This is a genomic window from Serratia sp. CY47444 (assembly GCF_052168635.1).
Lineage (GTDB): Bacteria > Pseudomonadota > Gammaproteobacteria > Enterobacterales > Enterobacteriaceae > Serratia > Serratia bockelmannii.
Map to the genome: position 1 here is coordinate 56,198 of NZ_JBJNMH010000018.1, position 55,718 is coordinate 111,915.

Sequence of the window (55,718 nt, forward strand, 5' to 3'; positions counted from 1 at the left end):
GCCACTGATCCCAGGCGCTGCGGTGATGCGCTTCGGACCAGTCGGTGGCCTGCGGCTGCACCACCTCCACGTTCAGCCACAGCTCGCCGGGCTGATGCAGCATCGGCAGGCGATCGAGCAGGGTGAAGCGAGTGCTGCCCTGCGGCGGCAGCGCCAGATCGAAGCTGCCGCTGGCGCGCTCCACGCCGTCCAGCTCCAGCCGCCAGTTGAGCTGTTCGTTGTCGGTGTGGCGGAACAGGTAATCGCTGGTGACGGTCAGCGTCAGCGAGGCGGCGTCGAAGGCGAAGCGGAACAGCTGCTGCGCCCGCTGCGCTTCGAACAGCGCCGGGTGAGGGGTGCGATCCGCGAACACCAGCCCGTTCAGGCAGAATTGGCGATCGTTGGGGGTGTCGCCGAAGTCGCCGCCGTAGGCCCAGAACTCTTCGCCGCGCTCGTCGCGTTTGATCAACGCCTGATCGACCCAGTCCCAGACAAAGCCGCCCTGCAGGCGCGGATAGTGGTGGAATGCGCGCCAGTAGCGCTCGAAACCGCCGAAGCTGTTGCCCATTGCATGGGCGTATTCACACAGGATCAGCGGGCGCTGTTCCTCCGGCAGGCCGATCCACTTGCCGATCGCCCATTTGGGCACCGCCGGGAACGGCTGATCCTGATCCACTCGCGCATACATCGGGCAGATGATGTCGGTAGCGGCGGTGTCGGCGCCGCCGCCTTCATATTGCACCGGGCGGGTCGGATCCTGGCTTTTCACCCAGCGGTACAGCGCGTCGTGGTTTACGCCGTGGCCGGACTCGTTGCCCAGCGACCAGATAATGATGCAAGGGTGGTTGCGATCGCGTTGCACCATGCGGGTGACGCGCTCGCTCATCGCCGGCAGCCACAGCGGATCGTCAGCCAACCGGTTCATCGGCTGCATGCCGTGGGTCTCGATATTGGCTTCGTCCACCACGTACAGCCCGTAACGGTCGCACAGCCGGTACCACAGCGGGTGATTGGGGTAATGCGAGCAGCGCACCGCGTTGAAGTTGTGCTGCTTCATCAGCAGGATGTCGTGGCGCATCGTCGCCTCGTCCATCACCTGGCCGTGGCGCGGATGATGCTCGTGGCGGTTAACGCCGCGGATCAGCAGCGGCTGTCCGTTGAGCTTCAGCAACCCGCCGCTGATTTCTACCTGACGGAAGCCGACGTCATAGGCCTCCACCTCGATAATCTCCCCCTCGGGCGAGAGCAGGGCGACGGTGGCGCGATACAGCGCGGGCGTTTCGGCGCTCCACAGCGCCGGGCGTTCCACCGGCAGGCGCAGCGTGGCGCGATCGTCATAGGCGCCGCGCTCGTCCACGATCTCGCTGCCGAGCGGCTGGGTGCGTTCGGCCACCCGCGCGCCATCGCGCCACAGCTGAACCTGCACCTGCAGCGGGCCGGGCCGGTTGGCGCGCGCCGTCACCACCAGTTCGCCGCGGGTAAAGCTGTCATGCAGCGGCGTGGTGATGCGCACATCGCTCAGGTGCGCGGCGGGTTTGTGCAGCAGGCTGACGTCGCGGAAGATGCCGCTCATGCGCCACATGTCCTGATCTTCCAGATAGCTGCCGTCGCACCAGCGCAGCACCATCACCGCCAGCCGGTTTTCACCCGGCCGCAGCCACGGGCTGAGATCGAACTCCGCCGGCAGGCGGCTGTCCTGCGAATAGCCGACCCAGTGGCCGTTGCACCATAAATAGAACGCCGAGTTGACGCCGTCGAAGATAACGCGCGTCTGGCCGGCGGCCAGCCAGGCCGGATCGACGCTGAAGGTGCGCGAGTAGCAGCCGGTCGGGTTGTCTTCCGGCACGCGCGGCGGATCGACCGGGAACGGGTAGCGCACGTTGGTGTAGATCGGCGCATCGTAGCCGGCGAGCTGCCAGTTGCCTGGCACCGTCAGCGGGGCGGCGTCCGGCAGATCCTGCTGCAGCCAGCCTTCCAGTGCCGCCTCTGGGCGCGGGAAATAGCTGAAGCGCCACTCGCCGTTCAGCGACCGGCGGCTGGCGCTGGGGGCATCGTCGCGCGCGTCTTCCACCGTGCGCCAGCTGGCGAACGGCGGGTGAGCGTCCAGCCGGCGGTAGTGGGTGCAGGCCGGGTTTTGCCAGTCACGGCGGGCGAGGATCTCGGTCAGGGAAGCAAGGGGCGCAGCGGGCATCGGCGATCGTCCTGTCGGCTAGGTGATGCTCACCAAGATGCTGACCGGCGCATAAAAAGTAAAGCGGTTACACGCAACCTTGCAAGGGCGATCAAATAACCGTTAATGCGGTTCGCCGGCGCGGTAGATCCGCTGCGGACGGCCGACCTTGCCGTAAATGATCTCGGCGCGCAGCTGCTGCGCGGCGGTGCAAAACTCCAGATAACGGCGCGCGGTGGTGCGGCTGAGCCCCATTTTTTGCGCAACGCTTTCAGCGGTGTGGCGCGCGGCGGGTTCGGCAAACAGCGCGCGGACCTTGCCCAGCGTCAGCTCGTCGATGCCGGCGGGCAGCGCCGCCTGCTGCTCGCCGCGGGCATAGGTGTTGAACATCTCGTCGATGCGGCGCTGGTTGAGGCGCGCTTTGTCCTTCAGCGCTTCGCGGCGTTGGCTGAAGCGCTGCAGGGTCTGGCTCAGCCGGTCATAGGCCAGCGGTTTGATCAGGTAGTCGAACACGCCGTAACGCAACGCCTCGGCCACGGTGGCCATGTCGCTGGCGGCGGTGATGAACACGATGCCGCCGCGATACCCGCTCAGCGTCAGTTCGCGCAGCAGGGTGATGCCCTGGCCGTCCGGCAGAAAGTTGTCCAGCAGAATCAGGTCCGGCTTGAAGCGCTCGGTCATGGCGCGCGCCTGCGCCAGGGTGCCGGCCAGCCAAATCTGGCGGCAGCCGCCGTTCTGGCGGATAAACTCCGCGTGCATTTCCGCCAGCGGCGTTTCGTCTTCAACGATCAGGATGTTCAGCCATTCCATAATGAAACCTACTATTGCAATCAAGATGCTAAATGAATGTAAGTAAACTGCGGCGCCAAATAAAGATTATCTCAATAATAAACACCATAAGATTAATTAAGCAAATAAAGAACATTAAATAACTTATTAACCGGGAACGGTTTGTGAAATAGGTCAATAATCGGCGTTTTTTTTCTGTTTACCATTGCTTTATCGAACGCGAAGCGGCGTTTATCTCCATGGTTTTTAAGGTTTTAATTATCCTTGTTGATGTTAATTAAAATGCCTTTTTGTATTTAACTTGTTGTTTGCTAGTTAACCCAGAGAGCGTGTTATGTTAGGCGATGCCGTATTTAATCGGGTAAAGCGATCGGATCATAAAGCGATTTCGGAAATAAGCGCATTCTTGCGCAGTAACGATCTGAATATCGACACCACGGTTGAAATATTTATTACCGTTACCCAGCACGACAAATTGGTCGCCTGCGGCGGCATCGCCGACAATATTATCAAATGCGTCGCCATCAGCCCGCTGATGCGCGGCGAAGGGTTGGCGCTGGCGCTGGCGACCGAGCTGGTGAACCTGGCCTACGAGCGCCATCACACTCAGCTGTTTATCTACACCAAGGTGCAGAACGAGCCGCTGTTCCGCCAGTGCGGTTTCTACCCGATCGCCACCGTGCCGGGCATCGTGGTGCTGATGGAAAACAGCCCGTGCCGCCTGAAGCGCTACGCCGCCCAACTGGCGAGCCAACGTCGGCCGGGCGATACCATCGGCAGCATCGTGATGAACGCCAACCCCTTCACCCGCGGGCATCAGTATCTGGTGCGTCAGGCGGCCAAACGCTGCGACTGGCTGCACCTGTTTCTGGTAAAGGAAAACACCTCGCGCTTCAGCTATGAAGACCGGCGCCGGCTGGTGCTGGCCGGCACCGCCGATATTCCCAACCTCACGGTACACGAAGGCTCGCAGTACGTGATCTCGCGCGCCACCTTCCCCTGTTACTTCATCAAGGATCAGGGCGTGGCCGACGACTGTTACACCGAAATCGATCTGAAGATCTTCCGCCAGTATCTGGCGCCCGCGCTGGGCATTACCCACCGCTTTGTCGGCAACGAGCCGTTCTGCGCGGTGACCGCGAAATACAACCGCGACATGCGCTACTGGCTGGAAACGCCGGCGCTGCCCAGCCCGCCGATCGCGCTGGTGGAAATCGAGCGTTTGCAATATCAGGGCACGGCGATCTCCGCCTCCTGGGTGCGCAAGCTGCTGGCGGCGGGGGACTTCCACGCCGCCGCGCCGCTGGTGCCGCCGGACACCCTGTACTACCTGCAGGATCTGCAAACGCAGCGCCGGGCCAAGGCGGCCCCGCATCCTTTTGAGTCCGCACAATCAGGTGAATGATGAAAATTATCCGAGAAGCAATGGCCGGCACGCTGGAATCCAGCGATGTCATGGTGCGCATCGCGCCCGCCGAGGGGCCGCAGCACGATCTGTTGATCGCCAGCAGCGTGGAAAAACAGTTCGGCACGGCGATCCGCCGCACCCTGCTGGAGGTGCTGCAGCGCTATGAGGTGGAGCCGGTGCAGGTGATCGTCGACGACAAGGGGGCGCTGGACTGCGTGCTGCGCGCCCGGCTGGAAACCGCGCTGATGCGCGCCTGCGAGGGCGGCCAACTGCCGTGGGAGGCGAAAGATGAAAACGCTGAATAAAACCCGGCTGCGCCGCAGCATGCTGTTCGTTCCCGGCGCCAACGCGGCGATGGTCAGCAACGCCTTTATCTACCAGGCCGACGCCCTGATGTTCGATCTGGAAGACTCGGTGATCCTGCGTGAAAAAGACGCGGCGCGCCGGCTGGTGTACCACGCGCTGCAGCATCCGCTGTATCAGGAGGTGGAAACCATCGTGCGCGTCAATGCGCTCGACTCCGCCTACGGCCTGGCGGACCTGCAGGCCGTGGTACGCGGCGGCGCGGACATCGTGCGCCTGCCGAAGACCGACAGCGCGCAGGACGTGGTCGACATGGAGCGCGAGATTGCCGCCATCGAAGCGGCCTGCGGCCGGCCGGTCGGCAGCACCGGGCTGCTGGCGGCGATCGAATCGGCGCAGGGCATCACCCACGCGGTGGCGATCGCGCACGCTTCGCCGCGCCTTATCGGCATCGCGCTGGGGGCGGAAGACTATGTGCGCAACCTGCGCACCGAACGCTCGCCGGAGGGCATCGAGCTGCTGTTCGCCCGCTGCTCGCTGCTGCAGGCGGCGCGCGCCGCCGGCATTCAGGCGTTCGACACCGTGTATTCCGACGCCAACAACGAGGCCGGCTTCCTGCAGGAAGCGGCGCTGATCAAACAGCTCGGCTTCGACGGCAAATCGCTGATCAACCCGCGCCAGATTGAGCTGCTGCACAACCTATACGCGCCGACCGCCAAAGAGGTGGCGCACGCGCAGCGGGTGGTGGACGCCGCCGAAGCGGCGGAGCGGGAAGGGCGCGGCGTGGTGTCGCTCAACGGAAAAATGGTCGACAGCCCGGTGATTGAACGCGCCCGGCTGGTGCTGGAGCGCGCCGCGCTGTCCGGCTTGCGGGAAGAACCGGCGCAGCACGGGGAGGAAGCATGATGAACCGCCAACAACGATTGATGACCTTCGCCAACCCGGCGGATCTGCCGGGCTATCAGGACGTGTCCAAAGCCAACCTGCAGGCGCGCAAACCGCGCGATCTCAAGCTGTGCGATTCCTTGCAGGAAGCGGTGCGCCGCAGCGGGCTGCAAGACGGCATGACCATCTCCTTCCACCATGCGTTTCGCGGCGGCGATCTGGCGCTCAATCAGGTGATGGAGACGCTGGCGGCGATGGGGTTCCGCAACCTGACGCTGGCCTCCAGCTCGCTGACCGACTGCCATGCGCCGCTGGTTGAGCATATCCGCCACGGCGTGGTGAGCCGCATTTACACCTCCGGGCTGCGCGGCCCGCTGGCGGACGCCGTATCGCGCGGGCTGCTGGCGGAGCCGGTGCAAATTCACTCGCACGGCGGCCGGGTCAACCTGATCGAATCCGGCGAGCTGAAGATAGACGTGGCCTTCCTCGGCGTGCCGGCCTGCGATGAGTTCGGCAACGCCAACGGCTACAGCGGTGAAGCCTGCTGCGGCTCGCTCGGCTATGCGCGGGTGGACGCCGAGGCGGCGGGCACCGTGGTGCTGCTGACCGAGCAGCTGGTGCCGTATCCGCATCATCCCGCCAGCCTGGCGCAGGATCGGGTGGATCTGATCGTGCAGCTGGAGCGGGTGGGCGATGCCGACAAAATCGGCGCCGACGCCACGCGCATGACTTCGAACCCGCGCGAGCTGCTGATCGCCCGCCGCGCCGCCGAGGTGATCGCCGGTTCCGGCTACTTCACCGAAGGGTTCTCGCTGCAAACCGGCACCGGCGGCGCCTCGCTGGCGGTGACCCGGTTCCTGGAGGATAAGATGCGCGCCCGCGGCATTCGCGCCGCGTTCGCCCTCGGCGGCATCACCTCGACCATGGTGGATCTGCACGAGAAAGGGTTGATCGGCAAGCTGCTGGACGTGCAGAGCTTCGATCGGGCGGCGGCGACCTCGCTGGCGCGCAACCCGCGCCATATCGAAATCAGCGCCAACCAGTACGCCAACTTCAGCTCCAAGGGCGCGTCGGTCGATCGGCTCGACGTGGTGGTGCTGAGCGCGCTGGAAATCGACACCGGCTTCAACGTTAACGTGCTGACCGGCTCCGACGGCGTGCTGCGCGGTGCGTCCGGCGGCCACTGCGACACCGCCGCCGCCGCGCGGCTGGCGATCATCGTCGCGCCGCTGGTGCGCGGGCGCATCCCTACGCTGGTGGAGCAGGTGACCACCTGCGTCACGCCGGGTTCCAGCATCGACATTCTGGTGACCGACCATGGCATCGCCGTCAACCCGGCGCGGCCGGAGCTGGCGCAGCGCCTGCGGGAGGCCGGGCTCGAGGTGGTGAGCATCGACTGGCTGCGCGCCCGCGCGCTGCAGCTGACCGGCGAACCGCAGCCGATCGCCTTTACCGACAAGGTGGTGGCGGTGGTGCGCTACCGCGACGGTTCGGTGATCGACGTGGTGCATCAGGTGGCGGAGTAAGCGATGGCCGCCGTCGATCCCCAACTGGCCGCCGAACGCGCGGTCAGCCTGCCGGCGCTGCTCACCAGCCGCGAATGCCGCCAAGCGCGCCAGCAGGCGTGGCTGGCGCAGCACGAGTGCACGCTGCTGGTGCTGACGCTGGTGGTGCCCGGCCCGGTGAAGGACAGCGCGTTGACGCGCGGCATCTTCAACCTGGGGTGGGCGGCGCTGCTGCGGCTGTGCGCCGAACAGGGTTGGCCCAGCCCGCAGGCCGAGGCGCTGGCGCTCGCCACCGGTTGCGAAGGGTTTGTGGCGCTGCGCGCCGATGCCCAGCGGGTGAAAGACTGCGCCATGCAGCTGGAGGTGAGCCGCCCGATCGGCCGACTGTGGGATATCGACGTGCTGGATACGCAGGGGCGCATTTTGTCGCGCCGCGACATCGGCCTGCCGGAACGGCGCTGCCTGTTGTGCGGCCAACCGGCCAAGATCTGCGCCCGCCAACGGAGGCATAGCAGCGAGCAGCTGCTGCATGAAATGGAAAGGATGTTCAACGATGCGATCTCTGCCGATTAATCTGCCTGCCCGCCGCATCGAGCCGGCCTGCGGCTTCGCCCGCGCCGCTTTCCGCGCGCTGCTGGTGGAGGTCAACCTCACGCCCAAACCGGGGCTGGTGGATCGCCATAATACCGGCGCCCACCGCGACATGGATCTCGGGCACTTCTACCGCAGCGCCCGCGCCATCGGCGTGTGGCTGCCGCGCTTTATCCAACGCGGACGGGAAGACGCGGCTTTGCCGGCAGAGCAGCAGCTGGCGCGGCTGCGGCCGCTTGGCCTGGCCTGCGAAAACCAGATGTTTCGCGCCACCGGCGGCATTAACACCCACAAGGGCAGCGTGTTCTCACTCGGGTTGCTGTGCACCGCCTTCGGCCGCCTGCAGCAGCAGGGCCGCGCCATCGGCGCAGAAGCGCTGTGCGCCGAGGTGGCGGCGATGTGTCGGGGGCTGGTGGAGCGTGAGCTGCGGCGCAACAACGCCGGGCAGACCGCCGGCCAGCGGCTGTTCGCCGCGCACGGGCTGAGCGGCGCACGCGGCGAGGCGGAGTCCGGTTTTCGGTTGGTGCTTGACGGCGCGCTGCCGCTGTATCGGCAACGGCTGGCCGCCGGTGGCGACGAACAGCGGGCGCTGCTGGACAGCCTGCTGTGGCTGATGGCCCACAACGACGACACCAACGTCGCCTCGCGCGGCGGCCTGCACGGGCTGCGCTGGCTGCGGCGCCGGGCGGCCTTGCTGCTGGCGCAGGGCGGCTCGGCGGGGGAAGCGGGCCTGGCGCGCCTGCGGCGCTTCGATGCTGACTGCATTGCCCGCAACCTCAGCCCCGGCGGCAGCGCCGACCTGTTGATAGTGACCTGGCTGCTGGCGCAGCTGGGTGCCCAAGAATAATAACCAAGCCTTCAGGAGAGTCCCTATGTCCCAAACCCAGGAAAAGATCTGGAAAGCGATAGCGCCGCTGGCGGTGCTCGCGATCCTGTTATTGATACCGGTGCCCGACGGCATGCCGCCGCAGGCGTGGCACTACTTCGCCATCTTTGTGGCGATGATCGTCGGCATGATTCTGGAGCCGATCCCGGCCACCGCCATCAGCTTTATCGCGGTAACCGTCAGCGTGCTCAGCGCCAACTGGGTGCTGTTCGGCGCGCAGGAGCTGGCGGAGCCGGGCTTCAAGGCCGGTAAAGAGGCGCTGAAATGGGGGCTGGCGGGCTTCTCCAGCACCACCGTCTGGCTGGTGTTCGGCGCCTTTATCTTCGCGCTGGGCTACGAGGCCACCGGGCTGGGGCGGCGCATCGCGCTGTTCCTGGTGAAGTTCATGGGCAAGCGCACGCTGACGCTGGGCTATGCGGTGGTGATCATCGATATCCTGCTGGCGCCGTTCACGCCGTCCAACACCGCGCGCACCGGCGGCACGGTGTTCCCGGTGGTGAAAAACCTGCCGCCGCTGTTCGATTCTTTCCCTAACGATCCCTCCTCGCGCCGCATCGGCGGTTACCTGATGTGGATGATGGTGGTCGGCACCAGCATCAGCTCCTCGATGTTCGTCACCGGCGCCGCGCCGAACGTTTTGGGCATCGAGTTCGTCGGCAAGATTGCCGGGGTGCACATCAGCTGGATGCAATGGTTCCTGGCGTTCCTGCCGGTCGGCCTGCTGCTGCTGATCATCGCGCCGCTGATCTCCTACTACCTGTACAAACCGGGCGTGACCCACAGCAGCGAAGTGGCCGCCTGGGCGGATACCGCGCTGGGGGAAATGGGCAAGCTGACGCGCAAGGAGTACACCCTGATCGGCCTGGTGCTGCTCAGCCTGTGTCTGTGGGTGTTCGGCGGCAAAATACTGGACGCCACCGCGGTATGCCTGCTGGCGGTGTCGCTGATGCTGGCGCTGCACGTGGTGTCGTGGAAAGAGATCACCAAATACTCCAGCGCCTGGAACACGCTGGTTAACCTGGCGACGCTGGTGGTGATGGCCAACGGCCTAACGCGCTCCGGCTTTATCGACTGGTTCGCCCAGACCATGAGCACCCACCTGGACGGCTTCTCGCCGAACATGACGGTGGTGGCGCTGGTGCTGGTGTTCTACTTCGCCCACTATCTGTTCGCCAGCCTGTCGGCGCATACCGCCACCATGCTGCCGGTGATCCTGGCGGTCGGCAAAGGGCTGCCGGGCGTGCCGATGGAACAGCTGTCGATGCTGCTGGTGCTGTCGATCGGTATCATGGGCGTGCTGACGCCGTACGCCACCGGGCCGGGGGTGATCATCTACGGCTGTGGTTACGTGAAATCGAAAGACTACTGGCGCCTGGGCGGCATTCTCGGCGTGGTGTACATCGCCGCGCTGCTGCTGATCGGCTGGCCGATCATGAGCCTGTGGTACTGAGTTGAAGCCACGCGGCCACCGCCCGGTGGCCGCGGTTACGATCCTTTCCCGTGAACCCTGTCACACACTTGTCACACTAACCCCGCCATCATACGCAGGCAAACGCTAACACCTTAAAAATAATCATTTTCCGGGAGCCTCTGCGGATGAGAAAAAAAACGTTATTGCTGTGCCTGCCTTTGTTATTCACCGGGAACGCGCTGGCGGACGCCGGCGGTTATCAACTGGAGCAGGTGCTGGTGATGAGCCGCCATAACCTGCGCGCGCCGCTGGCCAACAACGGCAGCGTGTTGGCGCAGTCCACGCCGAAGGCTTGGCCGGCCTGGGAAACGCCGGGCGGCCAGCTGACCACCAAGGGCGGGGTGCTGGAAGTGTATATGGGGCACTACTTCAACGCCTGGCTGAAGCAGACCGGCCTGTTGCCGCAAGAGGGCTGCCCGACCGCCGGCAGCGTGTACGTCTACGCCAACAGCCTGCAGCGCACGGTGGCCACCGCGCAGTTCTTCAGCAACGGTGCGTTCCCTGGCTGCGACGTCAGCGTGCACCATCAGGACAAGATGGGCGAGATGGATCCGACCTTCAACCCGATCATCACTGACACCAGCGAAGCCTTCAACCAGCAGGCGCTGGCGGCGATGAACGCCGCGCTGGGATCGCTGAAGCTGGACGCCTCTTACCAACAGCTGGCGAAGATCATCGACTACAAGGATTCCGCCGCCTGCAAGACCGACAAACACTGTGACCTGACCAAAGAAGCCAGCGTGATGAGCGCGGTGCCGGGCAAAGAGCCGGGCGTCTCCGGCCCGCTGCGGGTGGGCAACTCGCTGGTGGACGCCTTTATGCTGCAGTATTACGAAGGTTTCCCGATGAAAGAGGTGGCCTGGGGCAAAATCGCCACCCCGCATCAGTGGAAGCAGCTGGCGCAGTTGAAAGACGGCTATCAGGATTCGCTGTTCACCTCGCCGGTGGTGGCGCAAAACGTCGCCAAACCGCTGCTGACCTACATCAACAACGCGCTGCTGGGCGAGCGCAAACCGGACGCGCCGAAGTTGACGGTGCTGGTCGGCCACGACTCCAATATCGCCTCGCTGCTGTCGGCCATGCAGTTCCAGCCGTATCAGCTGCCGCAGCAGTACGAGAAAACGCCGATCGGCGGCAAACTGGTGTTCCAGCGCTGGCGCGACGCGCAGAACGACCGTGAATTGCTGAAGATTGAGTACGTCTATCAGTCCACCGAACAGCTACGCAAGGCGACGCCGCTGACGCTGCAAACCCCGCCGCAGCGCGTGACGCTGGCGCTGAAAGGCTGCCCGATCGACAAAGACGGCTTCTGTGCCTGGAGCGATTTCGAAAAGACCATGAAAGGCATCTTGTAATGCCCGGCCTCTCTTCCGATCGCGGGGGAGAGGCATAGGCGCGGCTGCCGGGGGATTGTGCTTGAATCCCCTCAACCGATCACCTAGCATTTCGTTAGGTGTAACGGGGAGAGAAAACCATGCGACCATCCATTGTTCTTGCAGAACATCGCCAGGCGATCCGAAAAACGGTTGGGCTGTTCCCTGCGGCCAATCCGCGGATTTTCGGCTCGGTGCTGCATGGCACCGATCGGGAGGGCAGTGATTTGGATCTGTTGGTCGATGCATTGCCGGGTGCCACGTTGTTTGATCTGGGAGGGCTGCAGTCGGAACTGGAAGCGCTGCTGGGCATTCAGGTGGATCTGCTGACGCCGCTCGATTTGCCGCCGACCTTTCGTCAGCAGGTTTTGGCGGAGGCCCAACCGGTATGAAAGATGCGCGGTTGGTCGATTATCTGAGCCACATGCAACAGGCGGCGCAGGATGCCTGTGATTTCGTTGATGGCTTGGCGGCGGCAGATTTTATCGAAGATAAACGCACTCAGCAGGCGGTCATTATGAGCCTGATTATTATCGGTGAAGCCGTGACGAAAATCATGGATGGCAGCCCCGCGTTTACGCAACGCCATCCTGAAATCCCCTGGCGAAACATGCGCGGCATGCGTAATCGCATTGCGCACGGTTATTTTGATATCAACCTTGAAGTGGTCTGGGCGACGGTGCAAACGGCGTTGCCGGAACTGCTTACACAGCTGTTGGCGGTACGCCAGGATGCTGAGAAGTTAAACGACGGTGATTAAGCTTTCTTTGGACAGTGACTCTGGTTCCTGCCGGAGCCCCACTTTTATCCGCAATATCGAATTTTTCACGCCGGACGGCTATCCGGGCCAGGTGGCGCGCTGCCATTTTGCGCTGGCGGAGTATCGCGACGAGCGTTTTTCCGAGGCGGGCTTTGCGCTGCCGGATCATCTGACGCGTGCGGTGCCGAAGCGCCGTGCGGAGTATCTGGCCGGGCGTGTTCTGGCGCGGCAACTGTTGGCGCCGCTCGGTTTTGCCGATTTCACCCTGGCGCGCGGCGAAGATCGCGCGCCGCAGTGGCCGCCGGGTATCGCCGGGGCGCTGAGCCATAATTCGGATACCGCGTTGTGCGCCGTACACCGCGAGAGCGGGCTGGGTGGCGTTGGGTTGGATGTGGAGACGCTGCTCTCCGACGTGCGGGCGGAGGAGCTGTGGGGGGCGATCGTTTCGGCGGGGGAGCGCGAGGCGTTACTGCGCGAGGCGCTGGCGTTCAACGAACTGCTGACGCTGACGTTTTCCGCCAAAGAGAGCCTGTTCAAGGCGCTTTATCCGCAGGTGCGCTGTTACTTCGATTTTCTCGATGCGCGCATGGTCGCCGTGGATACGCAGCGGCAGACGTTTGTATTAGCGTTGCTTAAGACCTTGACGCCAAATTGCCCCGCCGGCCGCCGGTTTAACGGGCGTTTTTGGCGTGAAGGTGACGATGTCACGACTTTTATTTTTTGCTAAAACATAATAATAACAGTGTGTTATTTCTTGCGGCACCGTAACGCGGATGTGCCGCGGCGGGCGGAAAGATTCATTCATCGGAGATTGACCCACGGTGGGGTTCCGGTGTAGTTTATTCTCCTTTTTATAGCTAATGATAATTATTCGCATAAACATTATCATTGGTAAGGCGCAACAAAGGAGTGGTCTTGTGGCGACACTGACGACAGAAAACCAAACCTTCCCCGGGTTTGTGTACGCCGAACAATCGACCTTTTTGTACCGGTCCGAATTCCGGTCCCTCTCCGCCGACGGTGTGTTTGAGCGTATCGAAACGCCGGCGTTCGGCGGCGAGCAGGAAGGCAGCGCGCTGACGCAGCATATTCGCCAGGCGCTGGCGCGCGCTAAAGCCGCCGGCCAAGAGACGCCGGTGGTGGTGGGCGCCATTCCGTTCGATACGCGCCGGCCTTCCTGCCTGTACGTGCCTGAAAACTGCCAGTTTGTCGCCAACGACAGCTTTACCCGCGCCGCGCGCCCGATGCTGCAACAGCCGCATCGCCTGGCCGCCTGCACCAGCATTCCGGACGAGCCGCGCTTCAAGCATGCGGTGGCGGAAGCGGTCAGCCGCTTTAAACAGGGCAAGCTGGACAAGGCGGTGCTGTCGCGCATCCTCGACATCGAGCTGGAGCAGCCGGTGGCGGGCCACCAGATCCTCAATAACCTGATGGTGCAGAACCCGACCGGTTATCACTTTTCCCTGCCGCTGGCCGATGGCGGCGTGCTGATCGGCGCCAGCCCGGAGCTGCTGATCCGCAAGCAGGGCGGCGAGATCCACACCAACCCGCTGGCGGGCTCGGCGCGCCGTCAGGACGATCCGCAACAGGATCGCCTCGGCAGCGAGCGCCTGATGCGCTCGACCAAAGACAAATACGAACACAAGCTGGTGATCGACGACATCCGTCGGCACCTGGCACCGCTGTGCGCCAGCCTGAGCGTGCCCAGCGGCCCGTCGCTGCTCAGTACCGGCACCATGTGGCATTTGTCCACCCGCATTCGCGGCGAGCTGCTGAACCCGAATCTCAACGTGATGCAGCTGGCCTGTCTGCTGCATCCGACGCCGGCGCTGTGCGGCTTCCCGACCGAGAGCGCCCGCCAACTGATCGCCGATCTGGAACCGCACGATCGCGGCCTGTTCAGCGGCATCGTCGGCTGGTGCGACGCCAACGGCGACGGCGAGTGGGCGATCGTCATCCGCAGCGGCCTGCTGCGCGGCAACCGGGTGCGGCTGTTCGCCGGCGCGGGTATCGTCGCCGCCTCGACGCCGCAGTCCGAGTGGCTGGAAACCGCCGCCAAACTGGGCACCATGCTCAACGCTTTCGGCCTGAACAGCGGCGCGCTGTAGGGCCACTTTGCGGCGCAGCGCGCGCCGCATCCTATCCTTTTCGCAGGAGACAACGATGAACAACAATATGACCCGGCTGTGCGCCCGGATGGCGGTGCGCGCATGAGCATTCAGATGGATTTCACCGGCAAACGCGTGTGGGTGACCGGCGCGGCGCGCGGCATCGGCGAGCAGATCGCCCGGCATTTTTTGACGCAGGGCGCCGAGGTGGTGGGGTTTGACCGCGAGTTCGCCAACCCGGATTTGCCTTACCCTTGCGTGACGCTGGACATCAGCCGGCCGGAGCAGGTGGAGGCGGTGTGCCGCCAACAGCTGGCGGAGAACCCGCAACTGGACGTGTTGGTCAACGCCGCCGGCATTCTGCGCATGGGCAATACCGAAGATCTGAGCGTGGATGACTGGCATCAGTGCATCAACGTCAATGCCTCGGGGGCGTTTTACCTGTTCCGTGCCGTGCTGCCGCACTTCAAGGCGCAGCGCAGCGGGGCGATCGTCAGCATCGGCTCCAACGCCGCGCACGTACCGCGCGCGCAGATGGCGGCCTACTGCGCTTCCAAGGCGGCGCTGACCAGCCTGAACCACTGCGTGGGGCTGGAAATGGCGCCGTTCGGCGTGCGGTGCAATCTGGTGTCGCCGGGCTCGACCGACACGCCGATGCAGCGCGGCATGTGGCAAACCGACGATGCACAGCAACGCACCATCGCCGGCTTCCCCGAGATGTTCAAGCTGGGGATCCCGCTGGGTAAAATCGCTCGCCCGGACGAGATCGCCAACGCGGTGTTGTTCCTGGCCTCCGACCTGGCCAGCCACATCACCATGCAGGACATCGTGATCGACGGCGGCGCCACGCTGGCCGCCTGAGTCAGACCCGCTGGCGGCGCAGCAGGTGCTGCGCGCCTTCCGCCGCCAGCAGCAGCACCGCCAGCCAGATCGCCAGATAGGTTGGACATTCGCTTTGGCTGATGCTCTCGCCGAGCAGCAGCGCGACGATCACCAGCAGCACCGGTTCCACATAGCTCAGCAGGCCGAACAGGCTGAACGGCAGCAGGCGGCTGGCGAGGATATAACACACCAATGCCACGGCGCTGATGACGCCGAGTAGCGGAATGCGCCAATACAGCTCGGCATTGATCGGCAACGCCGCCGCGCCGCCGTCGCCGAAGGCGAACCAGGCCGCCGCCGGCAGCATCAGCGCCAGCTCGCACCACAGCCCGCCGAGATTATCGGTGCCGAAACGCCGCCGCAAAATAAAGTAGAGCGGATAGCCCAGCGCCACCACCAGCGTCGGCCATGATACGCCGCCCGCCTGATACAGCTCATTGCCCACCCCCACCATGGCGCACGCCACCGCCAGCTTTTGCAGCAGCGACAGCCGATCGCGGTAGATCAAACGGCCCGCCAGCACCATGGTCAGCGGCAGCAGAAAATAGCCGAGCGACACGTCGAGCGCCTTGCCGTGCAGCGGCGCCCACAGGAACAGCCACAGCTGCACCCCCAGCAATGCCGAGGTGAGCAACAGGCCCAGCAGGCGCCGCGGCCGTTGGCCGATCCCGACCAGCGTGTCGCCCACTTTGCGCCAATCGCCGGACAGCGCCATGAACAGCGTCAGGAACGGCAGCGTCAGCAGCGTACGCCAGCCGTAGACCTGCTCGCCGTTCAGCGGGGTGAGGGTAGAGGTGAAGTAATACATCGCGCCGAACAAGATGGAGGCGACGACCGAAAGAGTGATGCCCTTAATCACACGCATTCCTGGTGAGTGATTGATTTTATGGCGGCTACTGTAGAGAAATTTGCCGCCAACGACAATGGCGTTGCCGGGCGCTGGACAATCGGCGGCGGCGGGTTACAATGAACACTGTGTATTCATACAGGTTGCGGCGATGACAATCGATCTTTTTGAAGACGCGCTGCCGCCGCCGTGGCGCGAAGAGATCGCCCCCGGCGCGGTGGTGATGCACGGTTTTGTGCGCGATCACGGGCCGGAGCTGCTGGCGGCGGTGCAGGGCGTGGTGGCCCAGGTGCCGTGGCGGCATTTGACCACGCCCGGCGGGCACGTGATGTCGGTGGCGATGAGCTGGTGCGGCAACGGCTGGACCAGCGACAGCCGCGGCTACCGCTATTCGGAACGCGACGCGCGCAGCGGCAAACGCTGGCCGGCCATTCCGCCCATCCTGATGGCGCTGGCGGACGAAGCCGCGCGGCAGGCGGGCTTTGGCCCCTTCGTGCCGGACTCTTGCCTGATGAACCGTTACGATCCGGGCAGCAAGCTGTCGCTGCATCAGGATAAAGACGAACACGACTTCGGTGCGCCGATCGTCTCGGTGTCGCTCGGGCTGCCGGCGGTATTTCAGTTTGGCGGGCTGCAACGCAGCGACCGGGCGCGGCGCATCCCATTGGCGCACGGCGACGTGGTGGTGTGGGGCGGCCCATCGCGGCTCTGTTTTCACGGCATCCTGCCGGTCAAGGAAGGCTACCACTCGCTGGTGGGGCCGCACCGCATCAACATCACGCTACGCAAGGCGCTTTAACGGCGGCTCCTGCGCCAGGCAGGCGACGAGATAGTCGATAAACACCCGCAGTTTGGGCGGCAGATACTGGTTGGGCGCGTAAAGCAACCACAGGCCGCCGTGATAGCTGCTGAGGAAATCCCATTCCGGCAACACCTGCACGATCTCGCCGTCGTCGAGCGCCTGGCGAGCGGTAAAATACGGCAGGCTGCCGATGCCGATATGCCGTTTCACCGCGTCCAGCCGCACGCCGGTGTGGTTGGCGGCGTAGCGACCGCGCACGTTGACCGTCACCGTTTTGCCGCTGCGGCGGAACTTCCATTGCGCATCGCTCGGCGTCTCTCCCAGATAGATGCAGCTGTGCGCCGCCAGATCGTGCGGGTGCTGCGGCGTGCCGTGCTGCGCCAGGTAGTGCGGCGTGGCGCACAGCAGATGGTCTATTCTCATCAACTGGCGGCCGATCAACCCGGGCGACGGGCGATCGGTAATGCGCAGCGCCAGATCGACCCGATCGTCGATCAAATCCATATAGCGATCTTCCAGCCGCAGCCTCACGTCCACCTTTGGGTAGCGGCGCAGGAACTCCGGCATGTGCGGATGCAGCACAAAGCGGCCCACCGCTTTGGGTACGCTGACGCTGACCAGCCCTTCGGGCTCCACGGCGCCGCGCCCGCCGATCGCCATGACCGCGTCGGCCGCCGCCAGCAGGGTGCGGCAGTGCGCAAACGCCTCTTCGCCGCTTTCGCTCAGCCGCAGTTTGCGGGTGGTGCGGTGCAGCAGCTGCAGCGCCAGCGCCTGCTCGAGCTTCGCCACGCTGCGGCTGACGGCGGAAGGCGAAGTGCCCAGCTTGCGGGCGGCGGCGGAAAAACTGCCGCTCTCTACCACCTGAACGAAAATGGCCATTTCGGGCAACAGCGCGTAAGAAAGATTTGTGCTCATGACGCAAAGGTCCATTGTGATGGCGGCGGATTATGCTCCGATTATGACATGAATATAATGGCTCTTCGAACCGAGGAGAAAAATGATGACCGAACGACGTTATTACTACAGCGACGATTTACAGGGCCAGGCACAGGTGTTGAGCTGCGCGCCGGCCGAGGCGGGCGCTTACGCCGTGGAGCTGGACGCCACGCTGTTCCACCCGCAGGGCGGCGGCCAGCCGTCCGATGTGGGAGCGTTAGACGGCGTCGCCGTGCTGCGAGTGCAACAGCAGGGGGATTCCGTGGTGCACTTTACCGCCGCGCCGCTGCCGATCGGGCCGGTCACGATGCAAATCGATGAAGCGCAGCGTCGGCTGCACGCCCGTTGGCACTCCGGCGGGCATCTGATCGGCTGGCTGGGGGAAACCCGGGGGTGGCGGCCGGTCAAGGCGCATCATTGGCCGGGGGAAGGGCGCATCACTTTCGCGCCGGGACCGGATGCACAGACGATAGAAGCGGACTTTTTGCAGGCGGAGCTGGCGCGCTTGATTGCTGCCGATTTACCGCGCCGCCAACAGGCGGTGGACGGTATGCGCCAGGTCGGTTTCGGCGAGCTGCCCGCCTACGGCTGTGGCGGCACCCATGTCGCCGCGCTGGGCGAGGTGGGCGCGATCGCGATCACCGGCATAAAGATGAAGAAAGGGCAGTTGAATGTGCAGTATGAGCTGGGTTGAATAAGGGAGAGCGGCTCAACGCCCGGCCTGCCGCAGCTGGGTGCAGAATGCGCATTGACATCCCGCTACCGGCACTGCCGCGCAGCTGCCGATGTTCACCGGCTGGGCGTCCATGGCGTGAAAGCCGTAAAACAGATTTTCGATGTTTTGTTCCGCCGCGCGCGCCTGTTCCGGGCGCGGTTCGGGCACTTTTGACTGAAACGCCGCGGCCTTGCCGGCCAACAGGCTGAGAAACAGCAGCGACAGCTGGATTTTCATCGTCGTCTTCCTTTGGCTGAGATTTTGATACTTTATAACAAAATGCATTCGTCGCCAAGCGACGCGTCTTGTGCGATTTACACCATTGGTTAGCGAAATTAGTTCGTTCAATTCCCCGCCGATTTGGTTTGTTATCTAACCCATAACTTTCAGAAATAATATGGGTGCGGCGCGAATGTTTAAGTTTTCTTTCAAGGTATTAACCGGTGGAATAGCGGTGGCGTTAGGAGGGGCGGCGGCGATGAGCCCGGCGTTGGCGGCGGTGCAGGGCGGCACGCTGATCTACCTCGAACAGCAGGCGCACACCAATCTTTATCCGCCTTCCGGTGGGTTTTACCCCAACGGCGGTATTCTCAATCAGATCACCGATAAGCTGACTTACCAGAACCCCAAGACGCTGGAAATTGAACCCTGGATCGCCGAGTCCTGGAGCAGCAACGCCGACAAAACCGAATATACCTTCAAGCTGCGCCCCGGCGTGACTTTCTCCGACGGCACGCCACTGGACGCCAACGCGGTGGCGAAGAACTTCGACACTTACGGGCTGGGCAACAAGGAGAAACGCCTGCCGGTTTCCGAGGTAATCAATAACTACCAGCGCAGCGAAGTGGTGGATCCGCTGACGGTTAAATTCTACTTCACGCGGTCGTCGCCGGGTTTCCTGCAGGGCACCGCCACTATTGGCTCCGGGCTGGTATCGCTCGGCACGTTGAACCGCAGCTACGACGAACTGGGCGATGCGCGCCATATCATCGGTTCCGGTCCGTTTGTGGTCAGCGGCGAAACGCTGGGGCGTGAGGTCGAGCTCAGCGCCCGCAAGGATTATGACTGGGGGCCGGCCAAATCGCCCCAACAAGGGCGAGCTAATCTGGACGGCATCAAGGTGATCGTCACCGGTGAGGACAGCGTGCGCATCGGTGCGCTGCAGGCCGGGCAGGCAGATTTTATCCGCCAGATCCAGGCCTATGACGAGAAGCAAACGCAGGATCAGGGCTTTATCATTTATGCCGCACCGACGCGCGGCGTCAACGACAGCATCGCTTTCCGGCCGGATAACCCGCTGGTGGCCGATCTGCGCGTGCGTCAGGCGCTGCTGCATGCCACCGACAGCAAACAGATCGTCGATACGCTGTTTTCCGTCAACTACCCGCAGGCCAAATCGGTGATCGCCTCCTCGGCCGCCGGCTTTGTCGATCTGTCCGACAAGCTGAAATTTGACCCGCAGCAGGCCAACCGGCTGTTGGACGAAGCGGGTTGGAAAAAGGGCGGCGACGGGCTACGGGTAAAGGACGGCAAGAAGCTGGTGCTGACGGTGTATGAATCGTTGCCGCAGCCGCAGAACAAGGCGGTGTTGCAGCTGGTTTCTCAGCAGTGGGGGAAGGTCGGCGCGCGGCTGAACATTCTGGCGGGCGACGCCGGCAGCCGGGTGGCGGATAATCTCGACCCACAGAAAACCCCGGCGACGGTGGTGGAGGTGGGGCGCGCCGATCCGGACGTGATCAAAAGTCAGTTTTATCCAACCAATCGCGATGGGCTGCTGCAGAAGGGCGGTACCAGCAGCAACAGCAATTTTAGCGATGACAAGCTGAACGCCCTGCTGCTGGGTATCGCCTCCGAGGTTGACGCGCAAAAGCGCCTGCAAACAGCCGGCGAGGCGCAAAACTACCTGATTGACCAGGCCTATGTGATCCCGTTCTTTGAGGAGCCGCAGGTGTTCGCCGGCGCGCCTTATTTGAAGGGGGTGAGCTTCGAAGCGGTCGGCCGCCCGAGCTTCTACGGCGCCTGGTTAGAGAAACATTAAGGGGGCGCAATGAAGCGATATCTGGCGGGGCGCATCGGGCAGGCGGCATTGGTGCTGTGGGCGGCCTTTACCCTGTCGTTCCTCCTGCTGCAGGTGCTGCCGGGCGATGCGATCCTGATCAAATTCCAGAACCCGGACATGGGGCTGAGCCCGGCGCAGATCGCTGACATGCGCGCGGCCTATGGCGCGGATGTCCCCTTGTGGCGGCAGTATCTGCATACCCTGGGCAGCGTGCTGCATGGCGATTTGGGCTTCTCAATGCAGGCCGGGGTGCCGGTTACCGCGCTGCTGGCGGCTAATCTGCCCGCCACGCTGCAGTTGGCGGTACTGGGCTTTGCGGTGGCGTTGCTGCTGGCGCTGATTATCGCTTTTGCTTCCAACCTGACCGGCTTCGGCTGGCTGCGTTCGGCGCTGCAGATGCTGCCGTCGCTGTTCGTTTCAGTGCCCACCTTTTGGCTGGGCATTGTGCTGATTCAGCTCTTTTCGTTCCGCCTGAAGCTGATCCCGATCATTAACCCCGGCGAGTGGCAGGGGTTGATTTTGCCGATCGCGACGCTGGCGCTGCCGATCTCTGCGCCGTTGGCGCAAATTCTGATCCGCTGCATCGATGCGGTGCAAACCCAGCCGTTCGTCGTGGTAGCGCGGGCCAAGGGCGCCAGCCGCAGCGGGGTGCTATGGCGGCATGTGGCGCGCAACGCCATGCTGCCGGCGCTGACCATCGCCGGCATGCTGTTCGGCGAACTGATCGCCGGGGCGCTGATCACCGAAACCGTGTTTGGCCGCAGCGGCCTGGGGCAATTGACCCAGCAAGCGGTGGTCAACCAGGACGTGGCGGTGCTGCAGGCGATAGTGCTGATCTCGGCCACCGCTTTCGTCATCATCAATTTGCTGGTGGATCTGCTGTTCCCACTGCTGGATCCGCGGCTGAAAACCCAGGCAGGAGCATCCCTATGAGCAGTATCTCCTTTGAAAAAGCCACGGTTCCTGAGCGCGATCTGTCCGGCGCTGAAAGTGAAGGCGCGCTGCCCGCCAGTCGCCCCAGCCGCCGCCGTGTCTCCCTGACGCTTTTGCTGGCCTGGGCGGTCATTGCGCTGGTGGTGCTGTGGGCGTTGGCGCCGCAGCTGTTTACCGCCTACAGCGGCACCGAAGGCATTGCCGGCGCGCAGCGGCTGGCGCCCGGCGGTGACCATTGGCTTGGCACCGATCAGCTGGGACGCGACCTGTATGCGCGCATGGTGTACGGCGCGTCGCAAACCCTGGCCGGCGCGGTAGTGGCGGTGGCGCTGGGGTTGGTGTTCGGCACCGCGCTCGGCCTGATCGCCGGTGCGTTGGGCGGCGTGGCGGACGACGCGGTGATGCGCGTCGTCGATGTGCTGTTGTCGATCCCCGGCCTGCTGCTGTCGCTGAGCATTATCATCCTGCTTGGTTTCGGTACGGTCAACGCCGCCATCGCGGTGGGTGTCACTTCAGTTGCCAACTTTGCCCGTCTGGCACGGGCGGAAGTGGTGCGAGTGCGGCACAGCGATTACGTTGAAGCGGCCTACGGCAGCGGCGGTAGCTTTTGGGCGGTGCTGTGGCGGCATATCCTGCCGAACTCGCTGACTTCGGTGATCGCCTTCTCGGCGCTGCAGTTCGGCAGCGCGATCCTGGCGATAGCCACCCTGAGTTTCCTCGGTTACGGCACTCCGCCGCCAACCCCGGAATGGGGGCTGCTGATCGCCGAAGGGCGCAACTACATTTCCACCGCCTGGTGGCTGACCACCTTCCCGGGCATTGTGGTAGTGGCGGTGGTGTTGGCGGCTAACCACATCAGCCGTTCGCTGGGAGGAAAAGTGCGATGAGCATGCAAGCGGCATGGCAACGGGCGGCGCGGCCGCCGGTACTGGCGCTGGACAAGGTTTCCATCGCCTATGAGGGCAACGAAGGCAGGCGAAGGGTGGTGCATGAGGTGTCGTTCACGATTGAGCCGGGCGAGGTGGTGGCGCTGGTTGGCGAATCCGGTTCCGGCAAAACCACCACGGCGCAGGCGATCATCGGCTTGCTGGCCGACAACGGCCACCTTGAACAGGGCACCATCCGGCTGCACGGTACCGATATCGCCGGCTGGTCATCGCGGCGGCTGGATGCGGTGAGAGGGGCGCAAATCAGCCTGATCCCGCAAGATCCCGCCAGCTCGCTCAACCCGGTAAAAACCATCGGCGAGCAGGTGGCGGAGATCGTCAATATTCACCGCCGGTTGCCGCGCGCGCAGGTACAACAGCGGGTGACGGAACTGTTGACTCGCGTCGGGCTGACGCACCCGGAACTGCGGGCGCGCCAGTTTCCGCATCAACTTTCCGGCGGCATGAAGCAGCGGGTATTGATCGCCATCGCTATTGCGCTGCAGCCGGCGTTGATCATTGCCGACGAACCGAGCAGCGCGCTGGACGTGACGGTGCAAAAACGCATTCTCGATCTGATCGACGAGCTGCGGCGCGAATCTGGCACTGCAGTGTTGCTGGTGACGCACGATTTGGGCGTGGCGGCGGAACGCGCCGATCGACTGCTGGTGTTCCGCCACGGCCGGGTGCAGGAACAGGGGGCTACCGCCGAGGTGCTGCGCGCGCCTGCCAGCGCATACACCCGCAAACTGTTTGCCGATGTGCCTTCATTGAGCGGCGCCGTTGCGCCGCCGCCGAAACGCAGCGGGCAGCCGCCGGCGATCGTGGTTCAGGCGCTGGTGAAGGATTTTCGGCTGTCCGGCGGCCAGGGGTTCCGCGCGCTGGATAGTGTGTCGTTTAGCGTGCCGCGCGGCACCACCCATGCGTTGGTAGGAGAGTCCGGGTCGGGCAAAAGCACGCTGGCGCGTTGCCTGCTGGGCTTCGAGCGGCCGGATGCCGGGCAGATCCTGATCGACGGCGTCAACGTTATCGGTCTCAGGGGCGAAGCGCTGCGTCAGTTTCGGCAGCGCATTCAGCTGGTTTATCAGAATCCGTTCAGCTCGCTCGATCCCAAACAGACTCTCTATCGGGTGATTGAAGAACCGCTGCTGAATTTCGCGCCGATCGGCAAACCGGAGCGCGATCGGCGGGTGCGTGAGTTGTTCGAACGGGTTGCGCTGCCGCCCGATTTGCTGAACCGCAGGCCGCACGAGTTGTCCGGCGGCCAGCGTCAGCGGGTGGCGATTGCCCGCGCGCTGGTGCTGCAACCGCGAATATTGGTATTGGATGAGGCCACGTCGGCGCTCGACGTCACGGTGCAGGCGCAGATCCTGCATTTGTTGCAAGAGTTGCAGCAGGAGCGGGACCTGACCTACCTGTTTATTTCTCACGATCTGGCGACGGTGCGGCGGATTTCGCACAGCGTTTCGGTATTGCACCGCGGTGAACGGGTGGACGGCGGCGCCACCGCCGAGCTGTTCGCCATGCCGGGGAGCGATTACACCCGTCAATTGATCGCCGCCATTCCCGGCCGCGCATCGCATGCCGGACAGCCAAAATTCGAGGAGGCGATATGAGCGGAAAAAGACTCGGTTTCTTCACCCGATTGCTGGATCAGGGCAGCGCGCAGGAGCGCTACCGGCTGGCGATCGAACAGATCGTGCACGCCGAACGAGCCGGGTTCGACACCGCTTGGGTGGCGCAGCACCACTTTCATGCTGATGAGGGCGGTCTGCCATCACCGCTGGTGTTTTTGGCGCAGGCGGCGGCACGCACCCGCCGTATCCGGCTGGGCACCGGGGTGATCACGTTGCCGATGGAGTCGGCGCTGCGGGTGGCGGAAGACACTGCGGTGCTGGATCTGTTGTCCGACGGCAGACTGGAGGTGGGCGTGGCCGGCGGCGGCACGCCGTCTTCTTTCGCCGCTTTCGGTCTCGACGCCGGTCAGCGCAACACGGCATTCGCCGAGAATTTGCGCACGTTGCTGAGCGCCTGGCGCGCAGAGGCGTTGGGCGGCGAAGACAACCGGCTGTACCCGGCGGCGCTGCAGCTGGCGCAACGTGTCTGGCAGGCCACGTTCTCGGTGGAAGGGGGGGAACGGGCCGGCCGCGCCGGTGACGGCCTGATGCTGTCGCGCACGCAGCCGCGCCCCGCGGACGCGCCTGACCTGCCGCTGGACGAACTGCAGAATCCGATCATTGACGCTTATCTGGCGGCGCTGCCGCCAGGGGTGGCACCGCGCATCATGGGGTCGCGCACCGCGTTTGTCAGCGAGAACGGCCAGCAGGCGCGCGACTTCGCCACGGCCGGGTTGAGCCGTGGGCTGGAGCGTATGCGCGCCAGCGGCCACCGGTTGGCCGATACGTCGCTCGACGGCCTGATCCGCGCTTTCGACGTGCACTTGGGCACGCCAGATCAGGTGATAGCCTCGCTGCAACGGGACAGCGCGCTGGCGCGCGTCACCGATCTGGCGTTTCAGGTGCACTCTATCGATCCACCGCACGCCCATATTCTGCGTTCTATCGATCTTATCGCCCGCCACGTGGCCCCTGAACTGGGCTGGCGGCGCGGCACGCCTGCCGCTGCTTATGAATATCACGTTGAGGAAAAGCTATGACGACATTATCGCACCAGGTCGATCTGCTGGCCGAACTGGCCGAGATTGCGCCGGATTCCACGCTGGCGCAGGCCAGAGCCACCCGTCAGGCGGCGACCGATGCCGTTCAGTCCAGCTATCTGGCGCTGTTTGCGCCTGCGGACGCCGGCGATTTTCCGCTGGCGCAGCGGCTGCGCTTGGCTCAGCGCATCAGTGAATGGCACGGCGAGCCGCGCTTGGCCGCGCACTACGCTGCTCTGCTGGAACGTCAGGGCGACGCGCCGGAAGACGAGCGGCTGCCGCTGGCGTTGGCGCATGCAGAACGGTTGGCGTTTCAACCGGCCAACGCCAACGCCCAGCACTTGCAGGCGCTGCGGCAGGCCGGCTGGTCGCTGGACGCCATCGTCACATTGTCGCAGTTAATCGCCTTTGTCAGTTTCCAAAGCCGCTTGCTGCGGGGCTACCGGCTGTTGGGCGGCAAGACGGACGACGCTGCGGCGCATCAGCCGGTAACGGCCGGCCGCTGGCGTACGGAGCGCACGACGCGAGGCGGCCGTCACGCGCCGCCGGCGTTTACCCGGCAAGAACTGGGGTGGGAGCCGTGGATCGCCGCCAAACCGTTGGCGGAATTCGATGACGCCGGCCGGGCGTTGCTAGAGCGGTTTGGCCACGCCGATTCCGATTACTTCCGCCTGTTGGCGCGCAACCATCCGGTGCTGGAACAACGCACGCTGGCGGACCGGGCGATTTTTTATACCTCCGGCGGGTTGGCGCGGCAGGATCGCGAGCTGGCGGCAACGGTCGCCAGCAAGGTGAACGGCTGCATCTACTGTGCCTCGGTGCATGCGCGCAAGGCGGCGCAGCTGTCGAAGCGCGAAGCCGAGATAGATCGGTTGCTGGCGGTGGCGCCGGGCGGCGCGTTGAGCCAGGCGCAGGATGACGCCTGGCAAGCGCAGATAACCTTTGCCGCCGCACTATCCGCAACGCCGCCGCAGGCCGACGCCGGGCAGCTGGCGGCGTTGCGCGCTCAGGGCCTGGATGAGCTGGCGCTGTTGGATTTGGTGCAGGCGACGGCGTTTTTTGCCTGGGCCAACCGGTTGATGTTGACGCTGGGCGAACCTTATCTCTGATCCTCTTAACCGTTCAGGCGGCAGCGCCGTTGGCTGCCGCCTGAACGCGCTCGGGTATTGCCATTGACGTTATTGTTACGCGTTGTAACAGTTTCTCACCCGATTAACATTTTGACGCATCTTTTGCCGATACGCAGACAGATAATTCAAATTACAAAAATTGCCCGACTAAACGAATATTTAGATACTCGCTGGGCAGCCTGGCCAGTGCTGACACGTTTTTAAATTCTGAGCATACAGAAAGATGCCTCTGTAGGTATCGTCACGCACTCTGGACAGGACATCGCCACCATGGGCTCTTTTTTTAAGCAGATCTACCGCTATTCCCACGCGCGCCCTTATCGGCATAACGAAAACCTCTGGCCCTACGTGAAGATCGCGCGCGGCGAAGGCGGTGAAATCGCCGCCTTATGGTACAAGCACCGGGCGGTGCCGATCGTCCCGCTGAGCGAACTGCGCAGCAGTTGCCGGGGAGAGGTGCTGCTGACGGCTACCGGCCCGTCGGTGAAGGCGCTGCGCTTCGAAAATATTCCCGCCATGCCCGCCATCGGGGTCAACGGCGCCTATTTTCTGCATCGGCAGGTGGATTTTCGCTTCTACGTCATCGTGGACATGGGGTTTATCGACAGCCGCCCAGAGATCGTGCGCGACGTCATTCAACGGCCTGAGCTGACGCTGTTCACCACCGTGCACGGCGTGGCGCGCATTCTCGATCGCTTTGGCCCGGCGGCGATCGGTTGCCGATTGGCGATCGTCGAAGACGCGGCCTGCAAGATTTACCGCCCTCGGATCGACAGCGGCGCGCTGTGGGATCACTACTGCCGGGAAAACGGCGTGGTCTTTGCCGCCGAGAGCCGCATGCTCGGCTTTAGCCAGGATATCCGCTGCGGCATTTTCGATGCCGGCACCGTGGCCTATTGGGCGCTGCAAATCATCGCCTATCTCGGCTTCAGGCAGCTGTTTATCGCCGGACTGGACATGAACAACTTCCACCAGCCGCGCTTTTACGAAACCGAGCAGGATCGCTTGCCGACGTTTCTGGCGGACAAGGTGGCGTCGCTGGTGATCCCCGCTTTTCGACACGCCGGCGCGATCATGAAAAAGCAGCAGATCGCGATTAAAAACCTCTCCCTGCACAGCGCTATCGGCAGCGATATCTTCGAGAAGGTGGACGGCAATGTTTACTTTCAGCAAGCCTGAGCGGTGTTATCGCTTCGGCAGCGCGCTGTTTTTAGCCTTCGCGTTTTTCAGCGCGATCTTTTGCGGGCAGACCCGCGTCAACAACCTGTTTCATTTGGCGGCGCTGCTGTGGCTGGCCGCCGTGTTCACCTGGCCGCCGCTGCGGCGGCAGCTGTGGGCCAATCGTCAGGCGCGCTGGGGCGGCGGGCTGGCGCTGATGTTTTTGCTTTATTATTCCCTCAGTGCGCTGTGGGGCGAGACGCCGGGCGACATGCCGTCGGCCCTGACCCACAGCGCCTATATCCTGCTCTATCTCGCCTGGCTGGTGACGCTGCTCGACGGTGAGCGGCGTCATCAACTGCTGTGGGCGATGCTGGCCGGCATGACGGCGCTGTGCCTGTATCTGACGCTGGTAGACGCCCCGTCGATTTATCATCTGCGGGAAACCACCGCCCGCAATCCGGGGCCGAGCAACGTGATCGATCTGGCCGGTTACGCCGCCATCGCCATTTTGTTGAGCCTGATGATTTTCCGCGATACCGGGCAAAAAGCGGCGCTGTGCTTTATCCCGCCGCTGCTGGCATTCATGGTGCTGACGCAAAGCCGCGGCCCGCTGATCGCACTGGCGCTCGCGGTGGTAGTGGCGATGCCTTATCGACACCGGCCGGGACGGTGGTTGTGGTTTCTGTTGCCCGGTGTGCTGGCTGTGGTTCTTGTCGTCGTTTACAGCGCGATCGGCGAAATGTTGCTGACGCGTTTTGGCGAGCTGTATCAACAGAGCTTTGTTCGCATCAGCATCTGGCGCCACAGCCTGGCGCTGATCGGACAGGCTCCGTTCTTCGGCTACGGCTTTGATAAGCAGCTTAACTTTCTCAATTACACCGGCGAGCTGAACCACACCACGCACAGCCTGTACCTCGGCGCGTTGCTGAAGGGCGGCTGCGTGGGTTTCCTGTTGCTGCTGGCGCTGCTGGGATATGGCGCGCGGCTCGCCATCGCGCACTGGCGCGCAGGGCGGCGTTGGGAAGCGGCCATGTTTCTGTTTATGCTGGTGTTCTACAGTTCGCAGGGCATGTTTGTGATCGCCAATCCGGCGGAGTTTTGGTACCTGTTTTGGCTGCCGCTGGCGATGCTGCTGTCGCAGCCTAAGCGGTTGCAGATCAGGGGTGTACCGGCGGTAACGCCGCCAGGGTCTTCTCCAGCACCTGTTCCGCCGCGATGAGGCTGAGCGGTTGGCTGCGCTGGGCCGTATCCAGCGCGGCGCTATCAACCGGCACGTGCATCACCTGATGCCGCTCGCTGTCCTGATAGGGGCCGGTATGCCGTGGGTTAGCGGTGACGAACAGGCTGACGGTGGCGGTTTTCAACGCCACGGCGAGGTGAAGCGGGCCGGTATCGCCGGTCACCAGCACCTGCAGATTGGCGATGGTCGCCAGCAGTTGCGGTAACGTGGTCGCGCCGATATGGCTTACCACCCGCTGTTGCTGTTCCTCACTCAAACCCGCCATAAATTCCCGCTCGAGGCTGCGCTCCGCCTTGCTGCCAATCAACTCGATCTGGCAGTCGGGGGAGTGCGCCAGCAGCCGTTGCGCCAGCTGAACAAAGCGTTCGACCGGCCAACGACGCAGCGTTTCGGAGGCGCCCATCTGAAAGCCGATCGGGATCTTGCCCGTCGGTTTCGCCAGTGCGGGTAGGGCGACCGGGATGAACATGTCAGGATTGTCGGTACGGCATCCCAATTGCCCCACCATATCCAGCTTGCGCTGAATCAAATGGCCGCCGGTGCTGCGGCTGACGCCGGTCAGCCAGCGTTCCATGCCGCTCGGTTTGTTGCCATAAATGTCTTTGAACAGGTATTGGCAGCCGGCGGTGATGGCGACCAGCACGTCATAAGGCGCCTTCGAGTGCAGGATGACCGCCAGCTGCGGCCGGTTTTTTCGCAGGCGCCGGATAACGCCCAACATGTCTTTAGCCTTGTGATCCCAGTAAATTACGTCATGAAAGCAGGGGCTGCCTTCGACCAGCTGCCGGTTTTTGTGGCTGGAGACCAACGTGATTTGCGCGCCGGGATAGCGCTCACACAGTGCGCGGATGGCGGGCGTATTGAACATCAGATCGCCGAGGGCACTGGTGGAGAAAATCACGATGCGTTCAAAAGATTGCTGCGGATCGAAGCTCGCTGCGGGCCGGAAATTGCCCGCGATGCGGGTATAGAGACGCAAACCGGCGTTGGCCGCCGCTATTTTCCACTGTTTAGACATTGCCGTTCGCTTCCGCTTGAGTTCGGTGGCCACCGTCTGGCGCCGCGTCGTATCATACAAGCGCGGCCACGGCAGGCCAATGGCCCGCAACAGATTGCGACAGATGCTAACGTTATGCTTGCAATTGCCTTCGGGCGCCGCCGGTCAGGCGCGAAGAAAATCCTGCCAGCGTCGTACCAGATAGTTATGTTCATCCATCACGGAATTCCAGACGGCAATGTGACTCATGCGCTGCTCATAGCTGCCGCCATCGCGGATTTCCCCCTTAGCGATGAGCGGGTTGCCGTAAGCGTCCGGCAAATCTTCACTGGCGGCTTTGCCTGCATACCAGTAATCCCATTCGGCGGCAGACAGGTAAGGCCGGCTGCGCTGAGGATTGGAAATATAGTACCCCTGCCTGGCCATCACTGCGCCCGGCCATCCGGATTGCCACCAGTTAAGGTAAGCATAGGCGGCGTCGAGTGTTTTACCGGTGGCGCAGCGTGAAAGCGACAGACCGCCATACCAGGCGCGGTAGCCTTCACGCGGCGTCGCCAGCCGGTAATCTTTTTGCCGCGAGTGATGACGAAAATACGTTGGCGCCCACAGGCTTTGGATATTGACGCGCGGATCGTCAATCAATCGGCAGGCTTCGTCCTGGCTGGTCCAGAATGCGGCGAAGTGCCCCTGGCGATGCAGCAGGGACAGCGCGTCGGTCAGGCTGTCTATCTCCTCTAGACTGAGGTTGCCAACGTTGGCGAAACGCGCGAGCCCTGCGCCTTGCGCAGCCAGAGCCGCATCCAGTCCGCCCATCGCCGCATCGTCCTGCAGCGCCGACTGGCCGGAAAATGCCGGATGCAGCAACCATCCCCAGCTTTCTTCTTCTTCGTGCAGCGCGGGCGGCAAGCGAGCTTCATGATAGGCGAAGCTGTCGGCGTTATGCGTCAGCGGCAGCATGCTGATGTGATCGGTGGGCCGGCTGTTCAGACTACGGTCATGTTGCACATACAGGCGGTTTACCGGCACGCTGCCGTCACCCAACCGCCCACCGGGAAACAGGGCGCCGAGTTTAGGTAAATCGTTAATCTCGTCCCAGTAAGCCAACCTCTTAATATCCAACGGCTGGATGGCTCGCGCCGGCCAGACAAAATCCACGTTGTGAAACCATTGGTCGTAGAGATCGTAACGCTCCGGGTGCATAACGGCGATACGCTGGGCGTCTTGCACATCGTGAATGTGATATTCGATATGCAATCCCAGATCCTGCTCTGCCCGTTGACGCAACAGTTCGAGCAAGGTCACCGAAGTACCCAATATCCGTAACGTGGGGCGACCGCGGGGTGAAGGTGTCGAGGTCATGAGGTGGCAGCTCCGTCAAAGGGGAGCCATCAGAAGGATGGCTGCGTAAAAGGGTGTAGAAAACGTTGAAAAGCGTTCTGCAGCCGCTTGGGGTCAAGGCCGCGCAGAATGAAGACCAACTGCGTGCGCCGCCGGCCGTCCGGCCAGGCGGCAAGATGTTCCGGGGGATGCAGACTGTGCTGCACGCCGTGGATCACCACCGGCGTATCGCTTTCCAGCACGTTCAGCATGCCTTTTATCCGCAGTATAGATTGTCCGTGGCAATGCAGCAGCATCGACAGCCAGACGGTGAAAGCCGACCAGTTTATCTGTTGCTCGAAGGTGATGATACAGGTCTCGGTGGTAGGGTGCGTCTGCTGCCCAGGCTTGCTGTAAGGTGCTGCCCCCTGTTTGGCCGGAACGGCCGGCCAACGCCGAAAACGCGTAGGCACCTGAGGCGAGCATGGGGTATCGAACAGGCTGAGATCGCCATTGGCCAATTGATGACTCATGGCGGTTTGCGCGAGCGGATTCAATTGCTGCAGGTACGCCAGTAACGCAGGCCCTTCGCCGGCCGGCACACGATCGGTCTTACTCAGCACCAGCCAGTCGGCGGCGCTGACCTGGGCCAACCATTCGGGATGATGGTTGGCTTGCTGCCAGGCATGTTCGCTGTCGATCAGCGTGACCATGGTACCGGGGGTGAAATGGTACTGTAACTGCCGGTCTTGCAGCAATGTGGCAAATATCGGTGCCGGATCCGCCAGGCCGGTGGTTTCCAGGATCACTTTGCTGAATGGCGGCACCTCGCCACGTTGACGGCGTTCATACAGCGCCAACAGCGCCTGTTTCAACTCGCCGCGGATCGCGCAGCAGACGCATCCTCCGGGCAACAGCACGGTGTCCGGTGCGATCTCTCCCAGCAGAAAATGGTCGATGCCGACCTCACCGAATTCGTTGACCAGCAGAGCGACATCATCCAGGTTCTGCCCTGCCAGCAAACGTTGAAGCAAGGTGGTTTTGCCGCTGCCCAGGAAACCGCTCAACACGTGTACCGGCAGTTTATCTTCTGGGCTCATGGCGCCTCCGCAGAGATGAGGGCGGTGAGATAGCGTTCATCGAGCGGGTCAATCGGCCGTTTCAGCAGCCGTTCGGCCTCTTGCCAAAGCTGATCCAGGCGGGTAACGATCGCCTGCTGTCCGGTAGCGCCGGCCAGTAGCCAACTGCTGCCGTGGATATCGCTTAGCGTCAGCTTTAAGGGGGCCAGAGCGCGATTCAGTATCGCCAGCTGTTGCAGCCGACGCTGGCGCATGGGCAGGTCAGAATGTCGCAACGGATCGCTCCATTGCGGCGTGTCGTTCAATAGTCCGCAGAGTCCGCACATCGTTCGGGGTTCTCCTATCAGGGCATCACATCGCCGGCGTTGGGCCCCAGCGTTTGGCCGACAAACAGGTTGCCGCCCGGCTCACTGGCCAGCAGCAGCGCCACCGGCGCGATTTCCTCGACCAGGCCGAACCGTCCCAGCGGCAGCTCATTTGCTTTGGCCTCTTTCCAGGCATCGCTGATGCCGGCCACCAACGGGGTCTTGATCGGGCCGGGTGCAATGGCGTTTACCAGCACATTGTCGCAGGCGACTTCAAGCGCCAGCGACTTGGTGAAGCCGATCACCCCGGCCTTGGCGGCGGCATAGTGGCTCAGTTCGGCGCCGCCTTTAATGCCCAATTGCGACGCGATATTGATGATGCGGCCCCAGCGTTGTCGGCGCATATAAGGCAGTGCGTGCTGCGAAGCGAGGAAAACGCTGCGCAGATCGACCGCCATCATCTCGTCCCACATCTCCAGCGTCAGTTCGCTGCAGGGCGCCTGGGTAAGCATGCCGGCGTTATTAACCAGAATGTCGATACCGCCTAACCGTTGCAGGCAGGCCTCCACGCCCCGTCGGGCGCCGTCCGGTTTGCCGACGTCGGCGACAGTGCCATGGCAGGTTGCGCCCTCAGCCCGACAGCGTTCGACGATAACGTTCAGCCCGGTGCCGTCGCGGTCGCTCAGCATCAGCGCTGCCCCCTCCCTGGCAAACAACAGGGCAATCGCGGCGCCTATGCCGCTGGCGGCGCCGGTGATCGTTGCGCGGCGGTGTTTCAGCATCATATTTTCCTCCCCGCTCACTCTGGCCAGCGAACCGTCAGGCCGCCGTCGATAATCAGGCTTTGTCCGGTGATGTACGAGGCCTCGTCACTGGTCAAGAAACGTATCAGGGCGGCGACCTCCTGCGGCCGTCCTACGCGTCCCAGCGGAATGCCTCGTGCGGCTTTGGCCAGGCCCGCCGGCCCCAGCGAGTGGGTTTCATCCAGCGACTGCGGCGTTTCAATCAAACCGGGGATCACCGCGTTGCAGCGAATGCCGCGTGGGGCCAATTCCACCGCCAGTGAACGACAGATGCCGGGGATGCCGGCTTTAGCGGCGGCGTAGTGAGCATGATCTTGCCAGCCGTAGACCCCACCGGCGATGGAAGATACCGCCACCAGGCTGCCGCCGCCGCGCATCTGGCCGATCGCCGCGCGAAACAGTCGCATCACGCCGCTGAGATCAACATTGAGCATTTCGTGCCACTGTTGGTCGCTCATCTCTTCCAGCGGTGAGCGGCGCAGCAGGCCGGCGTTGGCCACCGCATAATCGACGCGGCCGAAGTGTTCTGCCGCGCGCAGGGCAAAGGCTTCCACCGAGGCGGTGGAGGCCACGTCCAATTCCAGCCACAAGGCATCACCGCCGGCGTTGGCGACGCGCTCCGCCGCTTGCCGATAGTCGTGCGGATCCTGGAGAAAATAGCCGGCGGCGATCCTGATGCCACGGCGGGCATACTCTTCCGCCAGGGTCAATCCTATGCCACTGGCCGCACCGCTGATCAGCGCCACCGGTTGAGATGAAGATAATTTTTCAGTCATAAACGATTCCTCGAACATGAGGGGGCTCCCCCCCTCGAGCACTTAGTGCACGCTGTGCGGCGCCACATGGCGGGCGAACAGCATGATGACGCCGGAAGCGAAGCAGGGTACGGCGCCGAACCACAGCGCGGCGGTTTGCCAGTGGCCGCCGTCGCTGAGTACGGTGGTGGTACCGATGCCGGCGATAATGGCGCCGATCGGCCCCATCGCGCCGATCAGCGCGCCGGCCGTGGCGCGGATGGCGGTAGGGAAGCTTTCGCTGATGAAAAACAGCGCCGCCGCATAGGGGCCGATCAGAAAGAACAAACCGATGCTGTACAGCGCGACGATCGTCGGGAGGTTGCTGGGGCAGAAAAGCATCACGGCGAATGACACCCCGCCGATCATCCAGCCGACGGCGATGGTATTGCGGCGACCGAAACGATCGCCCAACCAGCCGTGCGTCAGGTAGCCGCAATAGCCCACCAGGTTGGACAGCACCAGAATCAGCAGCGAGTTGGCGAAGGAGACGCTGTGCACTTTAGTAAGAACCGTAGTGCCGAGCACGCTGAAGATTTGGATAGCGAACCAGTTGATCAGCACGGCACCGCCCAGCACCAATGTGGCGCGCAGCGAAGCGCCGCGGAATGCGGCTGACAGCCCGGCCTGCTGATGAGCGTCATAATCGACCTGGTAATCGCGAGCGACCTGCCGAGCTTGCTCGATATCACCGAGATGGCGCAGTTGATGAATGTGCTGGTGGATTTGAAACTGCGGAGTCTCTTTCAGTTTCAACGCCAGCAACGCGATGATAAACGACGGCAGCGCGGCGAAAATAAAACTGCCTTGCCAGCCTATGATCGGCATCAGCAATGCCGTCAGCGCCGAAGCGACCAGCGCGCCGACCGGCCAGCCGCCCTGGACCAGACTGTAGATGAATCCCTTGCGGCGATTGAGGGCCGGATCGTCGAGAGCGGCGTAGATCTCGGTGAGGTAGGTGGCGTTAACGGTTTGTTCCGCGTAACCGAGCCCGGCGACGGAACGGATGCCGATCAGCGCGCCTTTCCCCCAGGCACCGCCGATCGCAGTCAGCAGCGAGCAAACGGCGGCTCCCCCGACGGTAACGACGATGCCCAGCCGCCGGCCGAGTTTGTCGACCAACGGGCCGATAGCCAGCGCGATGATCGCGCCGCCTACCGCCACCCAGGTGGCCAGTTCGGCCTGTTCTACTTCGCTCCAGCCAAAGTGATCGCCGATTTCCGGCAGCAATGTGCCGAAAAGAATGAAATCATAGACGGCGAAGACCCAGGCGAAGAAAGCGATCCATGTTGCGAATTTGGCGTCCCTGATGGTTAATTGCTGGGGTTGCCAGCCGTTGACCGTTGTCTTTTTATAGAGGCTCATGTTTGCTGTCACTCATGCGGTGGAAAGCGGCAGTTTCAGACTTTGCGCGGCATGCGGCGCAGGTAGTCGTCGGCGATTTCATCAAAGGTCACGAAGCGAACCCCTTGATGGCTCTGGATGTGTTTGATCAAGCGTTCCAACATCAACAGCACCTGCGGGCGGCCGGAGACGTCGGGGTGGATGGTCATGGTGAAGACGGCGTAGTCGTGCTCGCGGTAGACCCAGTCGAACTGATCGCGCCACATCTCTTCGAGATGGCGAGGGTTGACGAAGCCGTGGCTGTTGGGGGATTTTTTGATGAACATCATGGGCGGCAAATCGTCCAGATACCAGTTGGCTGGGATCTCCACCAAATCGGTCTCTTCACCGCGCACCAGCGGTTTCATCCAGCTGTCGGGATGCTGGCTGTAGTTGATGCGGGTCCAGCTGTCGCCGACGCGGACATAATAAGGGTGGAAGTCGTTGTGCATCAGGCTGTGGTCATACTTGATGCCTTTCTTCAACAACAGTTCGTTAGTGACGTTGCTGAACTCCCACCAGGGCGCGACATAGCCGGTAGGGCGCTTGCCGGATAATTGTGTCACCAGCTCAATACAGCGATCGAGGATTGCCTCTTCTTGCGCCGGGGTCATGGCGATCGGGTTTTCGTGGCTGTAGCCATGCACGCCGATTTCATGCCCGGCATCTGCGACTGCTTTCATCTGTGCCGGGAAGGTTTCGATGGAGTGGCCGGGAATAAACCAGGTAGTGCGCAGGTTGTGATCGGCGAACAGCTTAAGCAAGCGCGGCGCACCTACCTCACCGGCAAACATACCGCGTGAAATATCGTCGGGTGAATCTTCGCCGCCGTAAGACCCCAGCCAACCGGCAACGGCGTCCACATCGACGCCGAATGCGCAAAGTATTTCTTTAGCCATGTTGTTATCTCCTGAGTGTGCGAACAATCGCGAGAGCCGGCCGCAACAGCAGCGGCCTGCGTGGGTTAATTCTGTTGCGTCAACGGATATTCGATACTGAGAGCCATCCGGAGCAGACGCTCATCGTCGCCGGCCGGCAGCGACAGCAGTACGCTGGTCGCCAGACCATCGCCATCATGGCCGGTAGGCATGGCAATCCCCGGCATGTCCAGCAGGCTGCCGGGCATGGTGAGCCGCAACGTGGCCAGATTGGCTTGGGCAAACAGCGCAGCGTCGTTTTCCAGTGCGGCCAGCGGAGGGGCAACGTGGGCGACGGTCGGCGTTATCAGCAGCGCACCGGCCAATTCATCGTGCATTTGCTGCTGCCAGCCGGCGCGCTGGCGCAAAAACTGCGCCAGCAGATCGGCGGGGAGCGTTTCCGCCGCCAGTAAGCGGCTGCGCACGCGCGGATCCATACTCTCGGCCAAGGGGCTGTGCAGACGTTCCCGATGCTGTTCCAGCGCTTCTGCGGCGCCCGGCCACCCTCGTTCGGCTACCCAGATGAGCGCCTGACGCAGCATGGCGACCGGGCGCTCGTCAATATGTGCGCCGGCCGCGCTCAGGCGCGCCAGAGCAGCCTGCAAATTTTGACGGACTGCAGGTTGTACGTGCGGATCGTGCAAGACATCGGGATCGACCCGCAGCGTCATGCCCGTGAGCGGATAGGGCGACAGCGGATGGGACGCGGGTACCAGCACTCGATCGAAAGCGATCGCGTCGCGAACGCTGCGGCAGAGGGGGCCGAGGGTATCCAGGCTGGGGGATAACGGAAAAACGCCGCGTCGACTATAGCGTTGGCTACTGCTGCGGTAGCCAATCAGTCCGTGAAAGGCGGCGGGTATGCGAACGGAACCGGCGGTATCGGTCGCCATGGCTATGGGGACGATACCGCGTGCGACCGCGCTGGCCGAACCGCTGGACGATCCGCCTGGTGCGCGAGCCGTGCCGTGGCGATCCAAGAGCGCAGGGGTGCCAAAATGTGGGTTGAGGCCAAGACCGGAATAGGCGAACTCGCTGAGATTGGTTTTGCCGATGCTGACCAGCCCGGCCTTCTGAAGCTGCGCGATCGTCGCCGCATCGTGTGTCGCCGGCGGGGCGGTGGCTAGGGTCGCGGAACCGGCGCTGGTTTGCGTTGCGGCCATATCGAGCAGATCTTTCACGGCCATGGGAATCCCGTCCAGCTCGCTGAGCGGCGCATTGCTGCGCCAACGCCGGGTCGCTTCAGCCGCTTCGCGACGGGCGCGATCCGGGGTCAGGCAGATGAAAACCGTTGGCGCTTCGGCGGCTGATGACAAAGCGTGTTCCACGAGTTCGCTCGGTGTCAGCGTTCCTTCGCGAAACGCGCTCGTCAGTTGGATGGCATCAGGGAAGGCATGCCCAGGGGTGTGATTCATAGGATGACCTTAAAATGTATCTTTTATTAAAATATACATTTTAAGGTAGCAAGCTGGATGCCAGGTTGTCATTACCCTTGGTTAAAATTCGTGCTGAGTTGTGATCGAAATGATAAATAACGTGTTATTTAAGCTGAAAATGGTGATGGGGGGCACGTTTTTCGTTGGTCTAGCACGGTATTGAAAATGTATTTTTATTTAAATTAGCCGTTATGGTGCATGCCGGGGGGCAATTGCCCTTAGAAAGGGCAATGACGGGATAAGAACGAGTGAGCGCCAATTTGGTGGGTGGAGTGTGCCATAATGCCAGTCACTCCATGGGGAACGGTGGTTGAGTGACGAGCTAATGGAAAAAACGAGAGTGGAGAAAAGCAGCGGTGAAACACGCGCCGGCGCGCGTTATGAAATGATCCGACAAACCTTGGATGAGGCCATTCGTGCGGGGTCGGTGCCCGCAGGGTTGGTATTGCTTGAAGGGCCGCTGGCGGACATGTTCGGTACCAGCAGGGTGCCGGTTCGCAAAGCGTTGGGGCTGCTCCATCAAGAGGGGCTGATAGCGCGTTTCGAAGGCCGAGGTTTCATCGTGACGCCTGAAGGGGGTGAAGTAGAGCCGCAGCGTTTGCCGCTTAACCGAGCCGTGTTGGGATTGTGCCCGCAGGAAGAATTGGTGGATACCCGTAGCACGAGTGAGAAGGTATTCAGCGATTTGCAGGAGGCGTTGTCTACCTGCATGGTGTTTGGTCACTACCAGGTCAATGAAGCCAGCGCGGCGGAATTTTATAATGTCAGCCGCAGCGCCATTCGCGAAGCGTTGATGAGACTGCGCGATCAAGGGCTGGTAGAGAAAGAGCCCTATGCGCAATGGCTGGCCGGGCCACTCACAGCCCGAGAAATCACCGATCATTATGAAATTCGGGCCTGTCTGGAGCCCGCCGCCTTGCTCAAGGCGGCACCCCATCTCTCGCGCCAGCATGTGTTAGACAGCCTGGAACGCCTGACTCAGCTGGAACAAGGCACATTTTCCCTGGCGAGCCTGGAGCGGGTAGAGGAAGACTTGCATATTCATTGTCTGGCGCCGGCGGGGAATAAAACCCTGCTGGGGGTGTTGCGTCAAAGCCAGTCGCCGCTCATCGTCACGCGTATTTTCTACGATATGCTGGGGATTAAGATTGAGGAAGCGATGTTGAATGAACACCGCCTGGTGTTGCAGATGTTGTTGCAGGGCGCTAACGACGCGGCTGCGCTGGGGTTGCAGGAGCATCTGCGCCGCGCACAGATGCGTACCTTGCAACGGCTGAAGGTCATTTCGGTATTGCCGGAACCCGCCTTGCCGCCTTACCTGTTGCGGCTAAGCTAGGTCTACGGTCGCGTTTATTCCGCCCGGGCCTGCGCGGGGCGGCCGATCTCGCCGCGCCGGAGCCTCCGGCGAGAGGGAGTCACATCGGCCAAACCGCCTCGCGCACGGCGATCGCTCTGGGCAGCAGCCCGAGGGCGTAGAAGCGGTCGGCGATGCTTTGCTGCTGGCGGATCACCTGTAAATCCATGGCGCGAACCTCGTGGCTGCGGCGCGACAGCGCGAGTTCCAGTGAGGCGCTCGCCAGCCCCAGTTCGTTGGAAAGGTGACGAGCGGCTTCTCTCGGCTGCGCGGCGATGTAGCGGCCGGTGTGCTGCAGCGCCTGCATCAGCGGCCGCAACAGATCGTCCGAACGCTCGGCGAAGCCGCGGCGCGCCAGGTAGAATTGCTGATTGAGCACCCGCTGGGTGCCGTCGGCGAGCACGCGCAGTTCCCCGTTGCGCTGCGCGTCGCTGAGCAGCGGATCCCACATCATCCAGGCGTCCACCGCCTGCAGGTCGGTCGCCGACAGCGGATACTTCGGCGGCGCGTAGACGATACGCACGTCGTTCAACGTCAATCCCTGTTCGTCCAGCATCTGCAGCAATAAATAGTGCACGTTGGAGCCTTTGTTGAGCGCGATGCGTTTGCCGCGCAGATCGGCGGCGCTGCGTATTGGGCTGTCTTGCGGCACCACCATCGCCACGCTCTGCGGCGCAGGCGGCTCAAAACCGACGTACACCAGCGCATTGCCCTGTGCCTGGGCGAAGATCGGCGGCACTTCGCCGGTGGTGCCGAAGTCTATCTCATCGCCGTCGAGCGCGTGCAGCAGCTGCGGCCCGGCGGGAAACTCGCTCCACAACACGCTGATGCGCTGTGTGGCGAAGAGCTGTTCCAGGCTTTGCCGCGCCTTGAGCACCCCGAGGTTGCCGAACTTTTGATAGCCGATGCGCAGTTCGCGTTCGGGCAGAGACGCTGCGGCGATGGCCGGTGAATGTGCGGGTGCGCCGGCGCTGCGACGGCGCGGTTTGATCAGACCAAGATGTGCCAAATGGGTGCGCAGGGTATTGCGGCTGACGCCAAGCAACGACGCCGCTTGCAGCTGGTTGCCGCCGCTGCTTTCGAAGGCGTTGCGCACCAGCGCATCCAGCACCCGTTGGTAAAGCTGTGCGCTGTCGCCTTGCAACTGCCGCTGCACAAAGCGGTCGATGGCGTCGTCGCTGCCGCCGTCGTTATCCGTCAGGCGATGGGTGAGCTGCAGTTGCTGCGGTGCGATCGCCCCCTCCTGGCTCAGCAAGACCGCATTATGCAGCGTGTTCTCCAGCTCGCGCACGTTGCCAGGCCAAGGGTAGTCCAGCAGCGCCTGCTGCGCTTCCGCCGTCAACCGCGGCAGTGGCCGTTCCAGACGGCGGGCGTACAGCGCAAGAAAATGTCTGGCCAGCACCGGAATATCCTCCGGCCGCTGGCGCAAGGGCGGTAAAGTCACCGCCGCCACGTTCAGGCGGTAATAGAGATCTTCACGGAACCGCCGTTGGCGAATCGCGCCGGCCAGATCGACGTGGGTGGCGGCGATGACCCGCACATCGATCTTCAGCGGTTTGCGCGAACCGACGCGGGTGATCTCCCGTTCCTGCAGCACGCGCAGCAGCTTGACCTGCAGCGACAGGTTCAACTCGCCGATCTCGTCCAGCAGCAGGGTGCCGCCTTCCGCCGCTTCGAACCAGCCCTGATGAGTGCCGACGGCGCCGGTGAAGGCGCCTTTCTCATGGCCGAACAGTTCGGCTTCCGCCAGGCTTTCCGTCAGCGCGCCGCAGTTGACCGCCAGGAAAGGTTGATGGCGGCGCGCGCTGTGGTGGTGCAGATAGCGCGCCACCACTTCTTTGCCGGTGCCGGTTTCACCGACGATCAGCACGGTGGCGTCGGTGGGAGCCAGCCGATCGAGCACGCTTTGCAGAGCGAGCGACGCCGGATCGATCAGCACCGGCTTGTCGGCGGCGAACGGTTGGGGATCGTACATGGGCGTCTCCTGTCTACGACGATGGGAAAAAAATCTTATCCCAGCCAATGGGCAGCCGCGAGAGGATAAAAGGCGCACGGTGCTGCATTGGCAACAGCTTTCCGCCGCTGCCTGCTGCCAATGCAGCAGTGTTTTGACGTCGATATTTCATCAATATATTGATATGTATTTGTTTTTTAACATCTGCAATGTGGCATGCATCCTGCTTTTCTTTTTATAACCAAGCAAAGTTTTTCTATCGATAAATACTGAAAATAGTTATATAGGAAAGGCATAAATGACTGAGTCAGTGAAAGAGCGCATCAACGTTTTCTGGTTTCTGCCGACCCACGGCGACGGCCGCTATCTGGGCACGGCGCAGGGCGGGCGCCCGGTGGACCTGCCTTATTTGCAGCAGGTGGCGCTGGCTGCCGACAACCTCGGCTATTACGGCGTGCTGATCCCAACCGGTAAAAGCTGCGAGGATTCCTGGCTGGTGGCGGCGGCGCTGGCGCCGATCACCCGCCGGTTGCGCTACCTGGTGGCGGTGCGCCCCGGCCTGCAGCCGCCGAGCCTGGCGGCGCGCATGGCGGCGACGCTGGATCGGCTGTCGGACGGACGCCTGCTGATCAACGTGGTGACCGGCGGCGATCCGGTGGAAAACAAAGGGGATGGCATCTTCCTCAGCCATGCCGAACGTTACGAAGTGACACAGGAATTTCTCACGGTGTATCAACGGCTGCTGCAAGGGGAGAAGGTGGATTTCAGCGGTAAGCATATTCGCGTCGAAGGCGCCGAATTGCTGTTCCCGCCGGTGCAGGAAAACGGCCCGCCGCTCTATTTCGGCGGCTCATCGCCGGAAGCGATCGACATCGCCGCTGGGCAGATCGACACCTACCTGACCTGGGGCGAACCGCTGGCTCAGGTGGCGGAAAAGCTGGCGGCGGTGCGCCAGCGCGCCGAGCGGCAGGGGCGTAAACTCAGCTATGGCATTCGCCTACATGTTATCGTGCGCGAAACTGAAGACGAAGCCTGGGCGGCGGCCGAGCGACTGATCGCGCATCTGGATGACGACACCATCGCGGCGGCGCAGCAGATCTTTGCGCGCATGGACTCCACCGGCCAGCGCCGCATGAGCGAGCTGCACGGCGGCTCGCGCGAGAGTCTGCGCATCGGCCCCAACCTGTGGGCCGGCGTCGGCCTGGTGCGCGGTGGCGCCGGCACCGCATTGGTGGGCAATCCGCAGCAGGTGGCGGCGCGCATACGCGAGTATCAGGCGCTGGGCATCGACAATTTCATCCTTTCCGGCTATCCGCATCTGGAAGAGGCTCACCGCTTCGCCGAGCTGGTGATGCCGCTGCTGCCGCTGGCGCAGTCGGCTCATCAGACGGCTCGCACGATCAATACCGGCCCGTTTGGCGAAACCATCGGCGGCGATCGTCGTCCCGGCCCGGCGCAGCGGGAGGGCTGATGGCGAAGCGTGCCCATATTATCGTTATTGGCGGCGGTTTCACCGGCGCGGCGCTGGCGATCCAGCTGGCGCGCGGAGCGGTGGATGTCACGGTGATCGAACCGCGCGCCGCGCCGGGCTATGGCGTGGCGTATTCGACCACCGAGCCGACCCACCGCATCAACGTCCCGGCCGATAGGATGCAGCTGGCGGATGAGCCCGCGGGGGATTTTGACCGCTGGTTCCGTCAGGGCGGCGGGCTGACGGCCGATCCGCAGGCGTTATGGCGCGACGGTAAGGCCTATCCGCAGCGCGGCGCCTTCGGCCGCTATGTCGAGGAGCGTTTTCATCAGGCGGCGCAGTCGGGCCAGGCCCGCTTGCGGCACCTGCGCGATCGGGCGCAGTACCTGCAGCCGCAGGCGCAGGGCGCGTCTGTCATCACCGCCGGCGGCGAACGGCTGTGGGGCGATTATGTGGTGTTGGCGACCAGCCATCCGCCGCCCGCGCTGCCGCGGCAGATCGCCCCGGAACTGGCGCGCGACGCGCGGTTAATCGCCAATCCCTGGGCGGAGGGGGCGCTGGATGAGATTGAACCCGATGAATCATTGGCGATCGTCGGCAGCGGGCTGACGATGGCCGATGCGGTGGCGGCGTTGCACCGCCGCGGGCATCGTGGGCCGATTACCGCGTTCTCTCGTCATGGCTTGTTGCCGCGTGCCAATGCCGAAGGGGAGTACCCGACGTGGTCGTTTACCCCGCCATCCGGACTGCGTGACGGGGTGCGGCAGGTGCGCCTTGAGGTGGCGCGCGCCGCTGGGCAACGGGTGCCGTGGCAGGCGGTGTTGGACGAGGTGCGCGCCCAGGGCCAGCGTCTGTGGCAAGCATTGACGCCGACCGAACAGCAGCGCTTTCTGCGGCATCTGCGCGCCTATTGGGACGTGCACCGCTATCGCATTGCACCGCAGGTGAGCACGTTGCTGGCGGAGCAACAGGCGGCGGGCACGCTGCAGGTATTGGCCGCTCGTTTGCGGCGGGCAGAACCCACGCCGCAGGGCGTGCGTTTGACGATTCTGCCGCGCCAGGGCGCAGAGCGGGCGCTGCAGGCGCAGCGGCTGCTGATCGCTACGGGTCCGGCCCATGCTGGCCTGATCGCCGCCAGCCCGTTGCTCAGCTCGCTGGCGGAGCAGGGGGCGCTGCGCGCCGATCCGCTGGGATTGGGGCTGTGGGTCAATGCCGACAGCCAGGCGATCGGCGGCGACGGCCTTGCCAACCCGCGCCTGCTGGTGGCCGGCCCGGCGGCGCGTGGCCGCTTCGGCGAACTGATGGGGCTGCCGCAGGTGGCGGAACACGCCCAAAGCGTCGCGCAATATCTGCTGGCGCGATGTCCGGCTGCAAACTGATCGTCCATTCCCGTTTTTAACACCCTAAGACCCCCCATCCGGCCCGGCTCCGCCCGTGGCCGGCAGATAATTGTGGAGCTCGCTATGTCATCGCAACGTGAAATTCGTCTTAACGCTTTTGATATGAACTGCGTCGGCCATCAGTCGCCGGGGCTGTGGGCGCACCCGCGCGACCGTTCCTGGCAGTATAAGGATCTCGAATATTGGACCGATCTGGCGCGCCTGCTGGAACGCGGCAAGTTCGATGGATTGTTTATCGCCGACGTGCTGGGGATTTACGACGTGCTTAACGGCAGCGGCGACGCGGCGATCCGCCAGGCGACGCAGGTGCCGGTTAACGATCCGCTGGCGCTGGTGACGCCGATGGCGCTGGTTACCGAACATCTCGGCTTCGGGTTGACCGCCTCGCTGTCATTTGAGCACCCTTATCCTTTCGCCCGCAGATTGTCGACGCTTGATCACCTGACCAAGGGGCGTATCGGTTGGAATATCGTCACTTCTTACCTGGAGAGCGGCGCGCGCAATATTGGCCACCGGGCGCAGACCGATCACGATGCGCGCTACGACTACGCCGATGAATACCTACAGGTGGTTTACAAGCTGCTGGAGGGCAGTTGGGAAGACGGCGCGATTTTGCGCGATCGTCAGCGGCGCATCTTCAGCGATCCGGCGAAAATTCATCCGATCAACCACAAAGGCGAGTTCTTCCAGGTGCCGGGCATTCACCTGAGCGAGCCTTCGCCGCAGCGCACGCCAGTGTTGTATCAGGCCGGCGCTTCCAGCCGTGGCAAGCAATTTGCCGCGGAGCACGCCGAATGCGTGTTTGTCGCCTCTCCTTCGAAAACCTTGCTGAAAAAAACCGTGGCCGATATCCGCCGCCGCGCCGCCGAGGCCGGGCGCGACCCGCGCAGCATCCTGATCTTCAACCTGCAGACGGTGATCGTCGGTGAAACTGACCGGCAGGCGCAGGAAAAATGGCGGGAATACAAATCCTATACCAGCTACGAAGGCGCGCTGGCGCTGGTGTCCGGCTGGACCGGCATCGATTTCGGTCAGTATCAGCCGGATCAGGTGCTGAAGCATCTGCACACCAATGCCATTCAGTCGGCGGTGGAAACTTTCTCCAGCGCCGATCCCAGCCGTGAATGGACCGTACAGGGCATCGCCGAATGGGTCGGCATCGGCGGTTTCGGCCCGCTGTTGGTGGGCGGCCCGCAAACCGTGGCCGACGAACTGCAGGCGTGGGTGGAGGAAACGGATGTTGACGGTTTCAATTTGGCCTACGCCGTTACCCATGAAACCTTCACCGACGTGGTGGAACTGCTTATCCCCGAGCTGCAAAAACGCGGAGTGTACAAGCGCGACTACACAGCGGGCACTCTGCGAGAAAAATTGTTCAATCAGGGGCCGCGCCTGGCAGAGCCGCACCCGGCGGTGGGCTACCGCTGGCCGACCGGCGCGCTCTTGGCCGATGCACTGAGCGTCAAGTGAGGATGCGATGATAGAGATTGAAGGATTGCACAAGGCTTACCGTGCGCCGGACGGGCGACGGATTGAGGTGCTGAAGGGCGTTTCGCTGCAGGTGCCGGCCGGATCGATTACCGCCGTGGTCGGCCCCAGCGGGGCGGGCAAATCGACGCTGGCGAAATGCATCAGCCTGCTGGAGCGGCCGAGCAGCGGCAGTATCCGGGTGAACGGCCAGGACTTGTCGCGGCTTGCGGGCGAGGCGCTGCGCAGGGAGCGGCGGGCGATAGGCACGGTGTTCCAGTCTTCCGCGCTGCTGCAGCGTAAAACCGCCTGGCAGAATGTGGCGCTGCCGTTGACCTATCTGGGCGTTGTGCCGCGCGATATCGACAAGCGGGTAAAGAGCCTGCTGGCAGCGGTGGGGTTGGCGGACAAGGCGGCGTTTTACCCGGCTCAGCTGTCCGGCGGCCAGCGCCAAAGGGTCGGCATCGCCCGCGCGCTGGCGCTGAATCCGTCGGTGCTGCTGGCGGATGAGGCCACCTCCGGGCTGGATCCGGACGCCACCGGGGCCATTCTCAGCCTGCTTAAACAGCTGCGCGATCGGTATGGCCTGTCGATCATCCTGATCACCCACGAGATGGATGCGGTGCGCGACGCCGCCGACGCGGTGGCCGAGATCCGCGACGGCGTGATTGTGCAGCAAGGGCCGGTGCGCGAGCTGTTGGCGGCGCCCGATTCCTCGCTGGGCCGCCAGCTGTTCCCGCTGAAGACGCTGGCGTCCGACGCCGCGTTGCGGCTGCAGGTGACCTATTCCGCCCGTCAGCCGGCGGCCATCGACTGGATCAGCCGCATCAGCCGCCAACTCGACCTGCAGATCGATCTGCTGGGCGGCCACGTTGAAGTGGTGGGCGGCAGCCTGGCTGGGCGGTTAGAGATTGCGGTGCGTTTTGGCGGCGGTTCGCGTTCGGTCGCTGAACTGCAGGGCGAGCTGCGGCGGTTGGGCATTCTCGCCGAGGTGCTGGAACAGCCGGCGGCCTTGCAGGAGGCGGTATGAAAAATCTGTCTGACAGCGTGATGAGCCAGGACACACCCTGGCGCGAGATCCATCGGTTGATGCTGCCGGCCTACGGCGAAACCTGGCTGATGGTCGGCATCGTGATGCTGTTTGTGGTGGCGATCGGCGGCGCCGTCGGCGTGGTGTTGTTCAATACCTCATCGCGCGGCTTGTTTCCGCGTCCGGCGCTGAATCGCGCGCTAAGCTGGTTAGTGAACATGGGCCGTTCGCTGCCGTTTCTGGTGCTGATGGCGGCGATTATTCCGTTCACCTTCTGGTTGACCGGCACCACCATCGGCATTCCGGCGGCGGTGATCCCGATGATCGTCGCCGGCATTCCGTTCTTTGGCCGGCTGGTGGAGAACGCGCTGCGCGAACTGCCGCCGGAGGTGACGGCGGTGGGGCTGGTGTCCGGCGGTTCGATCTGGCAGATAGTCACACGCGCGCAGCTCAGCGAGGCGCTGCCGGCGATCGTCGCCGCCATCACGCTGAACGTCATCTCGATGATCGAGTATTCGGCCATCGCCGGCACCATTGGCGCGGGCGGCATCGGCTATCTGGCGGTGGTGTACGGTTACCAGCGTTTCGACAATCACATCATGATCGCCACCATTGTGGTGCTGATCGCCACGATTCAACTGATTCAGTTTATTGGTGACCGCCTGGTCGCCGCGTTGCGTCATCATCAGGAAACCTTTTAATCATGCCTAATCACGATTTTGAGATAGTGAAGAAGAAACGCTGGCCGTGGCCGGTGGGTATCGCGGCGGTGGCGATTGTCGCCGCCGCGGTTTGGCACTTCAGCGCCGGCCAGCAGCAGACGGTGCAGTTCGGCAGCACGCTGAAAGTGCACTTTGAGCCGGCGATGGCCGGAGAGCAGCGGGTGATCGAGTACGTCGGCGACCATATCGCGCCGGATTACGGCCTCAGGCTGGAGGCGGTTGGCCTGCAGGATCCGGTGCAGGCCGATCGTGCGGTGGCGCAGGGGCAGTACGCCGCCACGATCTACCAGCACCAATGGTGGCTAAAGCAGGTGGTAGATGCCAACGGTTTTAAGCTGACCCCGACGCTGCCGGTGTTTCAGTGGGCGTTTGGCATTTATTCCGACCGCTATAGGTCGATCGCGGAGTTGCCGGACGGCGCGGAGATCGTGGTGCCCAACGACGGCGCCAATCAGGGGCAGGCGTTGTGGCTGCTGCAGCGCATTGGACTGATTGGGCTGGATCCGGCGATTGAGGCGCGCACCGCCAGGCTGAAAGACATTCGCGAGAACAAACGCCATTTTAACTTCAAGGAGCTGGATTTGCTGACCATGCCGCGCGCGCTGAATTCGGTCGATGCGGCCATTGGCTATGTGTCGCAGTTCGACGCCGGCAAGGTGCCGCGTGAGAAGGGCATCTTGTTCCCACCGGCGCCGAAAACCTTCGCCTCGCAGCTGGTGATTGGCACGCCCTATCTGCAGGACGAAAATATTCGCAAGCTGCAGCGGGCGTTTGCCGATCCCAGGTTGCAGGCGTGGCTGAAAAGCACCGACGACCCGCTGGTGAAAGGCGTGCTGGTGCCGGTCTCGGCAGAATAATCCCCGCCCGAAATGACCGTGATAAAGACCGGATTAACGCGCGTTAATCCGGCGTTTTTGTTACGCTGTAACCGTGTTTAATTTATTGATATTAATGATATTTATAGAAGAAATTGTTGTTTGTCGGCGTAATTTTTTCACCCTATAAACGAGGTGTCACCTGCCAATTACAACGAGGAAGCTATGAGTACCTTAAATATCGATACCGCGCCGCCGTTATCTGCGCCCATCGGCTCGGCCAGCGATGTGGCGCGTTTGATTAACCAGCGCAGCGAGAAAAATACCCATGCGCGCATGATCGTGCTGTTGGCGCTGGGCGGTGTTTTTCTCGATGCCTATGACCTGACCACGCTGTCTTACGGCATCGATGACGTGGTGCGTGAATTCAGCCTCAGCCCGCTGCTGACCGGGGTGGTAACTTCTTCGATCATGGTCGGGACCATTCTCGGCAACCTGGTCGGCGGCTGGTTGACCGACAAGTACGGCCGCTATCAGGTGTTTATGGCCGATATGCTGTTTTTTGTGGTTTCCGCCATCGCCGCCGGGCTGGCGCCCAACGTCTGGGTGCTGATCGGCGCGCGCTTTTTGATGGGTATCGGCGTCGGCATCGATTTGCCGGTGGCGATGGCCTATCTGGCCGAATTCTCCAAATTCACCGGCAAGGCCAACAAGGCGTCGCGCCTGGCGGCCTGGTGCCCGATGTGGTACGCCGCTTCGTCGGTGTGTTTTCTGATCATCTTTGCGCTCTATTTTCTGTTGCCGGCCGAATATGCGAACTGGCTGTGGCGCGCCTCGTTGATTTTCGGCGCCGTGCCGGCGCTGCTGATCATCATGGTGCGCAGCAAGTTTATGAACGAGTCGCCGCTGTGGGCCGCTAACCAGGGCGATCTGAAAGAGGCGGCGCGCATCCTGCGCGAGTCATACGGTATCGCCGCCCATGAGGCGGAACCTGACGCCGCCCAACCGGCGGTGGCGCCGAAGGCCAGCTTCCGCGTGCTGTTCCGCAAGCCGTACCGCGAGCGCACGCTGGTCGCCAGCGTGATGAACGTTTGCATTTCCTTTGAATACACCGCCATCGCCTTCTTTCTGCCGTCGATTCTGGCGCAGTTTCTCGGCGCCGGGGTGTTTGAAACTATCTCCGCTTCGCTCGGGCTGAACGTGCTGTTCGCCTTTACCGGTGGCCTGCTCGGCATGCGTCTGGCATGGAAGTATCCGTCGCGCCAGGTGGCGATCGCCGGATTTGCGCTGCAGTTTATCGCGCTGATTGCCCTGGCGTTGATCGGACATCCGCAGGCGGCGTTCGGCGTTGGGCTGGCGATCCTGATGTTGGGCCTATGGCTGTTCGCCGAAGGATTCGGCCCCGGCGCGCAGATGATGATTTATCCGGCGCTCTCTTACCCGACGGCGATCCGCGCCACCGGCGTCGGTTTCGGCCGTTCGCTGTCCGGTATCGGCAGCGCGCTGGCGCTGTTTATTCTGCCGATTTTGCAGGCGCGCTTCGGCACCGACATGTTTTGGATTGTTTCACTGGCGGCAGCGATCCCCATCGTCTTCCTGCTGATCATTCGCTTTGAACCGACGGCGCACGATATCGACGATCTGGCCGATCGCGCTTAACCACAGAGGACACTGACATGACGCAACACCTGTTATCCACCGGAGCAGACTACGCACAGCTGGCCGCGCGTTTTCGGCCGATCTTCGCCGAAATCGCCGCCGGGGCGGTGGAGCGAGAGCTGTCGCGCACGCTGCCGCATGAACCGATCCGTTGGCTGAAAGAGGCGGGGTTCGGCAGGGTGCGCCTCCCGCGTGAAAAGGGCGGCGACGGCGCTTCGTTGCCGCAGCTGTTCGAACTGCTGGCCGAACTGGCGGAGGCGGACTCTAACCTGCCGCAGGCGCTGCGGGCGCATTTCGCCTTCGTGGAAGATCGGCTGAACGCGCCGGACGGCCCGGAGCGCGATCGCTGGTTCGAACGCTTTCTCGACGGCGAGCTGGTCGGCAGCGGTTGGACCGAGATCGGCGGCGTGAAGCTGGGGCAGGTCAATACCCGGGTAACGCCGCAGGCTGACGGCTGGTCGCTCAACGGCGAGAAATTTTACAGCACCGGCAGTCTGTTTGCCGATTGGATCGACGTGTATGCCGAGCGCAGCGACAGCGGCGGCCCGGTGATCGCTTTGGTGAACGTCGCCCAGCCGGGCGTAGAGCGCGACGACGACTGGGACGGATTTGGCCAACGCACTACCGGCAGCGGCACCACGCGTTTTATTGATGCGCAGGTCGAGCAGGCGCACGTCTATGACTTTGCCGAGCGCTTCCGCTACCAAACTGCGTTCTATCAGCATGTGTTGCTGGCGACGCTGGCGGGGATCGGTCGCGCGGTGCTGCGAGACGTCGGCGAGGGCGTGAGGCAACGTAAAAGGATCTATAGCCACGGCAACGCCGGTTGGGTGAAGGACGACGTGCAGATCCAGCAGGTGGTGGGGCAAATCAGCGCCTGGGCCTATGCGGTTGAGGCGACGGTGCTAAAAGCGACTTCCTCGCTGCAGCAGGCTTATGAGGCGCATCGTTCCGGCGATGAAGCGCTGCTGCAGGCGCTTAACGTGACGGCGGAACTGGACGCCGCCAGGGCGCAGGTCATCGCCGGGGAGTGGGTGCAGCGCGCCGCCGGTGAATTGTTCAATGCGCTCGGCGCTTCAGATACCCGTACCGGCAAGGCGTTGGATCGCCACTGGCGCAATGCGCGCACGCTCTCTTCACATAATCCGGTGATCTACAAGGCGCGCAATATCGGTGACTGGGAAATTAACCGCCATACGCCGACCTTTATCTGGCAAATCGGCAGTGGCGGTTGAGGCCGTGGCTATTCCGTCCAAACCTGCGTGCTACGCGGGCTGTCCATCTGATAATCCGAGTAGGGGCGGGTGAAGAACTCGCGCCCCAACTCGCGGGCGGCCTGCAGCGGGTTGCGCGGATCGCGGGCTACCTCGCCGCGCTGGTTGCCGGCGCCGTGCACCAGCCCGACGAAGGCGGAATGGGTGTAGCGGCTGAACTCCTGGATCTGATGCACGATGCCCAGCGCCGAGCCGGGATAAGTTTCTTCCGACGCCACCGCCAGCCCGATGCGTTTGCCGCTCATGCGTTGGTGCACCTGTTCCGCCTGAGGGTAGGCGTTGGAATAGAAGCTGAACGAGCGATCGAAAAAGGCCTTGGTTTGCGCCGACATGCCGTACCAGTAAATCGGCGTGCAAAATACCGCGCCGTCGGCCGGCAGGAAGTGCTCCAGGAACAGCTCGGCGTAGCGATCGCCCGGCGGCGGCGTATGGCGTTCATCGCTCAGAAAACCGCTCAGGTAATCATCGAGAAAATGCAGGCTGGCGACGGTGCCGGCTTCGGCGGCGCCCACCAGGATCGCCTGCGCCAGCGTGGCGCTGTTGCCGTCACGGCGTGGGCTGCCGACCAGCACAACCAGACGTTTGGATTGATGAGTTGTATTCATGTCATGTTCCTCGGTATGAAGTGAATTCAACCCTACTTTAGAAACAAGTGACGGCAGGCGACAAATGACGGCTTTTCTGCCAGGATGAATCCAACTCACCTAGAGGGATTTCGCCATGTTCGCCACGCTGCCCGTCAACGCATTACGCACCTTTGAATCCGCCGCTCGCCTGCGCAGCTTCAAGCTGGCGGCGGCCGAGCTGGCGGTGACGCCGACGGCGATCTCGCACCAGATTAAAGCGCTGGAGCAGCAGTTGGGGTTTGCGCTGTTCGAGCGAGTGCCGCGCGGCGTGCGGCTGACGGCGAAGGGAGAAACGCTGTTCGCCGGGGTGCACGGCGCGCTGCTGGACATCGCCGCCACGCTCGAAGGCCTGCGGCCGCAGCCCAGCAGCGGCTCGCTGTGCGTCTCGGTGACGCACTCTTTCGCGGCGCTGTGGTTGGTGCCGCGCCTGGGGCGTTTCTACCAGGCGTACCCGCACTATCTGGTGCGCCTGGAGGCCTGCGCCGAGGTGATCGATCTGCAGCAGGACGCCAGCGTGGATGTGGCGGTGCGTTACAGTCGCGCACACTATCCCTCGCTGCATCAGACGGCGCGGCTGGAGGAGAGCTTTGGCGTTTACGCCGCGCCGGGGCTGGCTGCCGCCGAACCGGAAAATCCGGTGCTGATCACCGTGAAGTGGGGGGATTCTGCGCTGTACGACAGCGGCTGGCATGACTGGTGCCAGGCTGCCGGCGTGGACTGGTGGCAGCGCCATGCGGCAATGCGCAGCTATCACGAGGAGCATTACGCCCTGCAGGCGGCGGTGGCCGGGCAGGGGCTGGTGCTTGCCAGCTCGGTGATGGTGTCCGATATGGTGGACAACGGCCTGCTGGTCGCATACCGGCCGGAGGTGCGCGTACCGGGCGCCGCCTACAGCGTGCTGTGCGCGCCGGGGCGCGAGCGGCATCCGCCGGTCAGGGCGTTTCTCGCCTGGCTGCAGCAGGAGCTGCCGCAGGGCAATGGCACGAAATAAAAGTTTTACCGTCCTAAGCTGTGGGAATATCAGCGAACTTTTGTTTTTACTTCACTGCGAGAACCTATCATGAGCCAGCCAAGAACCTCCGATTACCCGATTGATGCGCAATTTATCGAGCGCTGGTCGCCGCGCGCGATGGCCAACGACGCCATCGACGATCAAACGCTGCTGAGCTTTTTTGAAGCGGCGCGCTGGTCGCCTTCGGCCTACAACATTCAGCCGTGGCGCTTTGCCTACAGCAAGCACGGTTCCGACAGCTGGGAGAACTACCTGGAGTTCCTGATTGACTTCAACCGCGGCTGGGCGCAGCACGCCTCGGCGCTGGTGGTGATCGTATCCAAAACCACCAGCCTGAACGGCGAGCGGCTGGTGGACAACCCGACCCATGCGTTCGACACCGGCGCCGCCTGGGCCAGCCTGGCGCATCAGGCGCACCTGAAAGGCTGGTTGACCCACTGCATGAGCGGCATTCACCACGACAAGATCAAAGCGGCGCTGCAGCTGCCGGACGACTATGCGGTGCACGCCATGGTGGCGATCGGCAAGCCGGGCGACAAAGCCCGTCTGCCGGATTTCCTGCAGGAAAAAGAGGCGCCGTCGGGCCGCCTGCCGCTGGGCAAGACCGTCAGCGAAGGGCTGAATTTCACGCTGTGATTGCCCGCTTTCCCTCAGGCCCGCTTGGCGGGCCTTTTTTATGCGGCGAGTAAAACTTAGGGAGTATGTTCTCGTTCGTTCATTCGCTGTATATTTTGTTATATAGCGATTGCGTGATGAGGAGGAAACCGTGGGGGATCATTTTGGCAAAGGGCTGTTGGCGGGGTTAAAGGCGGAGAACCTGAAGCCGGAGGCGGAGCTGTCGCGCTTTTGCTCCGACTACAAACGCGGCTTTGTGCTCGGCTATGCGCACCATTTGGCGCAGCGCTGCGGCGACGAGAACCGGGCGGCATTCGAGGCCGGGCAGCTGAGCCGCGCCTATGGCCTTGGCAGTGAGCCGATGAGCGAGTTCTTTTCCGGCGGCGACAGCCGGCTGGCGGAGAAGTTTTTCCGCGCCGGCTATAACCGACCGGCGCAGGGCTAGCGCAGACGAGCCATCAGGCGGCGCTCAGCACCGCCACCATATACACGCACGGTTGGTCGCTCTGGTTTTCAAAGCGGCAGTCCGCCGGTGGGCCAAGCTCCAGGCAGTCTCCCTCGGCCATGTCATGGCGCGCGTCGCCCTCAAGAAAGACCAGCTCACCGGATAAAACCCAGATCAGCTGGCGCTTGAAGGCATACACCGAAGCCGGCATCGGGATCGTCGCGCCGGCCGGCAGTTCGATGCGCACCAGATCGAGCGGCAGATCGGTGCGTGGCGACACGTGGCGCCGCACGTAGCCGCTCTCCGGATCGACCCACACCGGTTGATCTTCCCGGCGCAGCAGCCGGCCTTCCTGCGTTTCCGCCCGGGCGATCAGCTTGGACATGCTGAGGCCGAACGCGCCCGCCAGTCTACCCAACAGCATCGCCGTCGGGCTGCTCTCGCCGCGCTCGATCTTATGAACCATCGCCCGTGAAACGCCCGCCCGTTCGGCCAGATCGGACAGCGACCAGTGGCGCGCCTCGCGTTCAATGCGAATGCGTGCGCCGATCAGCTGATTTAGATTGTCTAATTTAATATTCATATCGTAGTATTATAGTGGACAATTGGCCGGGGTAAACCATGATTATACGAAATGCGACGCTCAACGATAGCGCGGCGATTGCCGCTATCTATAACGACGCGGTGTTGAACAGCACCGCCATCTGGAATGAACAAACCGTGGATGCGGTCAACCGCGCGGCGTGGATCGGCGAGCGGCAGGCGGCGGGCTACCCGGTGCTGGTGGCGGTGAACGGCGCGGACGAGGCGATCGGCTACGCGTCGTTCGGCGACTGGCGCGCCTGGGACGGCTATCGCCATACCGTAGAACACTCGGTGTATGTCCATCAGGCGCATCGCGGCGCCGGGATTGGCAAGGCGCTGTTGATCGCCCTGATCGCACGGGCGCGGGAGATCGGCAAGCACGTAATGGTGGCCGGCATCGAATCCGGCAATCAGGCGTCGATTAAGCTGCATCTGGCGCTGGGGTTCCGCGACGTGGGGCGCATGGAGCAGGTGGGCGCCAAATTCGGCCAATGGCTGGATCTGACGTTCCTGCAGCTGACGCTCGACGAGCGGGCGGCACCGCCGACGCGCTGACCCCGGGAGGCAGGGCGATGAATATGCAGTTACTGCTGATCGCGGCGGGGATGGGGCTGGTGGTGCAGAATCTGTTGATGGTGCGTATTACCGAAAGCGTTTCGACCATCCTTATCACGCTGGTGATCAACTCCAGCGTCGGTTTGTTGCTGCTGGTGGGGTTGCTGCTGGCCAAAAACGGCCTCGGCGCGGTGGCGGAAGTGACCGGCGCCGCCAGGTGGTGGATGCTGTTACCGGGGCTGCTGGGATCGCTGTTCGTGTTCGCCGGCATCCTGGGCTACCAAAAACTGGGCGCGGCGGCCACCATCTCGATCCTGGTCGCCAGCCAGCTTTGCATGGGGCTGCTGGTGGACGTCTACCGCGCCGGCCCGGCGGCGCTGCGCGAGAATCTGCCGGCGCTGTTCGGCGCCTTGCTGCTGGTGGCGGGCGCCTATCTGGTGGCGAAACGCAGCTTTTGACGGCGGCTGAAATGCAAAAAGCCCGCTCGGGTTTCCCTGAGCGGGCTTCTCTAAATATGGCTCCTCTGACTGGGATCGCTTTTGCCAGTAACTGGCTAATAAATAAGCTAATGAAGAATTCCCTGCCTGTCAAGACCACCAGAATGACCACCAATAATGTAAGTTACCACCCAACGAATCGGAAAATCGATACTGGAAAAACATCTAAAAAATATGGACAGTTTTTATTAACCACTACAAACTGAACAACAATGGAAAGTGCATCAAGTAATCCACTTGATTTGCCACATTAGTCGGGACGTCATTGGCACAATTAACAGGATCAATTATGAGCCTGATTTCATCGGACTGACCGGTTTCAAGTCTTGTCACGAAAACCAGAATAAAGTTGATAACACGTTACTTCGCGTAGGTTTGGACACCTCCTAAAAGGTGGTCTTGCCAGAGGAAAGGTTAGCACGACACAAACGCTATTTTTTTATGTCACTCTGTAGAATAAAAACGATGCTGGGGAAGTAGAACATACCCCGATGCTTAAATCATTCATCGTGTTTAACGTTAAGCAGATCTACGATCTGCCTTTGTTTGCTGAGAAAGTTAACAGCGCTGGTAAAGTCGAGCCGTTGCCAGAGGTTGAAAATCTTTTCCAGAGTAGTGGCGAGAAAGGACAAAACGTTTTTTTGTGATTCTTAACCGATGAATTCCGGTTATCTTAGCGCAGCTTTTTCTG

The 55,718-nt window shown here is 62.7% G+C and carries 54 protein-coding genes (1 of these 54 cut by a window edge); 37 read left to right on the forward strand and 17 right to left on the reverse strand.

All coding sequences use genetic code 11. From position 1 onward, the window contains the following. Together ACJ8IL_RS20080 and dpiA are read right to left on the reverse strand one after the other, a co-directional pair. Window positions 1–2,170 carry the 5' portion of a beta-galactosidase gene (locus ACJ8IL_RS20080; RefSeq protein WP_442516789.1) on the reverse strand. Its footprint begins 920 nt before the window's first position, so only the first 2,170 of its 3,090 coding nucleotides appear in the window; the start codon lies at window positions 2,168–2,170; its stop codon lies beyond the left edge, outside the window. Between the two features lie 102 nt (window positions 2,171–2,272). Continuing rightward, window positions 2,273–2,959 carry a two-component response regulator DpiA gene (gene dpiA / locus ACJ8IL_RS20085; RefSeq protein ID WP_021505854.1) on the reverse strand — a complete coding sequence of 229 codons (687 nt, stop codon included), beginning with the start codon at window positions 2,957–2,959 and terminating at the stop codon, window positions 2,273–2,275. Window positions 2,960–3,272: 313 nt separating this feature from the next. On the opposite strand from dpiA, the gene citC reads away from it, so the two are divergent. From citC to dhbA, 13 genes are all read left to right on the forward strand, one after another. After that, window positions 3,273–4,343: a [citrate (pro-3S)-lyase] ligase gene (citC, locus tag ACJ8IL_RS20090; RefSeq protein ID WP_004940809.1), complete on the forward strand. Its 1,071-nt coding sequence runs from the start codon at window positions 3,273–3,275 to the stop codon at window positions 4,341–4,343. Beyond that, a complete protein-coding gene (gene citD / locus ACJ8IL_RS20095; RefSeq protein ID WP_060433540.1) occupies window positions 4,343–4,651 on the forward strand; it encodes a citrate lyase acyl carrier protein in 309 nt (102 codons plus the stop codon). Before citC ends, citD begins: the two co-directional genes overlap by 1 nt. Further along, window positions 4,635–5,555 carry a citrate (pro-3S)-lyase subunit beta gene (citE, locus tag ACJ8IL_RS20100; RefSeq protein WP_033651847.1) on the forward strand — a complete coding sequence of 307 codons (921 nt, stop codon included), beginning with the start codon at window positions 4,635–4,637 and terminating at the stop codon, window positions 5,553–5,555. Before citD ends, citE begins: the two co-directional genes overlap by 17 nt. Then, window positions 5,555–7,060, forward strand: a complete 1,506-nt coding sequence (gene citF, locus ACJ8IL_RS20105) for a citrate lyase subunit alpha (protein WP_028130661.1) — start codon at window positions 5,555–5,557, stop codon at window positions 7,058–7,060. Before citE ends, citF begins: the two co-directional genes overlap by 1 nt. 3 nt (window positions 7,061–7,063) lie before the next feature. Further along, window positions 7,064–7,612 (forward strand): citrate lyase holo-[acyl-carrier protein] synthase, encoded by a 549-nt coding sequence (gene citX / locus ACJ8IL_RS20110; protein ID WP_049204979.1) that lies wholly within the window; start codon window positions 7,064–7,066, stop codon window positions 7,610–7,612. Further along, window positions 7,593–8,477 (forward strand): triphosphoribosyl-dephospho-CoA synthase CitG, encoded by an 885-nt coding sequence (gene citG, locus ACJ8IL_RS20115; protein ID WP_060433535.1) that lies wholly within the window; start codon window positions 7,593–7,595, stop codon window positions 8,475–8,477. Before citX ends, citG begins: the two co-directional genes overlap by 20 nt. A 25-nt stretch (window positions 8,478–8,502) precedes the next feature. Beyond that, complete coding sequence (locus ACJ8IL_RS20120) at window positions 8,503–9,966, forward strand: anion permease (protein WP_442516790.1); 1,464 nt, start codon at window positions 8,503–8,505, stop codon at window positions 9,964–9,966. A 146-nt stretch (window positions 9,967–10,112) separates the two neighbouring features. After that, a complete protein-coding gene (agp, locus tag ACJ8IL_RS20125) occupies window positions 10,113–11,342 on the forward strand; it encodes a bifunctional glucose-1-phosphatase/inositol phosphatase (RefSeq protein WP_049295954.1) in 1,230 nt (409 codons plus the stop codon). 119 nt (window positions 11,343–11,461) lie between these two features. Then, complete coding sequence (locus ACJ8IL_RS20130) at window positions 11,462–11,752, forward strand: nucleotidyltransferase family protein (protein WP_049204986.1); 291 nt, start codon at window positions 11,462–11,464, stop codon at window positions 11,750–11,752. Further along, window positions 11,749–12,120, forward strand: a complete 372-nt coding sequence (locus ACJ8IL_RS20135; RefSeq protein WP_043143151.1) for a HepT-like ribonuclease domain-containing protein — start codon at window positions 11,749–11,751, stop codon at window positions 12,118–12,120. Before ACJ8IL_RS20130 ends, ACJ8IL_RS20135 begins: the two co-directional genes overlap by 4 nt. A 7-nt stretch (window positions 12,121–12,127) precedes the next feature. Next, complete coding sequence (locus ACJ8IL_RS20140) at window positions 12,128–12,847, forward strand: 4'-phosphopantetheinyl transferase family protein (protein ID WP_217429351.1); 720 nt, start codon at window positions 12,128–12,130, stop codon at window positions 12,845–12,847. 190 nt (window positions 12,848–13,037) lie between these two features. Continuing rightward, on the forward strand, window positions 13,038–14,228 hold the full coding sequence (locus ACJ8IL_RS20145) for an isochorismate synthase (protein ID WP_141998473.1): 1,191 nt from the start codon (window positions 13,038–13,040) through the stop codon (window positions 14,226–14,228). A 102-nt stretch (window positions 14,229–14,330) separates the two neighbouring features. Further along, a complete protein-coding gene (dhbA, locus tag ACJ8IL_RS20150; protein ID WP_025303452.1) occupies window positions 14,331–15,089 on the forward strand; it encodes a 2,3-dihydro-2,3-dihydroxybenzoate dehydrogenase in 759 nt (252 codons plus the stop codon). 1 nt (window position 15,090) lies between these two features. Here dhbA and rarD read toward each other — a convergent pair whose 3' ends face one another. Further along, the gene (gene rarD / locus ACJ8IL_RS20155) at window positions 15,091–15,969 is read right to left on the reverse strand and encodes an EamA family transporter RarD (RefSeq protein ID WP_442516791.1); all 879 of its coding nucleotides are present in this window, start codon (window positions 15,967–15,969) and stop codon (window positions 15,091–15,093) included. A gap of 139 nt (window positions 15,970–16,108) precedes the next feature. Here rarD and alkB point away from each other — a divergent pair, with 139 nt between their 5' ends. Then, the gene (gene alkB, locus ACJ8IL_RS20160) at window positions 16,109–16,756 is read left to right on the forward strand and encodes a DNA oxidative demethylase AlkB (protein ID WP_089196036.1); all 648 of its coding nucleotides are present in this window, start codon (window positions 16,109–16,111) and stop codon (window positions 16,754–16,756) included. Here alkB and ACJ8IL_RS20165 read toward each other — a convergent pair. Next, on the reverse strand, window positions 16,739–17,674 hold the full coding sequence (locus ACJ8IL_RS20165; protein ID WP_049208721.1) for a LysR family transcriptional regulator: 936 nt from the start codon (window positions 17,672–17,674) through the stop codon (window positions 16,739–16,741). The genes alkB and ACJ8IL_RS20165 overlap by 18 nt on opposite strands. A gap of 85 nt (window positions 17,675–17,759) precedes the next feature. Here ACJ8IL_RS20165 and ACJ8IL_RS20170 point away from each other — a divergent pair, with 85 nt between their 5' ends. Beyond that, the gene (locus ACJ8IL_RS20170) at window positions 17,760–18,389 is read left to right on the forward strand and encodes an alanyl-tRNA editing protein (RefSeq protein WP_141999263.1); all 630 of its coding nucleotides are present in this window, start codon (window positions 17,760–17,762) and stop codon (window positions 18,387–18,389) included. A gap of 15 nt (window positions 18,390–18,404) precedes the next feature. Here ACJ8IL_RS20170 and ACJ8IL_RS20175 read toward each other — a convergent pair whose 3' ends face one another. Then, window positions 18,405–18,647 (reverse strand): hypothetical protein, encoded by a 243-nt coding sequence (locus ACJ8IL_RS20175; RefSeq protein WP_025303447.1) that lies wholly within the window; start codon window positions 18,645–18,647, stop codon window positions 18,405–18,407. Window positions 18,648–18,888: 241 nt separating this feature from the next. Between ACJ8IL_RS20175 and ACJ8IL_RS20180 the strand changes: the two genes are divergently transcribed. The 8 genes from ACJ8IL_RS20180 to ACJ8IL_RS20215 all read left to right on the forward strand — a co-directional run bounded on the left by ACJ8IL_RS20180 (window position 18,889) and on the right by ACJ8IL_RS20215 (window position 28,494). Further along, entirely contained in the window at window positions 18,889–20,448 is a 1,560-nt protein-coding gene (locus tag ACJ8IL_RS20180; protein WP_337660843.1) for a TIGR04028 family ABC transporter substrate-binding protein, read from the forward strand. 9 nt (window positions 20,449–20,457) lie between these two features. Beyond that, complete coding sequence (locus ACJ8IL_RS20185) at window positions 20,458–21,402, forward strand: ABC transporter permease (protein ID WP_141998468.1); 945 nt, start codon at window positions 20,458–20,460, stop codon at window positions 21,400–21,402. Continuing rightward, a complete protein-coding gene (locus ACJ8IL_RS20190) occupies window positions 21,399–22,289 on the forward strand; it encodes an ABC transporter permease (protein ID WP_141998466.1) in 891 nt (296 codons plus the stop codon). Before ACJ8IL_RS20185 ends, ACJ8IL_RS20190 begins: the two co-directional genes overlap by 4 nt. After that, a complete protein-coding gene (locus tag ACJ8IL_RS20195; protein WP_049203573.1) occupies window positions 22,286–23,944 on the forward strand; it encodes a dipeptide ABC transporter ATP-binding protein in 1,659 nt (552 codons plus the stop codon). The genes ACJ8IL_RS20190 and ACJ8IL_RS20195 overlap by 4 nt, the downstream gene beginning before the upstream one ends. Beyond that, the gene (locus ACJ8IL_RS20200) at window positions 23,941–24,984 is read left to right on the forward strand and encodes a putative FMN-dependent luciferase-like monooxygenase (protein WP_442516792.1); all 1,044 of its coding nucleotides are present in this window, start codon (window positions 23,941–23,943) and stop codon (window positions 24,982–24,984) included. The genes ACJ8IL_RS20195 and ACJ8IL_RS20200 overlap by 4 nt, the downstream gene beginning before the upstream one ends. Further along, a complete protein-coding gene (locus tag ACJ8IL_RS20205; protein WP_197781632.1) occupies window positions 24,981–26,093 on the forward strand; it encodes an alkylhydroperoxidase domain protein in 1,113 nt (370 codons plus the stop codon). Before ACJ8IL_RS20200 ends, ACJ8IL_RS20205 begins: the two co-directional genes overlap by 4 nt. A 291-nt stretch (window positions 26,094–26,384) precedes the next feature. Beyond that, complete coding sequence (locus tag ACJ8IL_RS20210; protein ID WP_025303440.1) at window positions 26,385–27,293, forward strand: sugar glycosyltransferase; 909 nt, start codon at window positions 26,385–26,387, stop codon at window positions 27,291–27,293. After that, window positions 27,271–28,494, forward strand: coding sequence for an O-antigen ligase family protein (locus tag ACJ8IL_RS20215; protein ID WP_025303439.1), 1,224 nt, complete (start codon window positions 27,271–27,273; stop codon window positions 28,492–28,494). The genes ACJ8IL_RS20210 and ACJ8IL_RS20215 overlap by 23 nt, the downstream gene beginning before the upstream one ends. On the opposite strand, the gene ACJ8IL_RS20220 is transcribed toward ACJ8IL_RS20215, so the two are convergent. The 9 genes from ACJ8IL_RS20220 to ACJ8IL_RS20260 all read right to left on the reverse strand — a co-directional run bounded on the left by ACJ8IL_RS20220 (window position 28,433) and on the right by ACJ8IL_RS20260 (window position 37,525). Further along, entirely contained in the window at window positions 28,433–29,533 is a 1,101-nt protein-coding gene (locus ACJ8IL_RS20220; RefSeq protein WP_025303438.1) for a glycosyltransferase family 9 protein, read from the reverse strand. The genes ACJ8IL_RS20215 and ACJ8IL_RS20220 overlap by 62 nt on opposite strands. A 144-nt stretch (window positions 29,534–29,677) precedes the next feature. Continuing rightward, window positions 29,678–30,871: an ABC transporter substrate-binding protein gene (locus ACJ8IL_RS20225; RefSeq protein WP_197781631.1), complete on the reverse strand. Its 1,194-nt coding sequence runs from the start codon at window positions 30,869–30,871 to the stop codon at window positions 29,678–29,680. A 29-nt stretch (window positions 30,872–30,900) separates the two neighbouring features. After that, window positions 30,901–31,929: a CobW family GTP-binding protein gene (locus ACJ8IL_RS20230; RefSeq protein WP_442516793.1), complete on the reverse strand. Its 1,029-nt coding sequence runs from the start codon at window positions 31,927–31,929 to the stop codon at window positions 30,901–30,903. Then, window positions 31,926–32,183, reverse strand: a complete 258-nt coding sequence (locus tag ACJ8IL_RS20235; protein WP_225735623.1) for a hypothetical protein — start codon at window positions 32,181–32,183, stop codon at window positions 31,926–31,928. The genes ACJ8IL_RS20230 and ACJ8IL_RS20235 overlap by 4 nt, the downstream gene beginning before the upstream one ends. 68 nt (window positions 32,184–32,251) lie before the next feature. Continuing rightward, window positions 32,252–32,998: an SDR family NAD(P)-dependent oxidoreductase gene (locus ACJ8IL_RS20240; protein ID WP_025303434.1), complete on the reverse strand. Its 747-nt coding sequence runs from the start codon at window positions 32,996–32,998 to the stop codon at window positions 32,252–32,254. Window positions 32,999–33,012: 14 nt separating this feature from the next. Further along, window positions 33,013–33,792 (reverse strand): SDR family NAD(P)-dependent oxidoreductase, encoded by a 780-nt coding sequence (locus tag ACJ8IL_RS20245; protein WP_197781630.1) that lies wholly within the window; start codon window positions 33,790–33,792, stop codon window positions 33,013–33,015. Window positions 33,793–33,834: 42 nt separating this feature from the next. Continuing rightward, a complete protein-coding gene (locus ACJ8IL_RS20250; RefSeq protein WP_060447883.1) occupies window positions 33,835–35,175 on the reverse strand; it encodes an MFS transporter in 1,341 nt (446 codons plus the stop codon). Between the two features lie 35 nt (window positions 35,176–35,210). Beyond that, complete coding sequence (locus tag ACJ8IL_RS20255) at window positions 35,211–36,092, reverse strand: polysaccharide deacetylase family protein (RefSeq protein WP_025303429.1); 882 nt, start codon at window positions 36,090–36,092, stop codon at window positions 35,211–35,213. Between the two features lie 65 nt (window positions 36,093–36,157). Further along, window positions 36,158–37,525 carry an amidase gene (locus ACJ8IL_RS20260; protein ID WP_197759397.1) on the reverse strand — a complete coding sequence of 456 codons (1,368 nt, stop codon included), beginning with the start codon at window positions 37,523–37,525 and terminating at the stop codon, window positions 36,158–36,160. Between the two features lie 346 nt (window positions 37,526–37,871). Here ACJ8IL_RS20260 and ACJ8IL_RS20265 point away from each other — a divergent pair, with 346 nt between their 5' ends. Further along, on the forward strand, window positions 37,872–38,882 hold the full coding sequence (locus ACJ8IL_RS20265; RefSeq protein WP_025303427.1) for a GntR family transcriptional regulator: 1,011 nt from the start codon (window positions 37,872–37,874) through the stop codon (window positions 38,880–38,882). 79 nt (window positions 38,883–38,961) lie between these two features. Here the strand turns inward: ACJ8IL_RS20265 and ACJ8IL_RS20270 are convergent, their stop codons facing one another. Continuing rightward, window positions 38,962–40,875 (reverse strand): sigma-54-dependent Fis family transcriptional regulator, encoded by a 1,914-nt coding sequence (locus tag ACJ8IL_RS20270; RefSeq protein ID WP_049203568.1) that lies wholly within the window; start codon window positions 40,873–40,875, stop codon window positions 38,962–38,964. 277 nt (window positions 40,876–41,152) lie between these two features. Here ACJ8IL_RS20270 and ssuD point away from each other — a divergent pair, with 277 nt between their 5' ends. From ssuD to ACJ8IL_RS20310, 8 genes are all read left to right on the forward strand, one after another. Then, window positions 41,153–42,325, forward strand: coding sequence for an FMNH2-dependent alkanesulfonate monooxygenase (gene ssuD / locus ACJ8IL_RS20275; RefSeq protein WP_043143175.1), 1,173 nt, complete (start codon window positions 41,153–41,155; stop codon window positions 42,323–42,325). Next, window positions 42,325–43,704, forward strand: a complete 1,380-nt coding sequence (locus tag ACJ8IL_RS20280) for an FAD/NAD(P)-binding protein (protein WP_060447880.1) — start codon at window positions 42,325–42,327, stop codon at window positions 43,702–43,704. Before ssuD ends, ACJ8IL_RS20280 begins: the two co-directional genes overlap by 1 nt. Before the next feature lie 84 nt (window positions 43,705–43,788). Beyond that, the gene (locus ACJ8IL_RS20285; RefSeq protein WP_149570531.1) at window positions 43,789–45,195 is read left to right on the forward strand and encodes an LLM class flavin-dependent oxidoreductase; all 1,407 of its coding nucleotides are present in this window, start codon (window positions 43,789–43,791) and stop codon (window positions 45,193–45,195) included. Window positions 45,196–45,202: 7 nt separating this feature from the next. Continuing rightward, a complete protein-coding gene (locus ACJ8IL_RS20290; protein ID WP_147823981.1) occupies window positions 45,203–46,222 on the forward strand; it encodes a methionine ABC transporter ATP-binding protein in 1,020 nt (339 codons plus the stop codon). Next, window positions 46,219–46,923, forward strand: coding sequence for a methionine ABC transporter permease (locus ACJ8IL_RS20295; protein WP_016927110.1), 705 nt, complete (start codon window positions 46,219–46,221; stop codon window positions 46,921–46,923). Before ACJ8IL_RS20290 ends, ACJ8IL_RS20295 begins: the two co-directional genes overlap by 4 nt. A 2-nt stretch (window positions 46,924–46,925) precedes the next feature. Then, complete coding sequence (locus ACJ8IL_RS20300) at window positions 46,926–47,801, forward strand: MetQ/NlpA family ABC transporter substrate-binding protein (RefSeq protein WP_049295938.1); 876 nt, start codon at window positions 46,926–46,928, stop codon at window positions 47,799–47,801. 183 nt (window positions 47,802–47,984) lie between these two features. Then, window positions 47,985–49,418 (forward strand): MFS transporter, encoded by a 1,434-nt coding sequence (locus ACJ8IL_RS20305; RefSeq protein ID WP_173890104.1) that lies wholly within the window; start codon window positions 47,985–47,987, stop codon window positions 49,416–49,418. Window positions 49,419–49,435: 17 nt separating this feature from the next. Further along, window positions 49,436–50,653, forward strand: coding sequence for an acyl-CoA dehydrogenase family protein (locus tag ACJ8IL_RS20310; protein WP_197781629.1), 1,218 nt, complete (start codon window positions 49,436–49,438; stop codon window positions 50,651–50,653). Window positions 50,654–50,661: 8 nt separating this feature from the next. On the opposite strand, the gene ACJ8IL_RS20315 is transcribed toward ACJ8IL_RS20310, so the two are convergent. Continuing rightward, on the reverse strand, window positions 50,662–51,297 hold the full coding sequence (locus ACJ8IL_RS20315; protein WP_197781628.1) for a flavodoxin family protein: 636 nt from the start codon (window positions 51,295–51,297) through the stop codon (window positions 50,662–50,664). Window positions 51,298–51,412: 115 nt separating this feature from the next. Between ACJ8IL_RS20315 and ACJ8IL_RS20320 the strand changes: the two genes are divergently transcribed. From ACJ8IL_RS20320 to ACJ8IL_RS20330, 3 genes are all read left to right on the forward strand, one after another. Then, on the forward strand, window positions 51,413–52,309 hold the full coding sequence (locus tag ACJ8IL_RS20320; protein WP_197781627.1) for a LysR substrate-binding domain-containing protein: 897 nt from the start codon (window positions 51,413–51,415) through the stop codon (window positions 52,307–52,309). Between the two features lie 69 nt (window positions 52,310–52,378). Further along, window positions 52,379–52,966, forward strand: coding sequence for a nitroreductase family protein (locus ACJ8IL_RS20325; RefSeq protein WP_033635168.1), 588 nt, complete (start codon window positions 52,379–52,381; stop codon window positions 52,964–52,966). Window positions 52,967–53,096: 130 nt separating this feature from the next. Further along, window positions 53,097–53,390, forward strand: coding sequence for a DUF2623 family protein (locus tag ACJ8IL_RS20330; RefSeq protein ID WP_025303414.1), 294 nt, complete (start codon window positions 53,097–53,099; stop codon window positions 53,388–53,390). 13 nt (window positions 53,391–53,403) lie between these two features. Here the strand turns inward: ACJ8IL_RS20330 and ACJ8IL_RS20335 are convergent, their stop codons facing one another. Beyond that, on the reverse strand, window positions 53,404–53,973 hold the full coding sequence (locus tag ACJ8IL_RS20335) for a helix-turn-helix domain-containing protein (protein WP_197781626.1): 570 nt from the start codon (window positions 53,971–53,973) through the stop codon (window positions 53,404–53,406). Window positions 53,974–54,011: 38 nt separating this feature from the next. Here ACJ8IL_RS20335 and ACJ8IL_RS20340 point away from each other — a divergent pair, with 38 nt between their 5' ends. Continuing rightward, window positions 54,012–54,530 carry a GNAT family N-acetyltransferase gene (locus tag ACJ8IL_RS20340; protein WP_197781625.1) on the forward strand — a complete coding sequence of 173 codons (519 nt, stop codon included), beginning with the start codon at window positions 54,012–54,014 and terminating at the stop codon, window positions 54,528–54,530. A 17-nt stretch (window positions 54,531–54,547) separates the two neighbouring features. Next, on the forward strand, window positions 54,548–54,988 hold the full coding sequence (locus ACJ8IL_RS20345; RefSeq protein WP_197781624.1) for a DMT family transporter: 441 nt from the start codon (window positions 54,548–54,550) through the stop codon (window positions 54,986–54,988). The last annotated feature ends 730 nt before the right edge of the window (window positions 54,989–55,718 follow it).

What these genes read in the sequence shown, in the direction of transcription:
- ACJ8IL_RS20280 (WP_060447880.1), top strand. Translation starts at nt 42,325, where the DNA reads ATGGCGAAGCGTGCCCATATTATCGTTATTGGCGGCGGTTTCACCGGC.
- ACJ8IL_RS20325 (WP_033635168.1), top strand. Translation starts at nt 52,379, where the DNA reads ATGAGCCAGCCAAGAACCTCCGATTACCCGATTGATGCGCAATTTATC.
- ACJ8IL_RS20320 (WP_197781627.1), top strand. Translation starts at nt 51,413, where the DNA reads ATGTTCGCCACGCTGCCCGTCAACGCATTACGCACCTTTGAATCCGCC.
- agp (WP_049295954.1), top strand. Translation starts at nt 10,113, where the DNA reads ATGAGAAAAAAAACGTTATTGCTGTGCCTGCCTTTGTTATTCACCGGG.
- dpiA (WP_021505854.1), bottom strand. Translation starts at nt 2,959, where the DNA reads ATGGAATGGCTGAACATCCTGATCGTTGAAGACGAAACGCCGCTGGCG.
- ACJ8IL_RS20205 (WP_197781632.1), top strand. Translation starts at nt 24,981, where the DNA reads ATGACGACATTATCGCACCAGGTCGATCTGCTGGCCGAACTGGCCGAG.
- citD (WP_060433540.1), top strand. Translation starts at nt 4,343, where the DNA reads ATGAAAATTATCCGAGAAGCAATGGCCGGCACGCTGGAATCCAGCGAT.
- citG (WP_060433535.1), top strand. Translation starts at nt 7,593, where the DNA reads ATGCGATCTCTGCCGATTAATCTGCCTGCCCGCCGCATCGAGCCGGCC.
- ACJ8IL_RS20130 (WP_049204986.1), top strand. Translation starts at nt 11,462, where the DNA reads ATGCGACCATCCATTGTTCTTGCAGAACATCGCCAGGCGATCCGAAAA.
- ACJ8IL_RS20295 (WP_016927110.1), top strand. Translation starts at nt 46,219, where the DNA reads ATGAAAAATCTGTCTGACAGCGTGATGAGCCAGGACACACCCTGGCGC.
- ACJ8IL_RS20310 (WP_197781629.1), top strand. Translation starts at nt 49,436, where the DNA reads ATGACGCAACACCTGTTATCCACCGGAGCAGACTACGCACAGCTGGCC.
- dhbA (WP_025303452.1), top strand. Translation starts at nt 14,331, where the DNA reads ATGAGCATTCAGATGGATTTCACCGGCAAACGCGTGTGGGTGACCGGC.
- ACJ8IL_RS20260 (WP_197759397.1), bottom strand. Translation starts at nt 37,525, where the DNA reads ATGAATCACACCCCTGGGCATGCCTTCCCTGATGCCATCCAACTGACG.
- ACJ8IL_RS20345 (WP_197781624.1), top strand. Translation starts at nt 54,548, where the DNA reads ATGAATATGCAGTTACTGCTGATCGCGGCGGGGATGGGGCTGGTGGTG.
- ACJ8IL_RS20250 (WP_060447883.1), bottom strand. Translation starts at nt 35,175, where the DNA reads ATGAGCCTCTATAAAAAGACAACGGTCAACGGCTGGCAACCCCAGCAA.
- ACJ8IL_RS20220 (WP_025303438.1), bottom strand. Translation starts at nt 29,533, where the DNA reads ATGTCTAAACAGTGGAAAATAGCGGCGGCCAACGCCGGTTTGCGTCTC.
- ACJ8IL_RS20230 (WP_442516793.1), bottom strand. Translation starts at nt 31,929, where the DNA reads ATGAGCCCAGAAGATAAACTGCCGGTACACGTGTTGAGCGGTTTCCTG.
- ACJ8IL_RS20255 (WP_025303429.1), bottom strand. Translation starts at nt 36,092, where the DNA reads ATGGCTAAAGAAATACTTTGCGCATTCGGCGTCGATGTGGACGCCGTT.
- citF (WP_028130661.1), top strand. Translation starts at nt 5,555, where the DNA reads ATGAACCGCCAACAACGATTGATGACCTTCGCCAACCCGGCGGATCTG.
- citE (WP_033651847.1), top strand. Translation starts at nt 4,635, where the DNA reads ATGAAAACGCTGAATAAAACCCGGCTGCGCCGCAGCATGCTGTTCGTT.
- ACJ8IL_RS20270 (WP_049203568.1), bottom strand. Translation starts at nt 40,875, where the DNA reads ATGTACGATCCCCAACCGTTCGCCGCCGACAAGCCGGTGCTGATCGAT.
- ACJ8IL_RS20135 (WP_043143151.1), top strand. Translation starts at nt 11,749, where the DNA reads ATGAAAGATGCGCGGTTGGTCGATTATCTGAGCCACATGCAACAGGCG.
- ACJ8IL_RS20315 (WP_197781628.1), bottom strand. Translation starts at nt 51,297, where the DNA reads ATGAATACAACTCATCAATCCAAACGTCTGGTTGTGCTGGTCGGCAGC.
- ACJ8IL_RS20185 (WP_141998468.1), top strand. Translation starts at nt 20,458, where the DNA reads ATGAAGCGATATCTGGCGGGGCGCATCGGGCAGGCGGCATTGGTGCTG.
- ssuD (WP_043143175.1), top strand. Translation starts at nt 41,153, where the DNA reads ATGACTGAGTCAGTGAAAGAGCGCATCAACGTTTTCTGGTTTCTGCCG.
- alkB (WP_089196036.1), top strand. Translation starts at nt 16,109, where the DNA reads ATGACAATCGATCTTTTTGAAGACGCGCTGCCGCCGCCGTGGCGCGAA.
- ACJ8IL_RS20195 (WP_049203573.1), top strand. Translation starts at nt 22,286, where the DNA reads ATGAGCATGCAAGCGGCATGGCAACGGGCGGCGCGGCCGCCGGTACTG.
- ACJ8IL_RS20190 (WP_141998466.1), top strand. Translation starts at nt 21,399, where the DNA reads ATGAGCAGTATCTCCTTTGAAAAAGCCACGGTTCCTGAGCGCGATCTG.
- ACJ8IL_RS20120 (WP_442516790.1), top strand. Translation starts at nt 8,503, where the DNA reads ATGTCCCAAACCCAGGAAAAGATCTGGAAAGCGATAGCGCCGCTGGCG.
- ACJ8IL_RS20180 (WP_337660843.1), top strand. Translation starts at nt 18,889, where the DNA reads ATGAGCCCGGCGTTGGCGGCGGTGCAGGGCGGCACGCTGATCTACCTC.
- ACJ8IL_RS20335 (WP_197781626.1), bottom strand. Translation starts at nt 53,973, where the DNA reads ATGAATATTAAATTAGACAATCTAAATCAGCTGATCGGCGCACGCATT.
- ACJ8IL_RS20210 (WP_025303440.1), top strand. Translation starts at nt 26,385, where the DNA reads ATGGGCTCTTTTTTTAAGCAGATCTACCGCTATTCCCACGCGCGCCCT.
- ACJ8IL_RS20305 (WP_173890104.1), top strand. Translation starts at nt 47,985, where the DNA reads ATGAGTACCTTAAATATCGATACCGCGCCGCCGTTATCTGCGCCCATC.
- ACJ8IL_RS20340 (WP_197781625.1), top strand. Translation starts at nt 54,012, where the DNA reads ATGATTATACGAAATGCGACGCTCAACGATAGCGCGGCGATTGCCGCT.
- citX (WP_049204979.1), top strand. Translation starts at nt 7,064, where the DNA reads ATGGCCGCCGTCGATCCCCAACTGGCCGCCGAACGCGCGGTCAGCCTG.
- ACJ8IL_RS20170 (WP_141999263.1), top strand. Translation starts at nt 17,760, where the DNA reads ATGACCGAACGACGTTATTACTACAGCGACGATTTACAGGGCCAGGCA.
- ACJ8IL_RS20175 (WP_025303447.1), bottom strand. Translation starts at nt 18,647, where the DNA reads ATGAAAATCCAGCTGTCGCTGCTGTTTCTCAGCCTGTTGGCCGGCAAG.
- ACJ8IL_RS20240 (WP_025303434.1), bottom strand. Translation starts at nt 32,998, where the DNA reads ATGATGCTGAAACACCGCCGCGCAACGATCACCGGCGCCGCCAGCGGC.
- ACJ8IL_RS20225 (WP_197781631.1), bottom strand. Translation starts at nt 30,871, where the DNA reads ATGACCTCGACACCTTCACCCCGCGGTCGCCCCACGTTACGGATATTG.
- ACJ8IL_RS20215 (WP_025303439.1), top strand. Translation starts at nt 27,271, where the DNA reads ATGTTTACTTTCAGCAAGCCTGAGCGGTGTTATCGCTTCGGCAGCGCG.
- ACJ8IL_RS20285 (WP_149570531.1), top strand. Translation starts at nt 43,789, where the DNA reads ATGTCATCGCAACGTGAAATTCGTCTTAACGCTTTTGATATGAACTGC.
- ACJ8IL_RS20290 (WP_147823981.1), top strand. Translation starts at nt 45,203, where the DNA reads ATGATAGAGATTGAAGGATTGCACAAGGCTTACCGTGCGCCGGACGGG.
- ACJ8IL_RS20300 (WP_049295938.1), top strand. Translation starts at nt 46,926, where the DNA reads ATGCCTAATCACGATTTTGAGATAGTGAAGAAGAAACGCTGGCCGTGG.
- ACJ8IL_RS20245 (WP_197781630.1), bottom strand. Translation starts at nt 33,792, where the DNA reads ATGACTGAAAAATTATCTTCATCTCAACCGGTGGCGCTGATCAGCGGT.
- citC (WP_004940809.1), top strand. Translation starts at nt 3,273, where the DNA reads ATGTTAGGCGATGCCGTATTTAATCGGGTAAAGCGATCGGATCATAAA.
- ACJ8IL_RS20165 (WP_049208721.1), bottom strand. Translation starts at nt 17,674, where the DNA reads ATGAGCACAAATCTTTCTTACGCGCTGTTGCCCGAAATGGCCATTTTC.
- ACJ8IL_RS20265 (WP_025303427.1), top strand. Translation starts at nt 37,872, where the DNA reads ATGGAAAAAACGAGAGTGGAGAAAAGCAGCGGTGAAACACGCGCCGGC.
- ACJ8IL_RS20200 (WP_442516792.1), top strand. Translation starts at nt 23,941, where the DNA reads ATGAGCGGAAAAAGACTCGGTTTCTTCACCCGATTGCTGGATCAGGGC.